Raw genomic sequence first — 43,799 nt, forward strand, 5'->3', positions numbered from 1 at the left:
TCGCGCAAGGCGTTTGAACAAAAGCTGGCAATGGCCCGCGCGGTGAAAGAAGCGGGTTACCCCATGGTTCTGAACTTTGTAATCCACCGGCATAATATTCACCAGATGACCGACATCATGGGGCTGTGTGATCGTCTGGGTGCCGACTACGTGGAACTGGCCACCTGCCAGTATTACGGTTGGGCGTTCAAGAATCGCGAGGGGCTGATGCCGTCGCGAGCACAACTGGAGAAAGCCGAACGCGAAGTGAATGAGTATCGCGCGCGTCAGGCAGAAGCCGGCTCAGAAATGAAGCTGATTTTTGTCACCCCCGACTATTACGAAGAACGTCCGAAAGCCTGTATGAATGGCTGGGGCAGTCTGTTTTTGACAGTGGCCCCGGATGGCACGGCATTGCCTTGCCACAGCGCGCGCCTGCTACCGATTGATTTCCCCAATGTGCGCGACAAAGACCTGAAGCATATCTGGTACGACAGCCCCGGTTTTAACCACTATCGCGGTGATCACTGGATGCCGGAGCCCTGCCGGTCCTGTGATGAAAAAGACAAGGATTTTGGCGGCTGCCGCTGCCAGGCCTTCCTGCTCACCGGCAACGCCGACAACGCAGATCCGGTGTGCAGCAAGTCGGCTCACCACGATCGCATCCTGGCCGCACGTCAGGCGGCCGACCACGCAACTGCAGGTATTGAGGAGCTGACCTATCGTAACGCCGGCAATTCGCGGATGTTCTTCCGCAGCTGACCAGTCACGCGCCAAAGGCCTTCTGAGCGCTGCGGAGGCCTGCGCCGGCTTTATCCAGCGTAGCGGCTTATGCGCTTCGGATGCCGGGATTTTCTGGTTGCAAAGTGATCCGGAAACCGGCTCCAACAAGGTGTGGCAGCTGAATAGGGAAGGGGCGGCATCGCCGCTGACCAATTTCCCTGACAGCATCCGCAGCCGAGTGAATGGATATGGTGGCGGCGCCTTCACAGCTTCGCAGGATGGCATGTTTGCAGTCAGCGATGACCAATGCATCGTGTTTGCCCGCAACGCGAGTGAGCGGAGCCAGACCCTGACTACCGATAAAGCTGCATATGGCGGACTGGTTGCTGACCCCATGCGGCAGCGGGTACTGGCAGTGCGTGAGACCGGGCAGGGCGAAGCCGATGGCCAGCAGCAACTGGTTGCGGTGGGCTGTGATGGTTCGTTGACAGTGCTGCACCAGGGTGAGGACTTTTACAGCGCGCCTGCGTTGTCTGCCGACGCCTGCCACATTGCCTGGGTTAGCTGGCAGTTGCCCGACATGCCCTGGATACAGACCCGGCTTTGGACGGCAAGGGTGTCTGAAGACGGCACACTGGAGCAGCTTCAGTTACATCCAGCACCGCATGCTGCCTCGATTCAGCAGCCGGTATTTGCCGGTCAGGAACTCTGGGTGCTGTCTGATCATGACGGTTGGTGGCAGCCCTGGCTGCTTGATCTGCAAAGCCCGGGGAGAGCGTGGGCAAAAATCGATGTACCCGAACGCGACCACGCAAATGCGCCCTGGCAACTGGCTGAGGCTCACCACTGCCCGTTACCTGGCGGTGGTTGGGCTCGAGCCCATTATCATCAAGGTCGTGGCGAGATGTGGCTGTCTGGCGGCAAACACTCAAAACCCGTTCGGGTAGCACCCGGGTTCAGTGACTTTCGTAGTTTGTGTACCGCCGGTGGTTTTTTGTATGCCATCGGGCGCTCGCCTGATCGATTAGACGCTGTGCTCAGGATAGATCCGACAAGTGCGGGCGTGGAGGTGGCCGCAGGAGGTGAGCCGGCTCTACCCGGGCGTGCCCCGGCGTACCCTGTTGTGTTTCAGGTACCCGCCGTTGCGCAGGAAATCATCCCACCCCAGGGTTTCCTGTATTTGCCGTTGGCGCCCAACGCCGAGCCTCTGGCGCTGATTCTGATGGTCCACGGCGGGCCGACTTCGGCAGCTTACCCTGTATTCAACCCTTTGGTTCAGTTCTGGTGCCAGCGCGGCTTCGCAGTTGCGGAAGTAAATTATCGTGGCAGCAGCGGGTATGGCCGTGCATTCAGATTGGCTCTGGCAGAGCGCTGGGGCGACATTGATGTGCAAGACATGGCGCGAGCCGCAGACTTCCTGGAAGCCGCAGGCTACGTGAATGGAAAGAACACGTTCATTCAGGGCCGCAGTTCTGGCGGTTACACGGCGTTGATGGCCCTGAGTCAGGATCAGCGCTACAGTGCTGGTGCAAGTCAGTTCGGCGTTACCGACCCGCTGCAGCTAAGGCGTATGACACACCGCTTTGAATCCGGTTATCTAGACTGGTTACTGGGCAACCCCGACGATCATCCGCAACGCTGGCAGGAGCGAACACCTCGCTTACGCGCGGCCGCAATGGCTTCGCCGGTGATCTTTTTTCAGGGCGAACAGGACAAAGTGGTCGTGCCTGAACAGACTCGCGTGATGGTCGCGACCATGAAGCAAGCGGGTCAGAAACCTGAGCTGCACTGGTTCCTGAATGAAGGCCACGGCATTTTAAAGCAGGCGAACCAGGTGGCTATGCTCGAAGCACTCTACGGCTTTTATCAACGGCATTGTCAAGACAGCTGATGAACGCAGCCAAAGCTTGAGTTAAACTGTCAACTACTGCTTATAAAAACAAAATCAATCTCGAGTGCATGATCATGGGTCACGACCTGTCCGCTTTAAGAAAGTTTGTTTCGCCAGAGATCGTATTCGGAGTCGGATCAAGAAAGTCTGTTGCCAATTTCGCCAGTAATTTCGGTGCGAAACATGTGTTTCTCGTTTCTGATCCTGGCGTGGCGGCCGCTGGTTGGGTGGGTGAAATCGTTACCCTGTTAGCCGATGCCGGCATACGTAGCACGGTTTATACCGGAGTTTCTGCCAATCCCCGCGTTGATGAAGTCATGGCCGGCGCTGAACTCTACAAATCCTCAGAGTGCGATGTCATCGTCGCCATTGGCGGCGGCAGCCCTATGGACTGTGCCAAGGGTATCGCCATTGTCGCCAGCAATGGCCGTCACATTGTGGACTTTGAAGGGGTAGACACCATAGTAAACCCGCCGCCACCGATGATTTTGATTCCCACCACCGCTGGCACCTCGGCCGATGTCTCACAGTTCGCGATCATTTCTGATCCGGCGCGTCGCTTCAAGTTTTCCATCATCAGCAAAGCGATCGTGCCGGATGTGTCGCTGATTGATCCTGAAGTGACCGAAACCATGAGCAGCTATCTGACGGCCTGTACCGGTGTTGACGCACTGGTTCATGCAATAGAAGCTTACGTGTCCACAGGTAGCGGGCCGCTAACAGATGCCCACGCTCTAGAGGCGATTCGGCTGATTAACCGCAACCTGGAGCCGCTGGTGGCTAATACCGCCGATGGGTACTTACGCGAGCAGATCATGTTGGCATCCATGCAAGCCGGGCTGGCCTTCTCCAATGCCATCCTTGGTGCGGTTCATGCAATGTCCCACAGCCTGGGGGGATTCCTGGATTTGCCCCACGGTTTGTGTAACGCCATGCTGCTGGAGCACGTGGTGGCGTACAATTTCCGCTCTGCGGACGACCGTTTTCGCCGTGTTGCCGAAGCCATGGATATCGACACCCGGGGTATGAGCCAGGCCGAAATCCAGAAGCGCTTGATGAATCGCATTATACAGCTCAAGCGTGCAGTCGGGCTGGAGGCCAGGCTTTCAGAGTTGGGCGTCAGCGTGTCTGACATTCCGTCGCTCTCCGGGTTTGCGTTGCAGGATCCGTGTATTTTGACCAATCCGCGCAAATCAACACTTCGCGATGTTCAGGTTGTTTATGAAGAAGCCCTCTGACCGCCCGGACGGTTATGAAGTTGGTGATCTTCTGGGCCTGGGCAGCCAATCGGTTCGCAAGAATTACTACCCGGCCTTGCAAGCGCGTATAGAGGAGCTGGAACAAGAGCGAAATCGTTACAAGTGGCTGTTTGAAAAAGCATTACACGGTATTTTTCAAGGTGATTTGCGGGGTGGATTCCTGGCCTGCAACCCCGCGATGGCCAAGATTTGTGGCTATGCAAGCCCTGAAGATCTGAAAACCCGCGTTATTCGCTTACGTGAGCAGCTGTTTTGTAGCTCCAGCGAATTCGATGTGTTGCGTCAGGAACTGCTTAACAACGGTAGTTTGAGTGCCCGTGAAATTCGCTTGCGACGTGCCGACGCCACGCCGGTCAATGTGGCTATAACTTTGCTCAGGCGGCCGGATTTGGGGCCAGAAGTGGTCGAGGCTTTTGTGGCGGATATCACTGAGAGGGTGCAAGCGCGACAGAAGTTGGTACAGATGAATGCAGACCTGGAACAGCGGGTACAGGACCGCACCAGGGCGCTGCAGGATGCAAACGCCGGGTTGCACTTCCAGATTAGAGAGAGGGAAAAAGTCGAGCGCGAACTGGTGGTTGCCGCCAAGGCCGCAAGCGATGCCAACCGTAGTAAAGACAAGTATCTGGCGGCAGCAAGCCATGACTTGTTACAGCCACTCAACGCTGCGAGGCTGACGATATCGGCGCTGCAGGAAAGTGCATTGCCGACGGAAGAAGCGAGAATGGTGCATCAGGTGCACCGTGCCCTTGAAGGTGCCGAGGATTTGTTGGCGGACTTGTTGGATATATCAAAACTGGATCAACAGGCCATGGTGCCCGATCTGGTATTGGTAGATGTCGCTGCCCTGGCCAAAGGCCTGGGTGAGGAATTCGAAGCCGTAGCCGCCAACGCTGGTTTAAGGTTCCACGTTCGCACCATTCCGGCTCTGGTAAAAACCGATCAGCGTATGCTCATTCGTATTCTCCGTAACCTGTTGAGTAATGCCTTTCGCTACACCCGCAGTGGCCGGGTTCTGCTGGCACTGAGAGCCCGCCGCAACAGTCTCCGGATTGAAGTGTGGGATACCGGCGTGGGTATTGAGAAAAGCAAGCTAAGGGAGATTTTTACCGAGTTTCATCAACTGTTGCCTCAAGGCAACGGCGGCCGTCAGGGCGCCGGGCTCGGGTTGGCTATAGTTGAGCGTATGGTGTCGGTGTTGGGTTACCAGATAGAGCTGGCTTCACGTCCGGGCAGAGGTTCGCGGTTTTCCGTAGTGCTGCCTGTGGACATGCACGCAGCCCGCACGGCCGCGTTGCCCGCCGTTCAAGGTGTGCCCGGCTTTGCGCAGGGCTTTGCGGGTATTCAGGTTCTGGTGATCGATAACGAGCCAGCGATACTTGCGAGCATGAAATTGTTACTGGAACGCTGGGGTTGTCGCGTAATTACCAGCCCGGACGAGAGCCGGGCCCTGGATTATTTGCGAGAGACAAGCACCATACCTGCAGCAGTGTTGGCCGACTACCATCTTGATGATGGCAAAACAGGGTGGCAGGCCATCGAGGCCGTTCGCATGCTGCTGGGTAAGCAATTGCCCGCAGCTCTGGTTACCGCAGATTGTAGTGACGAACTGCGTAGGCAGATGCGAACGCAGCATTTGCCTGTTCTGAACAAGCCTGTTAAACCCAACCGCCTGCGAGCATTATTAACAAGCTTGTTATCAACGAGCTGACCTGGTGGCCCTCATCTTTTGTGATAAGGGCATTATGTGGCAAGTGTAGCTTTTTATTCAGGCAGTGTTTGCCCTGAGCCACCCATTTCAGCGGGCATATCCTTCATCTTTGGCAAACCATCGTGGATCGGTAACACCGATTCCTGATAGTGCACGTGAAGCGCTGGCTCAAATGTCAGTTGTGGCAGATTTGCAACGTATACGTCGACCAAACCCCAGGCCGGGTGATCGGTGAAGATATGACCGCCGCATTGCTTACACCATTTGCGGTAGCTCTGTTCTGTGAGGTGAAATTCTCCTATCTGGTCGGATCCGGACAGAACCTTCAGGGTATCAGCGGGCCACAGTGAAAAGGCATTTACTGGTCCTGCGGACCAACGCCGACACGAGTCGCAATGACAATAACCCATCGCCTCCGGTGCGCCACTGACCTGAAACTCCACTGCGCCGCAAAAACACTTGCCTTGATACTGACTCATAGCGTTGTCCTCGTATTGTTATTTGTTCTCCACGATGTCAGAACATCGGCGATGCTGTACATGGGACCAAATCAGTAATTGAAACCGACTTTAGTGGTACAAGATCCAGTTTGATCAAGCAGTATTGGCCAGGATATGCAGGCTATTGATTAAATTCCCAACCAATATCAACGCCCTTCAATAAAAGGGCGTTGTGGAGTTGCACCAGGTCTGCGCCGGCCCGCAGCCGGTCCAGGTAGTCCTGACGTGAGAGAACACCGCCATTGGTCATCAGTACTGATGAAGTGCCACTGGTACGGCGCCGGCAGGCTTCAATGGTTCTGCAGACATTGCTCTGAAGCGCTGGGTGCTGCCATTTGCTGTAGTGAAGGCGGGCACCCGGTTTCCCGAAGTCGAAGCTTATCAGGATGCCATCGACGCCACGGGATGCGAGATACTGCACAAGCTTAGTGGGGCCTTTGTTTCCGGGTACTACCTTAAGCTTGCACACAATAGGGCAGTGTTTCCGAGTCTTGCGGGTTAACGCCTGCTGGCTGTTCAGTAACCGGTCCAAGTTAGTGCGAAGCTCTTCAAAAGCAACAGATTCTGCAAGCCATCCGGGGGCGATGCACAGATAGTCTGCGGTTTTCCATGCTTTCTCGATGAGCTGCACAAGCTGCAGCGTCTCCCGCTCGGCCGATGCAGGAGTTGTCGCTGCGAGCCGGACCCCCAGCCGCGTGTCTAGTAGTGTTTCGGCGCTGGCGGAAGGAGAGCTGACAGGCCAGTTTTCTTGCGTCCAGTTGCCGAGTTCAATCGCGCCAAATCCCAGGTTGCCCGCAAGCCGGCCGAGCTTGCCAGTGGTGTCAAAGCCCGCAGCGATACCCAGGCGGTTGGGGAATGACAGGCCCATCAAGTGGACGGGAGCCGTTTCTGTGGCTTGCCTTTTACGCTCAGCCCCGGGGCAACTTGCTTGACTGAGTGCATCTGAAAAAGCCCGTTTCCGATCGTCTGGGGCAGCAGGCAAACTATCCATAACGCCGCCGGAAATCATCCATGAAAGACGTTAAAGCCGTGACCGCGAGATCGGGTTGGGCATTGTAAAGACTTGCACGGAGACCGCCAGAATGACTGTGCCCCGCCAAATTTGCCAGGCCTGATGCGGACGCTTCAGCAAGAAAGCGTTGAGTCAAATGGGCATCTTTTATGCCAAAACACACATTCATAATGGAGCGATGCTCTGAAATTGCAGGGCAGCGGTAGAAGTCGTCTTCATCGATAACGCGATAAACTGATTGGCTTTGAGAACGGTTACGAATGTGGACAGCCTTTACGCCACCCTGCGTTTCCAGCCAGTCCAGCATCAGATGGGTCAGATAGATGGCAAACATCAAGGGCGTGTTAATACGGTTGTGTTGTTCCAGTTGTAACTGATAGTTAAATACAGTTGGAGTTTCCGGGCGCGCATTCCCCAATAAATCGTCTCGGATAATGGCAATAACCAGCCCGGTGGGGCCGAGATTTTTTTGTGTTCCGGCGTAGATCATGCCGTAGTGTTGGAAGTCTATCGGGCGTGAAAGAAACTCGGATGTCATATCTGCAACCAGGGGAATGCTCCCGCAGTCCGGGTCGCTCTGGAACTGAACACCGTTTGCCGTTTCGTTCGGGGTTATATGGCAATACCGGATCTTTTCAGTGAGAGTCCATTGCGAAACCGGAGGTATACGGTCAAAACCGGTGTCACGGCTGCTGGCAACCACCAGAGCCGGGCCGTATCTCTGTCCTTCTTCTATTGCTCTTGCTGACCAGTGACCTGTTTCCACATAACCAGCGGTAGCGTGTGGGGGTAGGAGATTAAGAGGAATGAGCGAGAACTGTGCGGATGCTCCACCCTGAAAGAATAAAATATGATAATGGTCGGGTAAGGCCAATGCTGTTCTGATCTGATTCCGGGTTGTGTCCATTAACGCTCTGAATTCATCGCAGGTGAATGGCGCTTCCAGCAACGAATGCCCCAGCCCTCGCCAATCGACCAGGCTAGCACGCGCCCGCTCCAGCACTTCGGGCGGCATGGTAGCCGGCCCCGCGGCAAAGTTGTGCGTTGGCCCGGGGCTGCCCATCAGTACAAAGACAACCCGTGGCTACCGGCGATCATAAAAAAAATCAGCGGTAGCGAGAGAACGGTGTTGGTACGGGAGGATAAAAAAGTGATTCTGGAGCAGCGGATACGTTCTTCGTTTGATGCAGGTACAAAACCCAGCACCTTCTTTTGATGGGGCCACAGCACAAACCAGAGATTCAGTACCATAATGATACCGATCCACGCGCCAACCCCGATGACGGCATGGTGGCCCTGAAGTGCCAGAGCGTCTGAGAGAGTGCCACGATTCCAGAGCATGAAGGCGCCGGACGCTAATACTACCAGCGAGGCATATCGGAAGGTCCCATGTTCCTGCTGCATGCGACGAACCAGGTCGGGCGACTGCACGTTATCCTCCTCTGGTTCAAGTCGTAATGGAATGAACCTGGGGGTCTTCACCACATTGGCGTAGTTGTGTCCTATCCAGATCAATGCAAACACGATGTGCAGCCAACGCAGGGCGATATCCATCAGCATCCAGATCATTATTTCAGGCCTCTGTTGGAACCCAGCCGGCATCCCGGGCAATGAGGTTTTTGTGGTCCTGTTTGGTTTGCAGTGCTTTTGCTACGGCCTCCTGAACAATATGATGATGAGGTGATTTGCTGCAGGCAGGATCCGCATTGGCTGCGTCACCTGTCAGCAACATGGCCTGGCACCGGCAACCGCCAAAATCGTGTTCCTTTTCGGAACAGCTTCGGCAGGGCTCTTTCATCCAGCTGTCTCCCCGGTAGATGTTAAAACTGTCCGATTCATGCCAGATCCAACTGAGGTCGTGGTCGCGAACGTTGGGGAAGTTCAAATCAGGCAATGCTCTGGCCTGAGAGCAGGGTAAAACCACACCATCGGGAGCGACGGTCAGATGAATGCTGCCCCATCCGTTCATGCACGCTTTGGGACGGCCTTCGTAATAGTCGGGGATAACAAAGAAAATGGTTAATCTGTCACCGAATTGTTCCCGGGCCCGCGCAACTTGCACTTCAGCTTTTTCCACCGCTTCTTTGGTGGGCATCAGTTGGTCGCGGTTCACCAGTGCCCAGTTGTAATACTGAACATTCGCCAGTTCGAGATACTCAACGCCAATTTCTGCCGCCAGCTCAATAATTTCTGGTACCTGATGAATGTTGACGCTGGATATTGGGACATTCAGGACCATCGGAAAGCCAAGAGACTTGATCTCCCGGGCAATTTTTATCTTTTTGTCGTAGCAGTCAACACCGGCGAGCCAATGGGCTGTTTCTGGATGATTGGATTGAAACCCAAGCTGAATGTGCCGCAGCCCGGCCGCCTTCAGATTTTCCAGTCGTTTACGTGTCAGGCCAATTCCGGATGTAATCAGATTGGTGTAGTACCCCAGGTCATTAGCCTCTGCCACCAGCTCCTCAAGATCTTTGCGCAAGGTGGGCTCGCCACCGGAGAAACCAATCTGCATAGCGCCCATACCGCGGGCATCGCGGATTACTTTTTTCCATTCGGTCGTATTCAATTCGTTCCCGTAAGCATCCATATCTGTCGGATTGCTGCAGAACGCGCATTTAAGAGGGCATTTGTAGGTCAGTTCCAGAAGTAACCATACAGGGTTGCCCTGGCCATCAAGATTGAGATCGGATCCAGCCTTTGTCATGACACACCTCCAGAAACTGGTGAACGCGGGGTTCAATAAATTCAGGTTGTTCAGCAAACAGCTCTGAAAGCTTCAGAACGATATCGTCTACGGTATTTGTACCGTTGCAACAGTTCAGGATTTCGCCTGCAGTGGCATTCAGTTTGACGATGCCTTCCGGGTACATCAGTACGTATGCCTTCTGGGACTCCTCCCACCGGAATATGAACACCGGGGCAATGTGGAATCGTGATAGGTGATTGTAATTTTTTGAATCCGTCACGGGTTGCCTCCCAGTTGAATGGCTGGCACCTGTAGGCTGTTCCCGTAGCAGAAGTTGCCCACGGGAACAGGATAGGTGTCAGCGAACGTAGACGTAAGCTGTTACTTCAAAACCCAGTCTAAGGTCTTTGAAATCCGGATCGGTCCACTTCATGTTGATCTCCTGCATTTGTAATGAATGTTAATGGCAGGAAAACATCCTGCGCACTTCCACTCTAGGTCTCCGGATAGTGACGAATAAATGATACTTCTTGGCTAAAATTTTGAGGCTTTAGTATTGGTTTTGGGGCTATTGAGCCCCGGTCGGGAGCGGCTTCGGGCGAGAGACCTATATAGAATCTTAAAAGATTCATTAGAATTGATGGTTATCAATACCTGAAGCCGAAAGTAGAGCGGTTCGGAAGGAAGGGACTAGCCAGGCTTTACCGTCAAGCGATCGATGTCCTGTACCGGTGGGATAATTGCAGTTGTCGTCAGTTTTCTTGCGGTCTGCGGATCGGTGAGGATCTTGTTTGTTTCCTGCCACTTTTTAGGTGACAAGCCACTGCCCCGTAAAAAGAGTGGATTAACGGCCGCAGAGATTGATCAGCAAAGCAGGGCGGAGCTCAATCCCAGTAGGGCGGGTCGCCAAAATAGCCATCTATAAAATCAACGAAACTCCGAACTTTGCTCGCCAACAGCTGCCGGTGTGCATACACCGCATAGAGCCCCATGGGTTCGGGCTCAAATTCCTGCAGAATAACCTGCAATTTTCCTTCTTTGATGGCCGATCCTGCAATAAATGTGGGCTGCAGGGCGATCCCTGCGCCTGCTGCGGCCGCTTCTACAAGCACATCCCCGTTGTTACTGGTCATACCGTTGCTGTCGTTCTGGCCGTTGTTTTGCAGCCATCGGTGCAGGGGTTGGCTTGAATCCAGTTCTATGTAGCTGTAGCGCAGGTAGCGGTGGCCCTGAAGATCTTCCAGGTGTTCGGGAGTGCCATTTTCCCTCAGGTAATCCGGTGAGGCACACACCACCATACGAATCGGTGCAATCCGTTTGGCGATCAGTGAAGAGCTTTTCAGGTGCCCGATCCGAAGGACTACGTCGAACCCCTCCTCAACGACATCGACCTTTCGGTCATTCAGTTGCAAATCGATACCTACGCCCGGATGAGCCTTCTGAAACTCGCTCAGCAACGGCGCCATGTGGCGGATCGCGAAGGAAACAGGCGCACTTATCCTAAGCAGGCCGCGAGCCTCGGATTGCAGGTCGCCAATCTGGCTCTCCATGTCATCAATATCGTGCAGCACCTGCTGCGCTCGCTGGTGGTAGCTGGTGCCCGCCTCGGTCAGGTGAATCTGGCGGGTGGTGCGGTTAAGAAGGCGCACCCCCAGGTGTTGTTCAAGCTGGGAAACATACTTGCTGACCAGTTGTGGGGACATGTCAAGCCTCTCGGCGGCGCGGGTGAAGGCACCTTCACTCACCACCGTTACGAAGGCACGCATGGCGTTGATACGATCCATAGGTTCATCCTGGCTTTGTAAGTGTTTCTATTATCAACAGGTTGTTGATAGTGAGCCAATGATTGCCATCTTATTCTTTCGAATGGGCGATAGTAAAGTGGACTCATCATCTGGAGCACAGCTTCAGGAGGAAACCAACAGATCACTATTCGAGGAATTATCATGAGCTCCAAACTTGCACAAACACTGTTCAATTCCAATGGCGGTTATGCGGCGCTGATTCTGCGAGTACCGGTTGGCCTTATCCTGGCAGCACACGGCGCTCAGAAGCTTTTCGGTTGGTTTGGTGGCTATGGCCTGGAAGGTACCGGTCAGTGGATGGCTAGCTTGGGCCTGGAGCCTGGATACCTGATGGCCTTGATGGCTGGCAGTGTGGAGTTCTTTGGCGGTCTGGCACTGGTTCTGGGCTTGCTAACGCGACCCGCTGCGCTGGCTTCGGCCTTTGCCATGTTGGTCGCTATTTTTGCCGTACATAGCGATAACGGCTTGTTCATGGCAAACAACGGCTATGAGTTCGCCCTGACCTTGTTTGTGGTTTCTCTGGCTCTTGTTATACAAGGCTCAGGGCGGTTCGCAATGGATAAGGTGCTTTTGGAGCGTTTCGGTGGTGTTGGTCGATAAGGTTGTGCCTTAAGGCTCAGTATTTCAGCTAAAACTCCACATACGGTTATCGAGGTCGATTATGCAAGCCTTACAATTTTCAGCAACCGGTTCCCTGGATTCGTTGCAATTAAACGATTTGCCCAAGCCCGTACCTGGCGCCGGCGAGGTTCTGGTTGAGGTTCGGGCGGCAGGTCTGAACCCCAGCGATTTGAAGAACGTACTGGGGCGGTTTCCCTACACCACCACGCCGCGCACTCCCGGCAGGGACTTCTCCGGAGTTGTTGTGGAAGGGCCGGCATAACTTCTGGGTAAAGCGGTCTGGGGCGGCACGGGTAAAGGCTTCAGTTTTACCCGGGACGGTTGCCATGCCCAGTATGTTGTTGTGCCGGCAAACGCCGTTGCGCCCAAGCCGGAATCGCTGACCTTTGCTCAGGCGGCTACCTTCGGCGTCCCATACATCACGGCGTGGGATGCTCTGGAGCGCAGCCAGGTTCAGGCGGGCACCCGGTTTTTGATCATTGGTGCCGGCGCAGTGGCCAGAGCAGCGCAGGCGCTGGCTGAAGCAAGAGGTGCCAATGTGGTACTGGGTGTGCGCCGTGCCGGGATTGTTAAGGAGTTGGAAGCCAAGGGTATCAAAGCTTTCCTGTTATCAGAGGCTGAGCATTTGCCAGAGCAGGCGCAAGCGCATTTTCAGAGTCAGGCGCCCGAGGTGATTTTTGATACCACTGGTTTCTGGCTCCCGGCGGCGGTTAACACAGTGGGAGCGTTCGGGCGCATTGCGGTCATTGCGGCGCCGGTAGATGGGATGATTGATATGCCCATTCTCAACCTGTATCGCCGTGGTGGCTCAGTGATCGGCATTAACTCGCTGCTGCACAGCCTGGAAGACTGTGCCCGGATGTTGGAACAAATAAGCGCTGCGTTCGAGGGCGCGTTACCTGTACCGGAAGACTTTACCGAGCTGCCGCTCTCGGAAGCAGCGGCAGCCTATCACAAGGTGAACGAGGGTGGATCTGAAAAAATTGTTCTGATCCCTTGAGGCGACACGTTTAACCGTCATGAATTTTGTAAAACAGGAGATCCTGCAATGATTGAACTAAGACCCCACAGTAAACTCGGCGGCGCCCATCATGGCTGGCTGGATACTCGCCACCATTTCTCCTTCGCCGAATATTACGATCCCAATCGCATGCATTGGGGCAATCTCAGAGTGTGGAACGACGACACCATTGCGCCACGCTCTGGCTTTCCGCGCCATCCGCACCGCGACATGGAGATCATCACCTATGTTCGCAAGGGTGCTATCACGCATCAGGACAGCCTTGGCAACAAGGGGCGCACTGAAGCAGGTGATGTGCAGGTAATGAGTGCGGGAACAGGTATTGCTCACAGTGAGATGAATGAAGAGGATGAAACCACACAGATCTTCCAGATCTGGATCATGCCCAATGAAGCCGGTTTGCCACCCACCTGGGGCACCAAGCCGTTTCCGAAGGGTGATCACAGTGGGTCTTTCGTTACCCTCGCCAGCGGTATTCCCGGCGATGATGAGGCTTTGCCAATAAGGACGGATGCGCGCATGGTAGCGGCAACCCTGGAGGCGGGTCAGAGTACCGAATACCACATCGCTGCCGGGCGCAAAGTTTATCTGGTGCCGGCAACCGGCAAGATTGATGTTAACGGCGTAGTAGCCTCTGCCGGCGATGGTGTTGCAATCAGCGATGAGCAGTTGCTGAAAGTAAGCGCTCTGGACGGCAGCGAAATCGTACTGGTAGATGTCGCATAAGCAAAGTCCATAAACCAAACTGAAAAGGGATTCAAAATGACAAAAGTACTCGTTCTTTACTATTCAATGTATGGCCACATGGAAACCATGGCAAACGAAGTAGCCGAAGGTGCTCGCGGAGTTTTCGGGGTAGAGGTAACTGTAAAGCGTATACCGGAAACCATGGATGCCGAAGCTTTCAAGGGTGCGGGTGGCAAGGTTGACCAGGCAGCGCCAGTGGCCACGCCAACGGAGCTGGCAGACTATGATGCCATCATCGTCGGCACACCTACCCGCTTCGGTAATATGGCTGGGCAGGTACGCACCTTTTTTGATCAGACCGGCGGTCTTTGGGCCAAGGGTGCTCTGGCTGGCAAGGTTGCCAGTGTGTTCACCTCAACCGGTACCGGCGGTGGTCAGGAAATGACGATCACCTCCACCTGGACGACTCTTGCGCACCACGGCATGGTTATCGTGCCGATCGGCTATACCACTCCCGAGCTTTTCGATATATCGCAAGTGGGTGGCGGTACGCCCTACGGCGCGTCGACCCTTGCCGGTGGCGATGGCTCGCGCCAGCCAGACGAGCGTGAGCTGGGCATCGCCCGCCATCAGGGCGAGCATGTTGCGAAAATAGCAGCCAGGCTTAGAGGCTGAAAAAACCTGTCAGGCTAACCACCCCAGGATCTGGTCATGCACAACTTTGTTGTCGAGCAGGTCCGGGTGGTCCCCGCACACTCCACAAGGCTTTCGGAATCCGGTTGTGCCGCGTGATCGTCTGCTCACGTATCACAATGAACGACCAGTTTTGTAGATTCCGATATAAATGCCGTCGCGAAACACACTAAGATCTAACACATTTGATAAAGTTACGAGTCTTAATGCGGATTTATTGCCCAAATCACCTTCAGCGTTTACTGGCCGTACCCCGCTGCTGATGGGATTGATCGTACTGAAGAGAATTCAGTACCTGCATATATGGCCCATTGGATTGCTTGTTATGAATCGATACCTGAAAAACATTCACGCGGGCAAAGCCATCAACTTCGAGGCATTTCTCAAGAAGCTGCCCGATGATATTGCCCGACGTCATCGGGACTATTTTGCGGTTGAAAAAGTCGGCCCTCAGAAATGGCGGGTTTCGTGCCTGGAGGACGGCCTGCTTGAGCGCCTTGAGGTCGCCGCAGTTAAACCTGAAAACCGGAGCCAGGCCGCTGGCCAGGGCGATTCTCACCGTCATGCCACAGACCATGCTTTTTTGCTGGTGTATCACTCGTTTCTGGACGGCCCTCGCCCGGAAGTGATAATGCTTTCTCCGAAGGGTGCAGTGTGCAATTTCAAGCCCAAAAAGTTTGCGCTTCTGGTCGAAAATGAGCAGAACTTCTTCGATAATGTCAGGATGTTAGGCTTTTTGGGCGAATGTACAGGTGATACTTTCTCGTTGGATAATTGCGATGTGATTCTGGGTAGTGGAAATCGGGTAACCCGCCCATTGGTCCTTGATTGGCTTGGGCAGTACGATAGTCTCTTCTGTGCCTTCGATTACGATCTTGGCGGCCTGAAGATGTTCGGGAGCATTCATCGCTATCTTGGTGGCAAAGCGCAGTTTGCGCAGCCAATACACTGGCATTCCTGGTACGGTTCGTTTCGAAAAACGCCTGGTACTACCGAACGCTTTGTTCAGGCCATAGCGGCGGCGGAATGCTTCGGGTTTGAGGGGTTGGCGGAGGCGTTTCGCAAGACGGGGCACTTTATGGAGCAGGAGACGATTCTGGATGAGCACTGAGGTATCAACCGCAACAGGCCGATCCCCGGGATTTCCGTTTGGCATTCGCCGGCTGGTTCTGGTGGATTCGGCGGGCTTTTGTTACGTAGAAATTCCGGTTGATAGCCATGCCTTGATCCTCGGGCCGGGCAATCTTGGTAAATCCAGCCTTCTGAACTCTCTTCGACTGTTTTTGTTGCCAGAGAACAATTTCAAAAACAGCCGCAAAAAGTTTGCGTTTCGCAATGCCAGCGCCGGCAGCTTTTATACCAACGATGAAAGTTATCAGCATTACTTTCCAAGCCATCACAGCTTCCTGATTATGGAAGTAGAAAACCTGGCGGGCGTTCATTGTCAGATTCTGTATCGCGAACACAGCAGCCAGCTCAGCTACGGGAGGGCGTTTGTTCCGGTTTCTTATGATCAGCTTCGGCCCCTGTTCTGGGATGTGGAGGATGCGGAGGGTATTGGCCGGGCACAGCCCGAGCTTTCTTTTAGCCGGGTCTCTGAGGCAATTAAAAAACTGTCAAAGGACACACTTTTTACCAGTGATCCCGCGCGTCTAAAATCCCTTCTTTACAGCAGCGAGCTGATGTCCGCTGATAGGGTCCGATTCTCGGTGTTGCCTCTTGGCGAGTCTGATGAGCGCCGCGTGCAGTCGTTGCGCACATTGATTCTTCTGTTGTTTGAAATGAAGGCAGATGATCAGGCGATGGCCAATGCAGTCGCCAGTATTATCGAGGCCGACAAGAAGTTTGCGGACGACGCGTTTGATTTCAATATCGATCAGTTTCTGGATCGCCACGATGATCTGAAGGGGCAGCAGGCTCAGCTGAATCAGATCGAAAAAGAGCGGGGCCGGTTCGATCGTCTTAACGCCGATTATCAGAAGTATCGTCAGCTTCTTGGCAGCCAGCAGGAATTTGCGGCTTTTCGGGATGGGCTGGTCGAGGCATTGACAGACATTGGCCAGCGACGCTCCAGGTCCATTGCCGAACTGAATGAACATAAGGACACGCTGAAATTCGTCAAGGAAGAGGTCAGCAAGCTTGAGCGGGATAAGCATGGTTTGCAGGTGCAGATCAAAACCGCAGAGAACAAGCTCAAACTGGCGGAGCAGAACCGTAATGACGGTGAGCTTTTGGTCTCCCGTTATGGGGATATGCCTCGTGATGAGATCGAAGCGCTTTTGAGCGAGGAGTTGAAGGAAAAGCAGTCGCATCTGAATGCACTGAGAAGCAATGCCCAGGCTGAAATTCGGGCGCAGGAGCTGCTAAAACAGATTGAGTCGGGTGAACATAAGCTGAAAGCCCTGCGTGAAAGGGAAAGCAAGCAGCAATGGCAACTGAAGAGCCAGCTTGAAGCTGAAGTTATTGCTCCGCTTCAGGCGGTAGATCAGCGGCTGGTAATGGCGAGCCCGGGGCGGCCTCTGGATGAGCATGCCAAAGCTGTTATCGCGGCCTTTTCGGGCCTTTTTGAAAGCGGGGAGGGTCGTTTCGACTGGTTTGATGTGGAGTTTCCTGCCCAGGCGCTCAAACCTGAAAACTTCGCCGCTATGCGTTCCCATATTGAAAGCGATTTACGGGCTCTGCACCGGGAACGGGATGAACTCACGGGGAATGCGGGTCAAAAGCAGGACCGCCCGCAACAGATAACCCGCACCGAGAAGGAAGTCCGGTCCATCGAAAAGGATCTGGAAACTCTTGAACGTTATCCGGCGGCTTCCACGATTATCAAGGACGAAACATGCGCTATCGCCGAGAATCGGGAAAAGCTCACCAGCGCAGACGAGAAAATCCAGAGAGAACACGAAAAGCTGGGGGCACTTGAGAGCAAGGTGGGCAAAGCCCAAGAGGTGGCCAATCGCTGCAGAGAGCGGGAAGAGGAGCTGGTGCACGTCAGAAAATCGGTGAGCACGGTGGAGCAGAGGATCCAGTATTTGCAATCTGCCCGGGCGCAGGATGCCATGCCTGTAGAGGAAGTCTGCGCAGCAAGATTTGATGATATCCAGCGCCAGCTGGATGATCTGGACAAACTTCGGATAAGCATCCTCACGCATTTGCGGTATTTCATCTATGAGGGTGTGCTGGACGATAGCGAAGGCGAACTGCAAAAAGACAGCCCGTCTTCAACAGTGATCCGCGATACCTTCAAAGCGTTGTCTGATCTCTTCGACGCTCTTGGTGAACGCTGGCAGGTTCTTGAAGAAGAAATTGCCATTCATAACGAAACGGTCGCGAGTTATCGGCGCGCCCTGAAAACCAATCACGATCATATTGCCCGCTTCGAGGCCCAGCTGAACCGGGAGCTTGCCGGTGTTCAGATCAATGATCTGGTGGAAATCCGGGTTGATATACATACCGATCCCAAGTTCCGGAATCTGGTGGAGGAATCCGCCGCCATTGATCCCTATAACCGCAAGCTTCAGTCTGACGCGTTCTATGAGCGTCTTAAGGTATTTGTGGCGGAGTTCTTCGGAGACGAAGGTGGTAGCAATCGGTTAACCATGGACAAGGTGATCACCGGCATTTCCTACAGCACGCGAAAGCAGCACACCAGCCACCTTGATAAAAAGGGGCAGTCTACGTCCACCACGGCGTTGATCAATCTTGAGCTGGTTTATCGCCTGCTCAAACGGGTTCTCTATCCGGATGTCCGGTTGTCGTTCCCTATGGTGCTGGATGAGTTGGCCAGCATTGACATCAGCCAGATGCCGTCCCTGCTGGCGCGGCTGCGCGAGCAGGGCTTCAATCTGTTCTCGGCAGCGACGCATAGTGCCAGTTCGGAAGTGATCTATCTGGTGGGAAAACATCTGGAAGTCGGGCAGATGCACACGTCCCGGCCGTATAGCCCGCAAAGAACACTGGTTTTCTGGGGCGGTGCGGAAGGTTTTACGGATCAGGCGGGGCTGGGCGACTGGGTGGATCATAACCAGAATACTCTACTGGATGCGTCGAATGAGTAAGCGCTTCAGTACCCTTGATACTACCCGGCTGCTGTTTGAGCACCCCCGGATTCTTTTTCGGCTGATCGAGCGGATGGATCGCAACGGCGTGCGTTTTGTGCGCGAAAACGAGTTGGTTATGGACGTACTGGAGTATTCCAACTCGCTGAACAAGGCGGATCGCGAACGCCTTCTGCTGGCCCTTGCTCCGGAGAATCTGTTCCGGGCCGGTCTGGTAATAGATATTGTAAAATCCGCAGGTGAGCGCCGGCTGGTGTTCCAGAGCGCGCTGCTGGATTTGATGCGAGCCTGTAACGCCTCACTTTACCAGGAGTTGACAGACGCGCGGCTACGGGGACACCTGGTTACCTTGCGCGATGTGCGCACTTCCCTGGAAGTGAGCAGTTTCAACACGGCGGATCCCGACTTCACAGAGCTTACCGACGCATTGAATGACCGGGTAAGTGAGCTGATCGGCTTGCTTCGCCAGAATGTGCTGCGGATGCAAACCATCAGCAGTCAGCTGTCCGATATGTCAGGTGAAGCCAGCCGTGCCCCCGAACGGTTTGCTGAGTTTCGGCAGAATCTGTTTGAAAACATCGTTACCCTCTATGACAGGCACATAAAACCAACCCTGGTTTTTCTGAATCCCGATACCCGGCTGCCCGACGGCTCGAACCTGTTTGAAACCCTTGACGAGCTCGTAAAACTGCTTGAATACAATGAGTATCATGAGCTGGCAGATCAGATCTCCCGGTCGGCTCTTAGCCTTAATGCTCTGCACAAACCCATTCAAGTTGTGGGTCAGGAAGTGGAGCATTTTCTACGCAAAACTCGCAGGGGGATGGTCCAGTACAATGCGATGGAGAACTACTTCGCCGCATTGAAAGAGCTGAAGTCGGAAACCGAAACCCTGAACCTGCGCAAGAAGTGGCTCAAAGGCAGCGAGTTTGCCCGTACAACCGGCTTTTTGATGGGGTTGAGGGGGCAGGGTCGCCCGAAGCATTATGCCTTCGGTGCGTCTTCCAGCTATTACCAGTTGCTGTTTTCCGAGTTGGAGTTAAGGCTGATGGACATTCAGCGGAAGTCGGATGTTCCCGCCCTGCAGGATCTGGAAAGCAGCCGGGGGCAGGGAATTGATATTCATCGGATCAATACCCTGTATCAATGGCTGGAGACACTGGAGCTTCGGCCAACCGGAGATCTTGTTCGTGAACTGCATGGCCGGCTCGACGGATTCATAGAGGGATACCGTTTTCCGGATCTCCTGGGAGCGCTGAACCGACTGGTCAACGCTACCCCGCAGGGCTTCCGGGTAGTCACCACAAATCGCCTGAACGTGCTTGAAGCGGCTGGCGGATTTGAAGACCCCGATGAGATATTCGTATATCGCAAACGTCGGCTGGAAATGCTGAATGAGATGGAAGGTGCAGACAATGGCTGATTTAGCAGGCAGTGCAGAAAACAAAGGCGCGCTCGCGGTGCCGAAGGTAGCGGAGAGTTTTGACCAGGTGCTGCCGGTGCAGAGTGCTGCGATTTTCAGGGAGTTTCAGAACGGCAGGATCATCGTGCGAGAGATATACGACAACAACCGGTCTGAATTGGTCGCTAACCCGCTTTACAATCTGATCTTCAGCCATTTTTCGCATTTTCGAACCCTGTATGAGCATCTCGGTAGCGAGTTGGTCTTCAATGACAGCGGAGCTTTTTTCTACCTCAAGGAAAATTCCGACGATGAGAGTGAAGAACACGATGAAAATGCGTTTCGAGTGCAGGTCGTGCTCTTGCTGATTGGCCGCTATTTTGCGCGCAGTGGTCGGGATCTGGAATACCTCGGCCGGCCTGATGCCGGCCTGAAAGAAGAAGACATAGCCTCAATGGATCGCGATGACGAGTACCGCGATATGCTCCGCGCCGCCCGCTTCGAAAAAGGTCTGCCCGAAGCGTTGGAGTATCTGGACAAGCGGAATCTGGCATTCCGTTGCGGCGCGCAGCGTTATTTTCTTAGCACGGCGGGAATGCACTTCCTGAATGAGCTGGTCCGGGAGTATGAAGTTGAGGGTGGGGCCTGATCAGTATTTCTGACGGGCTCAGAGACCTCTTTTCTTGAACGTCCCATGCTTGTTCCTGTTGAACGCCTTTGTTGACTTAATGCAACCCCTAAATGTCATCTAGTGATTTTTGCCCCTCCCGTATTTCTCTCGCATAGCCCAACCCGCACTGGTCGTTCAGGAAAAGCCAAAAATAATCAATGGTTTGCGCAAACCTTGCTGTCACATTACGATTTTATGACGGAATATTGACGATATATTAACTATATAGATGACAGGCTTCACACCGATAATCGTCCGCGTTTTGTACAATTAATCAAATACGACGATATATTGGTGTAAAAGCGATATGAAACGCGTCATTAAAGTGTCAAAGGCATGGATTGCCGCGTTTTTTCTTGGAGTTCTGCTTACAGGGTGTGGCGGTGGTTCTGATTCTGCCGGCACGAGCAATAGTCAGACGTCTGGCGTTAACGGTTCAGATGGCAGTGGCACCCAACCTGTACTTCCCCCCGAAAGCGAGAAATCTGCAGTCCTCAGTTGGAACGCGCCCGACAGTCGGGTAAATGGCGAGGGAATCAAAATGGCCGAGCTGGATAAGTACATTATCCGTTACGGTCAGGATGCCGATAACCTGGATCGTGAAGTCGTTATTTCTGATGCTCAGGTAGATGCCCATATGACACACCAGGTGAGCGGCCTGGACGTTGGAATCTGGTACTTCACAATTCTGGTTCAGGACAATAATGGCTTGATGAGTGCTCCGTCTGCAGTCGTTGATAAGGAAATAAAATCCTGACGGGCGCTTTAGCAGATCTGTCGTAATGTCGTAAGCCCCGGCTGTCGGGGCCTACGGCATCGGATCTGCAATTGGAAGTTTAAGTGTAAAAGATGAACCTTCCCCTGGGCTGGAGACCACATAGATTTCACCACGATGTTTCTCTATTACTGTTTTTACAAACGAAAGCCCGAGCCCTGTGCCGTGAATGCCGGCCAGCTCACTGCTTTTCTGGCGGCGGTAGCGGTCAAACAGGTGGGGCAGTTCGTCCGGATCGATACCTGAACCTTCGTCTGCAATCGTCAGGCAGGCCTGATGCCCGGCACGAAAAACCTGAAGACTCACGGCTGAGCCAGACGGGCTGTACTGAACGGCGTTGGTCAGAAGATTGATAACGGCGCGCTCAAGTAGTTCTGCATTCCCCCTTAACCAAAGGTCTTCGGTGCCTTGTAGCTGCAATGAGATGCCTTTCTCCAGTGCCTGCTCGCTTACGCTGTCCCGCGCATTCTCAACAATTGCGAGAAATTCGCACTCATAAAAACGGGTCTCGGTCAGCTGTTCCGCACGCGCCAGCTGAACGAACTCTTCGGCTAGGTGGTAGCTTCGTTTTGCAAGTCGCCCCAGCTGCTCAAGTTGGCTTTGGTCAATGTGAGTAGGGTCGCGTTTCAGCTGTTCGATGAGGGCGAGTTGTGACACAAGGGGTGACCGGACATCGTGGGAGATAAAGTCAATGGCCTCCCTGTGCTGGCGCTGCTGCTCACGGAGCTCGGAGATGTCGGAAATATTGGCAATAATCCCGTGTTGATTGCTGTCGGGAAGAGCGAAGGGCGCGAAATGAATAAGGAAGTCCTTGTCCCGTATATTCAGATCCACCGTCCTGCTTTGCAGCAGTGTGAGGGTTTCCGAAACCGTTTCATGCCAGGGCGGCGTTTCGCGTGGGTCATGACCTTCCAGAAGCCGTGTTAAAGGTAGCCCGCCAAGGCTGGGCATGGGCTCCCCGAACCACTCTTCGATATGGCCGTTAGCAAAACGGATGATACCCAGTTCATCGGTTACGATAATGCCATCAGGCATGCGTTCGAAACTGCGGCGGATAAACTCCTGCATGTGATTCAGGCGGTCAGTGGCCACCTTTACACGCTCGATACGTGCTGAAATGTTTTCACTCGGTTGGAATGTTTCTGTTGTCATGCCAGAGCCGGAAAGTCTCAGCCGCCGAAGGTAGCGCTGTATTGCGTCCTTGCTCAGATCGTTAGGCAACATAAGGCCCAGCGTGTAGTGGCTGTTGCCGCGCTTCAGTTGAATCCAGCTCTGGTTTCCGTCGTTTTGCCAGCGCCCTTGTTCCAGATCAGCCGGAACATCGGCAAGCCCGAGGTTCTGGCTGGAGAGGGTGTTGTTATCTTCCGTCAGTAGCCACCCTTGAGGCTGGAACAGAGCCTGAAAATGTTCGAGAAGCTGGGTCAGGGGGCGTTTAGAGAGCTCTGGCAAGGTCACTCTTGGCGCGCGGGCCAGTTCATCCAGCTGTCGATTGAGGAAGCGGTTGGTCATGGCGAGGCGCAGGCCGCTGGCCGTCGGGAACGCAAGCAGGGGAATGATCAGTGCATGGGCAACCGGAAGCCATACCTTGAATACGGTTAGCATAACGACGTACACGCCAAAAATAGCGCCGGCTGCCGCAATGCAGGCAAAGAGCGTTCGGGCTGGGCGCATGCGCGGTAAAAGGATAGCCAGCATCACGAGTGTCATCATGGCTAGAGCTATGCCAGCCCATCCAGGCGCTGGCTTGATAAGCAGTCCCTGTTGGTATGCTGAAAATGCATTGGCATGAAATTCAACACCGGACATCGGCCTGCTTAGGCCGGAGAACGATGTTGGCAGAACGTCTCCCAGTCCGGCTGCTGTGGCGCCGACAAAAACGGTCTTGCCACTAAACACATCTGAAACCGGAGGAATGCTGAGGACATCGCTGTAGGAATATGTGGGTAGTGTGCCAGCACCACCTGCGAGGGGGATAACCCGATAGTCGTCTCGCACGTTTACAAACGGAGGTAAACCATCTGATTCAGGTTGCCGGAAACTGACATCAGAGGCTGCCAGCGCGAGAGCCGGCAAAAGCTGGTGCGCCATGCCGTTGAACAGGTATAGCCCCCTGGCGATTCCGTCGTGCCCCAGTTCTACGTGCGCGTGCCCCAGGCCGGCAGCGGCTGTGATCAGCTCGCGCGCCGGAAATTGTTCACTCAACAACAGGCGCGAGTTCGGGGGTGATATGTGTACCGGCAAAATGACCTTGCCATGGGCTTGCATGGCGCGTTTAAGCACATCGTCATCCGGAGACGGTTCCGTGAACAGTACGTCGAATACAATGGTCTCGGCACCGGCCTGATGCAATTTTCTGATAAGAGCGGCATGAGTTCGTCGGGGCCAGGGCCAGCGGCCTTGTTGGGCGAGGCTAAGATCGTCAATTGCGACGATCGCTACGTTGGGGGATACGACGGCCGGGCTCGCGACCATTGCGGAATCAAGCAGCCAGTAGTCAGCGCGTTGAGGCAGTGCTGTCGTCTCTGCCAGCAGAAACATCAACAGGAGTGCCAGACCGAGCGTCCATGGAGTCGTTTTAATTGGAAACCAGTCCCGGGTCATGAGTCCTGCTGTGCTTGTTGATCGTTCACGGTGTTATTCCAGGTACAGCTCCCTCCCTGGTCCCCAGCGGCTTTGTAACGGGCCGTCTGAAAGAGCTTTGAGGCGCACAAAATACCGCCTTCCGGGAATAAGACGCAAGGCCGCTGTGGTATCCGGTAGCGTAGCTTCTTTTACAATGTTGTTGAAGCCGGGTTCTTCTGCCAGCTGCATCCGGTAATTGGCCGCTGTATCAACCTTCTCCCAGAACACGCGAACCTGGCTGTCGATATAATTGATACTGATAATGCGAACGGGTGGTAGCGTCCCGTTTACGATCAGTTTACGCGGTTCTGTTGTTGCCACTGAATTGCCGCCGGCTTCTGTAACCACGCGCCAGTAATACTGGCCGGGGCTTAGAGGGCGGGAAGGCAGTGCCGTTATTCCCGGTGCCCATTCGCTGGTCGCTACCAGGTTCCGGAAGGCTTCATCTTCGGCAATTTCTACCCGGGCAACTTCGTTTTCACCATTGAGGGTCCAGCGAAATTCGGGCATGTCGTCATTCACGCTGTCTCCGCTTTCCGGCGTCAGCAGGGTAGCTGTTCGGGCCTGCAAATCAACCTCTATCGGCAGTATGCCAGGCATTCCTGTCATGCCTTTCTGGTCAAAAGCTGCCAGGTGAACCTCATATTGGCCATTGTCCAGGCGGCTGATATCGAATCGATTGCCACTGACTTCCCGGCTTTCAACCCAACGCCCGCTGTCTGTTTCAAAGATATCCAGACGATAGTTCGTCGCCGGGCTTCGCTTCCAGGTCATCTCTGCCGGGAGCTGCGTAAGTATCGGGGGAAGCGGATTGATTTCTGGCGCCGGTGGCATTCTGCGGATGTTCAACTCGCTGCTGCTGTTACTGGAAACCGTTGCGCTGTAGCCAGCGGGAATTCGCTGAGTCTGGTTTCGAGCTCCGAAATCAACCACACCATCGGTTACCTGCAAGCTGGTGCCCTCTGGCCCGGTTTGCAGCGAAAATGCAGTACCGCGCACGGCAGCAACAGCAGACGGGGTCTCAATTTCAAAGCGCGCCCCCCCTTCAATGACCGGATTGACCCGGGTATGGACTTCTCCCCGGTTCAGCCTGAGGCGCGTGTCTATCATGCCGGACTTGCCGTATTGCGTCAGGCGATTGAAGATCAGCCGGGAATCGGGCGAGAGCCGCACCTCCGAGCCGTCAGCCAGGGTGATGGTTGCAGCTCCAGCACCGGAAAGCACCTCATCGCCAACCCGAATCAGGGTGTCTTTGGTAAGCGGTTTTTTCCGTCCATCAATACCCGAGATAAGCTGAACGTTGCCAGATACTGAGGTCGCGCGTGCAGGGTCGGGTTGTCTTTTCAGCCACGACAGGGGAATACGAATACGATCGCCTTCTCCAAGCGTCGCAGGGTTTTCAATGGCGTTGTATTGAAGCAGTCGGCCAATACCGAAGTTTTTTATCAGAAGATCGCCGGCCACTTCCGCAAAACTCTCACCGGGTTTAAGAGTGTATACCCACTCGGGTGTCGCGCTGGTGCTGCCGCTTGTTACCGGTATTGCCGAGCCGCGAGTTATGGAGAGCTCCGCACACACAGGCATGCCCAATGCCAGCAAAGCCAGCAACAGGAATGCTTTGGTGGTATGGGCCATACGGTATTCAGCCATTCGGTATTTGCACTTCCTCGGTTTCTGCCATTTCCCCAGCCGGAGCTTCGGCTTTCATGGCTTCAAGGCGATAGCCCCGCTGGTAAATCGTTTTGATGCGGAAGCCGTTTTCCGGGTTTAGGCCCAATCGACGCCGCAGGCGACTCATGTGGGTGTCGACAGTCCGGGTATTGATATCTCGGGCCAGCCCCCAAACCCGCTCCAGGAGAACTTCACGGGTGAGCAGGCGGCCCTGGTTCTGAAACAGGAACAGAGTCAGGTCAAAGTCTTTGTCGGTCAGGGTGAGGGCTTCGCCATGGAGAGAAATAGTTCGGTGTTGCGTGTTGACCTCGAAGGGCCCGTATTTAAGGACTTCTTTTTCGTTGTCGGGGTTGGCACGACGCGCCAGGGCGTTGATGCGGGCCACAAGTTCGGCAGCGCGAGCGGGTTTCGCGAGGAAGTCGTCCGCCCCCGCATCCAGCGCCTCGACAATATCGGATTCGCTGTCGCGCTGGGTCAGAAACACCACGGGAACTGGCCAGTTAATCTGTGCTCTGACGCTCTTGAGCACATCAATGCCGGTCATGTCAGGAATCTGCCAGTCCAGAATCATCAAATCATAACTGCGGTGCAGTGCCGCGCTGAGAAAACTTTGCCCGGTCGGGAAGCTGTCGCAGTGATGGCCGCGCTCTGAAAGAATGGACTGGATGTGCTGCGCCTGTTCCTGTTGGTCTTCAAGCAGAGCAATGCGCATTACGCCTCTCCTGGAGTTGATGATGTCTCGTTATGGTTCTGTTCAGCTTTGCGTGGAACAGAATGTCCTGTCCCATCAGGCAATTGTTGCAAAATGCTTTCCGGCATTCAGTTTCGTTATGTAGCCTTGCGTAAACGGGTTACGGGCTTTCCGTTGTCATCGTCCAGTGTTTGTCGGCAAGCAGGGAAATTACTGCAGCCCCAGAACCAGCCTTTTTTACCTTTTCGCCGGACCAGGGGAGAAAAGCAGTGTGGGCAGGGTATGGGCTTTTGCCCGGAACCATCCTCCGGCGCCGTATCTTCGACGGGACGGGTGCCGCGACAATCCGGGTAACGGGTGCAGGCAAAAAACCGGCCGAACTTGCCATCTCTCTCTGTCATAGGAGCGCGGCATTTGGGGCAGTTTGGGGCTCTGGTTTGCGGGGCTGCGCCCGGCGCATCAGCGCTTGGGCTGATGAAACCACGGATTTCTGCCTTCAGTGTCTGCAGGAATTTTCTGGGATCGCCTTCACCTCTGCGGATACTTTCCAGCGTCGCTTCCCAGATCGCCGTTCGGTCCGGCTTGCTCACAGATTCCGGTAGCGCGCCGATAAGCGCTTTACCTTTGCTGGTAGAACGGATGTGGCGGCTGTCCCGGTACAGATAGTCCCGTTTGAACAGAGTGTCGATGATGTTCGCACGGGTTGCTTCTGTACCAAGACCGTCGGTTTCGCGCAGGGTTTTTCGCAGCTCCGGGTCGGTTACAAATCTGGCAATATTAGTCATTGCCGATAGCAGGGTAGCGTCGGTGAAGTACTGGGGTGGTTGGGTTTTTCGTTCGTTTACAGTGCTGTCTTCGCAAAATACCGGCTCCCCCTTATCCAGGCGAGGCAACGGAGGCTTTTCTGTTTCTTTCTGGTTGTCCCGGAGTTTCAGTTCCAGTGCCTTCCAGCCCGGCTCAAGCACAGCGGTTTCTGTGGCCCGGAAGCGGTGCTCCGCCACACGTAAGGTAAGACGGCCTTCGCGATGTATGGCGTCCGCCGAAAACTGCATCAGGTAATAGCGGCTGACAAGGCCATAGATTTTCTGTTCGGCATCACTGAGTTTACCGTTGGGTGCGGTTCGGCTGGTCGGAATAATGGCGTGGTGAGCATCTACCTTCTTGTCGTTCCAGGCAGCCGTTCTGCGGCTGAAGTCAGCCTTTTCACAAGCATCCCCGAGATCTGGCAAGACCCTGCCAATCGCGCCCGTGACCTGTTCACGCTGGGCATAATGCCCCTCTGGCAGGTACCGGCAATCTGAGCGGGGGTAGGTGATCAGCTGGTGGCGCTCGTAAAGGTTCTGAGCTGTATCCAGTACGTCTTTTGCCCCCATGCGGAAAAGGCGGCCTGCCTCTATCTGCAAGGCTGAAAGCGATAGGGGTAAAGGTGGAGCTTCTGGCCGGTCGCGAAAGCGGGACTCCAGAATTGAGCCGGGCCGGCTATGAATGCTGGTGGCAATCTGCTCGGCGGTTGCACGATCCAGCAGGCGGTTCTCCTCATCCAGGTGATCCTGGAACTGGTCGTCGGGGAGCCATCGGGCTGTGAAAGGCTGTTGATCCGCCTCTTCTTCCTGTGCCCTGAAGCGCGCTTCGATGCGAAAGTAAGGCCTGGGCTCGAAGCCTTCGATGGTGTTGTCCCGCTCAACCACCAGCCCAAGCACCGGTGTTTGAACACGACCGACAGAATAGACACCCTTTTGTCCTTGCTGTTGGTAGTTCAGCGTGTAAAAACGAGTCAGGTTGATGCCGTAAAGCCAGTCGGCTCTTTGCCGGGCGAGCGCAGAGTGAGAAAGCCTGAGGAATTCCTGGTTGCTTCTCGGGTGCCGGATGGCCTTGGCCACCGCTGCCGGGGTCAGGTCGTTGATGAGTATCCGCTGAACACGCGCCCCGGTTCCGAAATACCGAATGACTTCATCTACCAACAGCTGACCCTCTCTGTCCGGGTCGCCGGCGTGGACTATGGTGTCAGCCTGTCTTATCAGGGATTCCAGTGCCTTGAGCTGCTGGCGAACGCTGTCTTTCGGGGTAACCTGCCATTTATCCGGAAACATGGGGAGATCATGCTGACGCCAGGTTTTCCAGGCCGGGTTGTAACTGGCGGGTTCGGCCGGTTCCAACAGGTGGCCGATGCACCAGCTCACAGTCGCCGCTTCAGCGCCCGTGCCGCAGCGGATCCAGCCCTGACCTTTTTGATAGGGGCCGGGGAGGGCGGCAGCAATGGCTCTGCCGAGGCTTGGTTTTTCGGCGATGTACAAAAGCATGATTCGGGTATGGTGTGTCTGGGTTGGGTGGGAGAGGAATGTGGCGGTTTGGCACAAGGGTGTCAAGGTTCGGGCAGTTCGCATCTTCTGTAGTAGACTGTTTGCCATTGTTAAAGTGGATATGGGAGCTGATAAGCGATGAAGATCCAGAACACAATCGAAATCAAGCTGCAGGATGCGTTTGATGCCAACATTCTGCAGGTTGAAAACGAAAGCCATAAACACAGCGTGCCGCCAAATTCGGAAACGCACTTCAAGGTGACGATGGTGTCGCCAGCGTTTGCCGGCCAGATGAAGGTGAGGCGGCACCAGGCAATCTATAAGGTGCTTTCTGAAGAATTGGAAATGGCCGGCGGCGTGCATGCGCTGGCGCTGCATCTATACTCTCCGGAGGAGTGGGAGGCAACCGGGCAGGAAGTGCCGGCGTCACCAAATTGTATGGGCGGTTCCAAGGCCGATCGACAGCCAGCGGCTTCAGGCGCTCAAAATCCAGGTGTTGAAAATCAGGACGGAGGGCATTTATGAGCCAGTTTTTTCAGGTTCATCCTGAGAACCCGCAAAAGCGGTTGATCAAGCAGGCGGTGGAGATTCTTCGCAGTGGTGGTGTTGTTGTATACCCCACGGACTCAGGCTATGCCCTTGGCTGTCATTTGGGTGACAAGCCGGCAGCGGACAAGATCAAGCGGATTCGCAGGTTGGACGACAAGCATAACTTTACGCTGGTGTGTCGGGACCTGTCAGACATCGGGGTTTATGCCAAGGTGGACAACACCCAGTATAGGTTGCTGAAAACATTCACGCCCGGGCCTTATACGTTCATTCTGGATGCGACCAGCGAAGTCCCTCGGCGGTTGTTACACCCGAAGCGGCGCACTATTGGCGTTCGGGTTCCCGACAACGCGATAGTACAGGCCCTTCTGGGCGAGCTTGGCGAGCCGATCATGAGCAGTACACTGATATTGCCAGGCGAGTCTGATCCCATGACGGACCCCTACGATATCCGGGATACGCTGGAGCATGAGCTGGACCTGATTATTGATGGTGGCTTTTGCGGCATGGAACCGACTACCGTGGTCAACTTCACTGGCGACGTGCCGGCTGTTACGAGAGTCGGGAAAGGCGATCCTGCTCCATTCGAAACATAATGTTCAGGCGCGGGTGTTCAGGTTGAAGGCGTAGGCACCTCGATTTGCTGCAACTTCAATCTGATCGGTCGGTGCCGAGCGTCGCAGGGTGTCGTAGCGGTGTACGAGATCCTGCAAGCCGTTGAACTGCTGGTTCTCGCTGATCAGTGTGTCCAGCAGTGAATTGTTCACGCCATAGGCCTGGTTGAGCTTCAGTGCGTTATCCATAAAATGCAGTGTCGGCTCGTTTACGCTCAGCCGGCTGAAGGCATCTGAAAAGTTCTTGTTGACGTTCAGATCATTCTCGATGCGCGTTCGGGTTTCTTCAGCCAGAGTGCCGCCCACCTCGATTTTGCCGCTATCATTTTTATTGACACTGATTGCCGTTGCCGGATTCAGGCTGTATTCGGCAAGTTTGTGCCGCAATGTCTCTCTTATGAAGGCAAGGTCCTGCCCTACGGTTTGTTTGTAGTCCGCGAGCGGTAGTTTCTGTGATTTTAGCCTGCTTGTGTCACTCAGGGAGTCTCCGGACGGCGTGAAGCGATCATCGCCAGGCCCCGAAGGAGAGACGGCCTCCAGGCTGCCCGCCGCTTTTGCTCGTTGTTCTTCTGCGCCTGCTGACGGTCGGTTCTCCAGAGTTTGTTGGAAGCGAGTGCTTGCCTGTATCAGGGATGACAGCAGTGACATGGTGTGTTTTCCTCCATTGGCTCGCAGCAGAAGCGCCAAAAAATGCTCGTTTAACTGTTAGCTAGCACGTTTCGGGCCACTCGAAGTAAATGCGTCATTCTGATCTGTGTCAGTAAAAAATTGACGCATATCTATAAAGTTAACCGCCACTTTGCCGTCAATACAGGGAGTCTCTGCGGAAACCCGGTTTATTATGAAAAAACACTATTCCATACGCTTTCTCTTGCTCGCTGCTCTGGCCGCCGCGTTTTCACTCATTCTGGTTTTTACCGTGCTGTACAGCGCCGATGCTCAACGCGATCATATGGAGGAGTTCAGCCACAAATATGTGGAGGGCCTTGCAAAATCCTATTTTGATGGCCTGAACACCATGATGGTGACCGGCACAATCAGTAACCGTGAGGTGCTTCGTGCGAAGGTTATGGCTCCGGAAGATGTGCTGGACGTAAGGGTGATCCGCAGTGATCAGCTGAATCAGATGTTTGGTGGCGGAACGAAAGCGGAACAGATGCGTGACGCCGCTGATAAAAGGGCCCTTGCAGGCGAACGGATTGAACACTATTCAAGCAACGATGACGGTCGCGTTTATACACTGATTGAGCCGGTTATTGCCCGGGAAGACTACCAGGGCGTGAATTGCCTCGGGTGCCACCAAGCCCGGGAAGGTGATGTGTTGGGCGCCATCCGTGTGGATTACTCCCTTGCTGAGAGTGATGACAGCCTGCAGCAGCAGTTACTTGCCAGCGGCGGCATTCAGGCAGTTATCTTCATTGCTGTGTTCTTCCTGACCGCGCTGGCTTTGAATCGACTGGTTTTCTCCAGATTGCGCCGGCTTCAGGCCAGTATGGATGAGATTTCCGGAAACTCTGACCTCACGGTTGAACTGGATGTCTCCCGCAACGACGAAATCGGTTCGGTATCCCTGGCGTTCAATCGCATGATGGCAAAAATCCGGGAAAGTATGCATACGGTGATGGATAACGCTGCGCAGGTGGAACAGGCAGCTCGCCGTATCTCCGCGAAAGCCGAAACCACCGGTGATGAGGTAATGGCCCAGAAGAACAATACGGATCAGGTTGCCAGCGCAACCACGGAAATGGCTGCATCGGCGGTTCAGGTGCGCGAAAATGCCAATAACACTACTCGCAAATCAGCAGAAACAGCGGAATCAGCAAGCAGCGGCGAGCGCCTGGCACGGGCAGCGGTAGAGGGTATTGAAGCGCTCAATACTGAAGTGCAGGGCGGCGCAAGACGAATCGAGGATCTGAACCAGCGCACAGGCCAGATGGCGAGCATGCTGGAAGAGATATCCAATATTGCCGAGCAAACGAATCTGCTGGCGCTTAACGCAGCTATTGAGGCTGCCAGAGCAGGGGAGCAGGGGCGTGGCTTTTCTGTCGTTGCAGATGAAGTCCGTGCACTGGCATCACGTACGCAGGTGTCCACGGAAGAAATCCGCAAGACGATTAACGGGCTTAAAAGCGAGGTGGTTGATTGCGTGGCGACTATGCGCGGCGCTTCGGACATGGCAGGGTACCAGGTAGAAGCTATTCTGAAGGTAGAAGCTGAATTGCAGAGCATTGCGTCCGCCGTCCGTGAAATTACATCACTCAATCAGGAAATGGAAAGTGCGGCAAATGAGCAGAGCGATGTGTCAGAGGCGATTAATCAGAACGTGATTGAAATAAGCCGATCTGCAGAGCAGACGTCAGCGGATGCTCAGGAAACGGCAGATATTGCGGGTGAGTTGCTTGTGATGGCAGAGGCGCTCAGAGAAACCATTGATCAGTTCCGCTTGAACAAAAAGCAGAGGTAACGGGGCGGCCTTTGCACTCCGCCCACGCAACCATCACCCGGTAATCAGCTCTGCCGTATAACGTTAATGATTTTGAGATGGATATTGTTGCGGCCACGGATCGGCCACTCGATGGAATCGCCCACCGCAAGACCGAGCAGAGCAGAGCCTGCTGGGGCAAGAATAGAAATTTTGCCTTCTCCTGTGCCCACTTCATGAGGGTACACCAGGGTCAGCTCCTGTTCCTGGCCGCTATCCTCGTTCTTGAACCGAACGCTGGAATTCATTGTTACCACATGGGCTGGCATTTCCGCGAGCGGGACCAGAGTTGCCCGGCTCAGCTCATCATCCAGACCGTCCGCAACATCAGAATCACTCTGTTTTTCGATCAGGGTGCTTAAACGGTTGAAGTCTTCCTCAGCAACCAATATTGCCGGCATATCAGCCATAGTAATCTCCAGAAAATAAATTAATAACTTGGAATTTCAGGATTCAGCCGCCGAATCCGGCGTTTCAAAAGCGGATTCAGCGAGAAAAGAGAAAAGCGGACAACACACCGGCAGTGCCTGCTTGTTGGCGGGCACTGAAACAGTAAAAAGGAATGGTCTCTGAGAAAAGCATTCTCACAGGCTCACCTGATGCGTCGTTTTTTGATAACCAAAGAAGAAAGCGACAAGTTGGTCGCTCTGGTCAATTTATAAGCTTTTGTCGGGTTCCACAAGTGGGTACACGGCAAACGTAAGAAATAAAGCGAATAACGCCAGATTTGTTAGACTGGCACCATAGCTTATTCATCCACAGACTTCATCAGGCAAGGAGTTTTTAATCATGTCCAGACTGTTTCCTTCTGTTGACCCCGACGGGTTGCTGGAATACTCCGTAGTCTTCAATGATCGCTCACTGAATCACATGTCTACACCTTTCCAGACGGCGATGCGGGATATTTCCTCCACCCTGCGGCAGGTTTACAGCGCAGAAGGCGCTGTTATTGTCCCTGGAGGAGGCAGCTTCGGGATGGAAGCAGTTGCCCGTCAGTTTGCCAACGGAGAACCTTGTCTTGTGGTTCGCAACGGATGGTTCAGCTACCGCTGGTCACAGATACTGGAAGCAGGTCGAATCACCGACAGAATTACTGTACTGAAGGCCAGGTCTCTGGATGATTCGCCTCAGGCAGCTTATGCGCCGGTTCCGGCCAAAGAGGTCGCAGAGCGCATCAGAGCGGAAAAGCCAGCCGTTGTGTTTGTGCCTCACGTGGAAACCGCTGCAGGTATTGTGCTGCCAGACGACTATCTGAAAACTATTGGTGATGCAGTAAAGGAAGTTAATGGACTGTTTGTGCTGGACTGCGTCGCCTCCGGTGCTTTATGGGTTGATACCAAGGCTTGCGGCGTAGACGTTCTTATCACAGCACCTCAGAAGGGCTGGAGTGCCTCACCCTGCGCCGCTCTGATTACATTGAGTGAACGGGCCGTTGCACGCATGGAAGAAACCACCAGCAGCAGCTTCGCGGCAGATTTGCGTAAGTGGTCGCAGATTATGCAGGCCTATGAATCAGGCAGCCATGCTTACCATGCCACCATGCCTACCGACACTCTGGTTATTCTTCGAGACGCCATGCTCGAAACCCTGAAAACCGGCCCGGACCTCCTTTATCAGCGCCAGGTTGAGCTCGGCAAAAAGGTGCGCGAGCTGTTCTACAATGCCGGCTTCAAAAGCGTTGCCGCTCCCGGCTTTGAGTCGCCCAGCGTGGTGGTTCTGCATACTGACGACATCAACATTCACAACACCAGTCTGTTCCGTGAGCAAGGCGTTCAGACGGCAGCCGGCGTGCCGTTGATGTGTGATGAGCCAGAAGGGTTCCGTACCTTCCGCATGGGGTTGTTTGGTTTGGAGAAGCTGAACAATCTGGAAAGAACGGTGCAGAATCTTAGAGTGGCTTTGGAGGCGGTTCGCAGCTGAGCTGGCGGAACCAAATTTCCTATTTTCAGAAAGCTGGGCCAGAACTATTTTAAATGTCTTTCAGGTTAGGTTCGTGAAAAATTAGTTTGTCCCGGTTTTATGAGAGTGTGTCTATACTGAAATAGGGAAAGGTTGCTGTCGGACGAGCTGATTTTCGGAGCGAGAGAGGGAAAGTTGTGCGATAAAGTGGAGGTAATCGATTTATCGCGAATTCAAAGACGTGGAGTTTTCTGTCAGGCCAGTTTGTCGGCAAGCTAATCCAACAGTATTTTTTCAACTAAACGTTGATGGGGCTACTCAGGTGAACTTGCGAAGCAAAATCAAGGACCAGGTTTTCACGTTCAAGTCGTTACGCGAACTGCTCGCTAAGGCGAACGAGGAGAAGTCGGGTGATGCGCTGGTGGGGCTTGCCGCCGAAACGGCGACCGCGCGCGTGGCAGCAAAGTTGTGCCTCGCCAATCTTCAGCTAAAGGATATTTATGAAAACCCGGTGATTCCATACGAAGATGACGAAGTCACCAGAATCATCTACGACGACATTAATACCACGATTTACAATAGTATCAGGCACTGGACCGTATCCGAGCTTAGGGAATACATCCTTGGAAGTAAAAGTCGCCAAAACGAGCTACTTTATATTTCACGGGGGCTTACCAGTGAGATGATTGCGGCCGTTGCAAAACTTATGTCCAGCATGGACCTTGTTTACGCCTGTAAAAAAATCAAGATCGCCGCTCACTGCAACACTACCATCGGTCTGCCCGGAACCCTTTCTTTTCGAAACCAGTCAAACCATCCCACCGACAATATAGACGGCATAATCGCAGCAACAAAGGAGGGGCTCTCCTTCGGCTGCGGGGACGCGGTGCTGGGCATTAATCCGGTGGAAGACAACGTAGAAAACTATGAAAGAATCATGAGAGCGCTGATCGATCTCAAGGAGCGCTATGAGATCCCGACCCAATGCACCGTGCTGGCCCATGTGAGCACGCAGATGCAGGCGCTGAAGAAGGGCATCCCTGTAGATCTGGTTTTTCAGAGTGTTGCCGGTACCGAGAGCGCACATAAAGGCTTCGGTATAGATAAGGCCATGCTGACAGAAGCACGCGAAATGGCTTTGAAGCTTGGTACCGCCACCGGCCCTAATGTTATGTATTTCGAAACCGGCCAAGGCTCAGAAGTCAGTGTTGACTGTCACCATGGCGTGGACATGATGACATTGGAGGCCAGAACCTACGGTGTGGCGCGTCATTTTGATCCGTTTATGGTCAACAATGTGTCGGGGTTTATTGGGCCTGAAACTATTTTTACAGGTAAAGAGGTCATCCGCGCAGATCTGGAAGATTTGTTTATGGGCAAGTTACACGGTCTTCCTATGGGTATTGCTCCTTGCCACACCAACCACATGAAAACAGATCGGGATGATCAGGAAATCGGCACCATGCTCAGCGCCATGGCGGGGGCAAACTTTTTTATGGGGGTCAGTGGCGGCGATGACTGCATGCTTAGTTACCAGGACACGAGCTTCCACGACGACGCAAGCATACGGGAAATACTGGGGCTTAGGCCCGCTCCTGAATTTGAAAAATGGCTCGAGAAGTGGGGCATCATGGAAGATGGCAAGCTGACTGATCGCGGCGGCGATGCTTCAATCTTTGATTGATAGGAAGGTTAAACCGACATGGACAAGAAAACCGAAGACCTCATTATAGAGAGTGTTATTAGGCAGCTTCTGGAAACACAGGTCCTGAACGGTGAAAACAACGTCGGATCTGGTTCGGAAAATGATTCTCAGGGTTCGGGTAGTGACCCCAATACTCTGGAACCTATGGACGTTATCGGTGTTGAAAACCCCCATAATCTTGAGGCGTTAAAGGTGATGAGAAAAACATCGCCAGCACGGCTTTTCATGGGGCGCTGTGGTGCAAGGCAAAAAACGGCTTCTTATCTCAACTACATGGCGGACCATGCCGCAGCCATTGATGCGGTATTGATGGATGTGTCTGAGCAATTCATTGCAGATAATGAATTGTTCAAGGTCAGCACCGTGGTTAAAGACAAGGATGAATACCTGATGCGGCCAGATCTTGGCAAAAAGCTTAGCCAGGAGGCCAAAGAAGAAATTCTGCAAAAAGGTGAAAAGGGTAAACAAGTACAGATCATTGTTGTGGATGGCTTAAGCTCCACGTCTATCGAAGCCAATGTCGCTGATGTGATGCCTGCGCTGATACAAGGGCTTGGAACCTACGGTATCAGCGTGGCGCGCCCTTTTTTCATTAAGTATGGCCGGGTAGCCATTATGGATGAAGTGGCCCCATTGCTGGATTGTGACGTTATTGTTGAGTTTATTGGCGAGCGGCCAGGGCTGATCACGGCAGAAAGTATGAGTGCGTATATGGCCTATCGTCCTGATCACAATACGAACGAGTCCAATAGAACAGTGGTATCCAATATTCATCGAAATGGTACGCCTCCGGCCGAAGCCGGTGCTCATCTGGCAACAGTGGTCAAAAAAATGATCGACAACAAGGTCAGCGGTATCAAGTTAGCAGCGCTGTCATAATCGGTAGGTTATTAAGGCAGGTAGACTGTCAGAACAGTTAGCCTGTCAGCATAGGTAGATAGAACCTTGGCAACCAAAAGCCCACAGATCTTGCAGAGCGTCGGTATCGACATTGGCACGTCTACAATGCAGTTGGTGTTCAGTCGGCTGACCTTAAAGAACATTGCACCGGGAAGTCTGGTGCCAAAATTCGCTATCACCGATAAAGAGGTGTATTACAAGAGCGAAATTCACACCACTCCTATAGATACCCACAGCCGGCTTGATATCGATAAAATCTTCGAGCTGATTCAGTCGGAGTTTGATGGTGCTGCGATAAGCCCGAAAGACATTGACACTGGCGCCGTCATCATCACCGGGGAAACCGCCAGAAATGAAAATGCCAGAAGCATCTCAGCCAGAGTCGCGGAGTTTTCCGGGAATTTTGTCGTGGCAACAGCCGGTGGCAAGCTCGAGGCCATTATTGCGGGCAAAGGCTCTGGAGCCGCGGATCTTTCAAGACGTGAGTTTTCCATCGTGGCCAATGTGGACATAGGTGGAGGAACGTCCAATATTGGTGTTTTTAAAAACGGCAAGGCCATAGACTCGTGTTGCTTCAATGTTGGGGGCCGCATGCTTCAGGTCGACCAGGTAAGCAGTCGAATCACGGCCGTCAGCGAACCTATGCTCCTGGTTCTTTCTGATCTGAATCTTGAGCTTCGCAAGGGTGACAGTGTCAGCCTGGACGATTTGCGACGCATCTGTCAGCGCATGTCGAAAGTGGTTCTGGAATGTTTGGGAGTGATAGAACCGAGCACGCTGGCAACGAAACTGCTTGTTACCGCACCTCTGCGACTGAATTATAAAATAGACAGTTTTATGATCTCTGGAGGAGTTGCTGACCACGTTTATTCGCCACGCCCGACTATGACATTACAGGAGGCCACGCAATACAATGACCTGGGGCCGTTATTAGGTAACGAGTTGGCAAATCTTTCCCAAGCAAAAAAGATACCTTTGGTTAAACCGCTGGAAACCATTCGCGCGACGGTTATCGGCGCTGGAGCCCAGACGGTTGATGTAAGTGGCAGTACCATTCTGGTCGATGAACAACTGTTGCCCTTCAAGAACATTCCGGTTGCCATCCCATTTGTCGACCTCATTCCCAAGGATGAAACAACCATTGCCCGACAGGTTGCACAGAGCATTAGCAGCTTCTATGAGAGTAATGCCCTGGAAAAGATTGCTATCGGGCTGCTCGGCGAGCAGCACTTTTCATTCAAGGAAATACAGGTGCTCGCAAGGGGACTGCTGCAAGGGCTGGAGCCCCTGATTCGCAAAACGCTACCCGTGATCGTTGTGCTTGAATCCGACATCGGTAAAGTGCTGGGCCAGACTATGCGATCGATCAACAACCAGCTGAACATCGTTTGCCTTGACCAGTTGGTGGTCGCAGAGGGCGACTATATTGACATAGGCAAACCGTTAGCGAGTGGAACGGTCGTGCCGGTGGTCATAAAGTCTCTGGTGTTTGAAACAAAGCAGGTTGAGTAACCCTGGCAACCCGCGCTCAACAGTGTTGTCATTGAACTGGATTCGGCACTGCTGCACTACGTCCAGTTCCTGCACAGTCAGATTCGAGAAGGGAACGAATCAGCTTACACTCAGCACCAAATGGTAGCGAGCAAGGCGAGAAAGCCCGCCTACGCCCTCTAGGTGGATGACATGACAGCTTTTTCGACCCAATCCAGGCGATCCTGCCCAAAGAACATATCGTTGCCGACAAAGCAGGTTGGTGCGCCGAACACGCCCCTGGAAACGGCTTCGTCAGTCAGATCCTTGAGAGTTTCTTTCACTTCTGAGCTGTTGCACAGAGCCATAACTTTGTCCGGATCAAATCCCGCGTTGGCAAGCACCTCTGTAACGACCGATGGATCATTAAGGTTCTTCTGATCCACCCACAAGGCTTTAAAAACGGCATCCAGGTAGGTCTGAAAGTGATCGGTATCCAGATAGCCAACAGCGCCGCGCATGAGATGCAATGTATTGATCGGGAAGTGAGGATTAAATACAAAGGGCACGCCGTAGTGGTCAGCGAATCGCTTCAAATCGGTCAGCATGTAGCGCCCTTTTGCTGGAATGGCCGCGGGCGTCTGATTCCCCGTTGCCTTGAACACGGCGCCAAGCAACATCGGCTTCCAGTTGATACTGGCGTTGTTCCGGTCCGCCAGTGCGGGCAATTGCGTCCAGGCAAGATAGGTGGCAGGGCTGCCTACGTCGAAGTATACGTCGATGGTTTTGCTCATGATTTTATCCTTTTCAGAAAGTTTCCATCCAGGGCCGTAAATCCAGTTCGTGCGTCCATGCGTCCCGGGGCTGGCAATGAATTTGCCAGTATTGGTCGGCGATGTGCTCCGGATTCAGGATGCCGTCCTGTTCCTTTCGAGCATACATATCGGGGAAGTTGTCACGGATGAAGGCCGTATCAATTGCACCGTCGATAATCGGGTGGGCAACGTGAATGCCTTTGGGGCCAAGTTCTCTGGCCATGCTCTGTGCCAGGGCGCGAAGAGCGAACTTAGCCCCAGCAAATGCGCTGAATCCGCTGCTTCCGCGAAGTGAGGCTGTTGCACCGGTAAAAATAATAGTGCCTCTGTTGCGTGGCAGCATCGCTTTCGCTGCCTCGCGACCGGTAAGAAAGCCTGATAGCGCCGCTATTTCCCAGACCTTGCGATAGACGCGCTCTGTGGTTTCAGCAATCGAGAACCGAACGTTGGCACCTATGTTGAACACCACGACTTCGATGTCGCCAACCTCTTGCTCTACGTGCTGGAATAACCTGGCCATGGCATCCTCTTTGCGGGCGTCACAGCCAAATGCCTGAACCCGTCCGCCCTCGGACTGGATGGTTTGGACCAGCGGCTCCAGGGCCTCCCGGCTGCGGCGGGTAATAACAGCCGTATAGCCCTCTTTGGCGAATCGCCGGGCAATGGCACCACCGGTCGCATCGCCGGCACCAATGACAACGGCCACACGGTTTCTTTCGTTTATTTCCGTAGATTCTGGCACGCTCACCCTCCCGAGTTCTTTTTTGGAACTTGGAATAGGTTGGGTTCCTTTTTAGAACCTGTCAAGTTATTCTTTGGGAAACTCCAATCGGGTGTCAGTTATGCGGTGGGAAGATCTGGATGAGCAGCCTTGTTCCTTGTCCCGTTCATTGTCGGTTATTGGCGATCGCTGGACGTTGGTTATCCTGCGGGACTGCTTTCTTGGTGTGCGACGGTTCGATGAATTCGAGCGGCGGCTGGGTATTACCCGTCATGTTCTGGCGAATCGTCTGAAGAAGCTGGTCGAACATGGCGTTCTGAAGAAAGCGCCGTACCAGCACAAGCCGGTCCGAGAGGAGTATCGGCTGACTGAAAAGGGGCTGGAGTTACATCCGGTGATTCTTGCTCTTGTTCACTGGGGTGACAAGCATCTGGCAGATTCGCGAGGAGCCCCGGTTATTCATGTGCACAAAAAATGCGGCCAGGCTATGCAGCCGGTTACCGTGTGTTCCTGCTGCGGTGAGCCGGTGACCGCGCGTGATATCCGGGTTGAGGTGGGCGACCAATGGCAGGATGTTTCTGAGCAGTTACTGAATTATTGAGCGTAACGGGACAACGGCAGTCAGGATGTGCAAATCGGCGCGGGTCTTGGATCAATGCTTGGTGTTTGGTTGGTGCCCTCGGCAGGACTCGAACCTGCTACCTTCCCCTTAGGAGGGGGACGCTCTATCCAGATGAGCTACGAAGGCGCTTCTTTCAGAAGATCGGTATGATAACGGCCTGAGGCTTATGGCTCAAGGTGTTACCGTGTTTTCTGTTGGTCCGGGAGTTTGCTTTGTCTGACCCTTTCTCGCTAAGCATTGTTGTGCCAGTCTGGATGGAGGCTTCGGGCGTTGTGGAAACGCTTGGCGCTCTGCAACCGTTACGTGCCGCGGGGCACGAAGTGATTGTTGTGGATGCGGGGAGCACGGACGGCACAGCCAGACTGGCACGCCCGCTTGCGGATCGGGTGGTTCAGTCAGAAAAGGGCAGGGGCGCGCAGATGAATGCGGGTGCCTCTGTTGCCAAAGGCCGTGTTTTGATGTTTTTGCATGCGGATACCCGCCTTCCGTCAAATGCACTGGATTGCCTGAGTGAGTTTGTTGCAAGCGATAAAGCCTGGGGCCGCTTCGATGTGCGCCTGAGCGGCCAGGGTTCGATGTTCCGGGTGATTGCCTGGTTCATGAATCAGCGTTCGCGGTTAACAGGTATTTGTACCGGGGATCAGGCGCTGTTTGTGCGCAGGGAGATTTTTGAAGCTCTGCGCGGGTTTGATAGCCTGCCGATCATGGAGGATATAGGGTTCTCCAGGCGCCTCCGCCTGGTTTCCCGGCCCTTTTGTATTCACGATCCGGTGGTCACCGACAGCCGGCGCTGGGAGCAAGGTGGCGTCTGGCGTACGATTTTTCTTATGTGGCGTTTACGCTGGCGCTACTGGCGCGGCGAATCACCCCAAGCGCTTGTTCACTCCTACCGTTCGGATGTTCGTAATGGCAAAGATTGAAGCCCCCAGTGCGCTGTTAATGCAATTCGCCAAGTGGCCGGAAGCGGGGCGGGTGAAAACCCGCCTTATTCCGGCACTGGGTGTTTCCGGAGCGCTGGATGCGCACTTAACCCTCACGCTTGCTGTGCTGGATAACCTGTGTGGCAGTGGCCTTCCTGTACAGTTCTGGTGGGATAGGGCAGTTGAGGCTGTGCCAGAGGATGCGCAGGAGGTTGTTCGCGCCATCGAGCATCAAGGCCTGGAGCAACGAATACAGAAGGGCGCTAACTTGGGCGTTCGTATGCAGGGTGCGCTGGACAGCGGCCTGGCGTCGCACCCGTTGGCGATTATTGTCGGCAGCGATTGCCCTTCGGTTGAGCCGGGTTACGTGCACCAGGCCGTGGCTGGCTTGCAGGAATACGATGTGGTTTTGGGGCCGTCCGATGACGGTGGCTACGTGCTGATTGGCGCTCGCCGGGTGGTTCCGCACATGCTCGATGATATTGCATGGGGCACGGAGGGGGTTCTTGAGCAAACCTGTGAACGGCTGAAAGAGCTGGGGCTCAGCGTTGGTTTGCTGGAGCCCCGCTGGGACGTAGATGAGCCCGAGGATTGGGCGCGTTTTCAGCTTACTTTGCGGTGACCGGCGGTTGCTGAAGAATAAGATCGCGGGCTTTATTGGCACTCAATCCTTCGCCTCCGGTCACTACGCGCAGCGCCCTGTCACGCTTTAGTACCGAATGCCTGAAGGTGGCTTTCAGCTCTTCAAGGCTGACGGCTTTAACGGCTTTCGCGAGCTTCTCGCGAGAATCAAAGCCATCTGCACCGCGGTCAATCTCGCGCCAGTAGCGCTCCGAGATTTCCCCCAACTGACGATCCCGTTCCATAAGGCCGCTGACAACCGCCTGTTTTTCACGCTCAAGGCGCTCCTCACTCACCTTGCCAAGAGTGTTCTCGAAGCCGTCAGTGAACTCGCGAACCGCTTGGTCAATGGCCTCCTGGCTGGCAGTGGGGGATTGAACCACAAAGCCCAAGGCCGGAGTTTCGAGCATCTCGAACGGTGTCGCGTACACAATGTAGCCAAGCTGGCGCGTGGTACGGATTTCTTCATAGAACGGGCTGCTGATAATCTGCGCCAGCAGGCGGAAGCGGGCGCGCTCTTCAAAGCTGGTGGTCTTGCCCTGAGTGTAAAGCGTGTACCCGGTATCCGGATGTTCGACGTTCAGGGAAACCAGCATTTCCTCTGCCGGCAGCTTGCGCACACGGCTGCGCTCGACCGCTACAAAGTCACTCTTGCCCAGAACAATCGCATCAATCTGCTGCGCCAGGTTGAGTGCGTAGGCTTCTGTAATGTTGCCGTGAACCAGCAGCACGGGATCGACTTCCGAGAGCAGGGCCTCGGCAAAAGACATGAGTTCGTCGAGGGTTACGTCTCTGGCAGCGAGGAGCTTTTCTTCGGTGCTCCAGGTGTCCTCGAGCAGAGCTGTCTGGATGAACTCCGATGTCTGTTCCACCGGGCGGTCTTTGGCTTTGTTTTGTAGGCTGTCTATCAGGTTTTGTCGGGCGATATCAAACCGCTGTCGGGTGACCTCCGGGGTGGCAACCTGCATGAGGATGCGGTTCATCAGAGTGTGCAGTTTGTCGCTGTAACCACCAACCCGCACTGTAACGCCGCGCAAGTGCGGATAGATGCTGTAATCCAGCCCGGCAAGGCGTGCGGAATAGGCCCAGGCGTTCAGATTGTTGTTGATACTGTCGACCAAAAGCCGTGTGAGAACATGACTGCGAGCAGATACCCGTGCCGCCGGCGTGCGCAGGCTGAAAAATACGTTGGCTTTTGGCGTGTTGAAGCGTGTATCCCGGGCAAACCAGATCGCCATACCCTCGTGATTACCCAGCAGTTCGGGCTTATCCATGGTTTTGCCCGGCACCATGGCCAGGTTTTCCGGCACAAACGGGTTGGGCAATGGAAGCTCGAGCGCTTTGGCGAGTGCGTCTGGTGCTTGGGTTTGCAGCGCTTCCGCATTCAGGGGCTCAATTTGCCAGGGTGTTTCATACCACTGAGTGAGGTTTGGATTCTTCAGCCCGAGCTGTGGTGCGAGCAAATACACCATTACGTTATCTGGAGTCAGTCTGGACAGAATATCCCGGTACTGATCCGGTGCGTAACGTTCCATCAACCAGGGTGCACTTAGAATGTCGTCTGCCGGGTAGTCCTGGAGTTGGCTCGACAGGCGCATGGCCTCATGCATGGGCTCGCCCTGTTCGCGAAAACGAAAGTCGATTTGTGCCAGCCGCTGCATTTCGTCAAAACGCTGTTGGTTGATGCCTTGCTCACGAATGATG

The 43,799-nt window shown here is 54.1% G+C and carries 39 protein-coding genes, 1 tRNA gene and 1 pseudogene (1 of these 41 only partly in view); 23 read left to right on the forward strand and 18 right to left on the reverse strand.

What is annotated here, in order from left to right; translation table 11 throughout:
- The 4 genes from pqqE (ACN0RL_RS13075) to ACN0RL_RS13090 all read left to right on the forward strand — a co-directional run.
- Window positions 1–741, forward strand: partial view of a pyrroloquinoline quinone biosynthesis protein PqqE gene (gene pqqE, locus ACN0RL_RS13075; protein WP_417517461.1) — the 3' portion only. 417 nt of this gene lie to the left of the window's left edge; the window shows 741 of its 1,158 coding nt (coding positions 418–1,158); its start codon lies beyond the left edge, outside the window; its stop codon occupies window positions 739–741.
- Between the two features lie 97 nt (window positions 742–838).
- On the forward strand, window positions 839–2,593 hold the full coding sequence (locus tag ACN0RL_RS13080; RefSeq protein WP_417517463.1) for an alpha/beta hydrolase family protein: 1,755 nt from the start codon (window positions 839–841) through the stop codon (window positions 2,591–2,593).
- 74 nt (window positions 2,594–2,667) lie between these two features.
- A complete protein-coding gene (gene ercA, locus ACN0RL_RS13085) occupies window positions 2,668–3,831 on the forward strand; it encodes an alcohol dehydrogenase-like regulatory protein ErcA (RefSeq protein ID WP_417517465.1) in 1,164 nt (387 codons plus the stop codon).
- Window positions 3,815–5,563, forward strand: coding sequence for a NahK/ErcS family hybrid sensor histidine kinase/response regulator (locus tag ACN0RL_RS13090; RefSeq protein ID WP_417517467.1), 1,749 nt, complete (start codon window positions 3,815–3,817; stop codon window positions 5,561–5,563). Before ercA ends, ACN0RL_RS13090 begins: the two co-directional genes overlap by 17 nt.
- 53 nt (window positions 5,564–5,616) lie before the next feature.
- Here ACN0RL_RS13090 and ACN0RL_RS13095 read toward each other — a convergent pair whose 3' ends face one another.
- The 8 genes from ACN0RL_RS13095 to ACN0RL_RS13130 all read right to left on the reverse strand — a co-directional run bounded on the left by ACN0RL_RS13095 (window position 5,617) and on the right by ACN0RL_RS13130 (window position 11,548).
- Entirely contained in the window at window positions 5,617–6,042 is a 426-nt protein-coding gene (locus tag ACN0RL_RS13095) for a GFA family protein (protein ID WP_417517469.1), read from the reverse strand.
- 142 nt (window positions 6,043–6,184) lie between these two features.
- Window positions 6,185–6,931, reverse strand: coding sequence for a hypothetical protein (locus ACN0RL_RS13100; RefSeq protein WP_417517471.1), 747 nt, complete (start codon window positions 6,929–6,931; stop codon window positions 6,185–6,187).
- Window positions 6,932–7,046: 115 nt separating this feature from the next.
- On the reverse strand, window positions 7,047–8,138 hold the full coding sequence (serC, locus tag ACN0RL_RS13105; protein WP_417517473.1) for a 3-phosphoserine/phosphohydroxythreonine transaminase: 1,092 nt from the start codon (window positions 8,136–8,138) through the stop codon (window positions 7,047–7,049).
- Window positions 8,138–8,644 carry a urate hydroxylase PuuD gene (locus ACN0RL_RS13110; protein WP_417517475.1) on the reverse strand — a complete coding sequence of 169 codons (507 nt, stop codon included), beginning with the start codon at window positions 8,642–8,644 and terminating at the stop codon, window positions 8,138–8,140. The genes serC and ACN0RL_RS13110 overlap by 1 nt, the downstream gene beginning before the upstream one ends.
- 4 nt (window positions 8,645–8,648) lie before the next feature.
- Entirely contained in the window at window positions 8,649–9,782 is a 1,134-nt protein-coding gene (gene pqqE / locus ACN0RL_RS13115) for a pyrroloquinoline quinone biosynthesis protein PqqE (protein ID WP_417517477.1), read from the reverse strand.
- Window positions 9,751–10,044, reverse strand: a complete 294-nt coding sequence (pqqD, locus tag ACN0RL_RS13120; protein ID WP_417517479.1) for a pyrroloquinoline quinone biosynthesis peptide chaperone PqqD — start codon at window positions 10,042–10,044, stop codon at window positions 9,751–9,753. Before pqqD ends, pqqE (ACN0RL_RS13115) begins: the two co-directional genes overlap by 32 nt.
- Before the next feature lie 78 nt (window positions 10,045–10,122).
- Window positions 10,123–10,212: a pyrroloquinoline quinone precursor peptide PqqA gene (gene pqqA, locus ACN0RL_RS13125; protein ID WP_417517481.1), complete on the reverse strand. Its 90-nt coding sequence runs from the start codon at window positions 10,210–10,212 to the stop codon at window positions 10,123–10,125.
- A gap of 436 nt (window positions 10,213–10,648) precedes the next feature.
- Entirely contained in the window at window positions 10,649–11,548 is a 900-nt protein-coding gene (locus ACN0RL_RS13130) for a LysR substrate-binding domain-containing protein (protein ID WP_417517483.1), read from the reverse strand.
- A 162-nt stretch (window positions 11,549–11,710) separates the two neighbouring features.
- Between ACN0RL_RS13130 and ACN0RL_RS13135 the strand changes: the two genes are divergently transcribed.
- The 9 genes and pseudogenes from ACN0RL_RS13135 to ACN0RL_RS13175 all read left to right on the forward strand — a co-directional run bounded on the left by ACN0RL_RS13135 (window position 11,711) and on the right by ACN0RL_RS13175 (window position 21,475).
- On the forward strand, window positions 11,711–12,169 hold the full coding sequence (locus tag ACN0RL_RS13135) for a DoxX family protein (protein ID WP_417517485.1): 459 nt from the start codon (window positions 11,711–11,713) through the stop codon (window positions 12,167–12,169).
- A 61-nt stretch (window positions 12,170–12,230) separates the two neighbouring features.
- Window positions 12,231–13,190: pseudogene (locus ACN0RL_RS13140) on the forward strand (quinone oxidoreductase family protein).
- Window positions 13,191–13,238: 48 nt separating this feature from the next.
- Window positions 13,239–13,937: a pirin family protein gene (locus ACN0RL_RS13145; protein ID WP_417517487.1), complete on the forward strand. Its 699-nt coding sequence runs from the start codon at window positions 13,239–13,241 to the stop codon at window positions 13,935–13,937.
- A 36-nt stretch (window positions 13,938–13,973) separates the two neighbouring features.
- The gene (wrbA, locus tag ACN0RL_RS13150; RefSeq protein ID WP_417517489.1) at window positions 13,974–14,573 is read left to right on the forward strand and encodes an NAD(P)H:quinone oxidoreductase; all 600 of its coding nucleotides are present in this window, start codon (window positions 13,974–13,976) and stop codon (window positions 14,571–14,573) included.
- Between the two features lie 343 nt (window positions 14,574–14,916).
- Window positions 14,917–15,702, forward strand: a complete 786-nt coding sequence (locus ACN0RL_RS13155; RefSeq protein WP_417517491.1) for a hypothetical protein — start codon at window positions 14,917–14,919, stop codon at window positions 15,700–15,702.
- Window positions 15,692–18,646, forward strand: coding sequence for a hypothetical protein (locus tag ACN0RL_RS13160; RefSeq protein ID WP_417517493.1), 2,955 nt, complete (start codon window positions 15,692–15,694; stop codon window positions 18,644–18,646). Before ACN0RL_RS13155 ends, ACN0RL_RS13160 begins: the two co-directional genes overlap by 11 nt.
- Window positions 18,639–20,069 carry a hypothetical protein gene (locus tag ACN0RL_RS13165; RefSeq protein WP_417517495.1) on the forward strand — a complete coding sequence of 477 codons (1,431 nt, stop codon included), beginning with the start codon at window positions 18,639–18,641 and terminating at the stop codon, window positions 20,067–20,069. The genes ACN0RL_RS13160 and ACN0RL_RS13165 overlap by 8 nt, the downstream gene beginning before the upstream one ends.
- Complete coding sequence (locus ACN0RL_RS13170) at window positions 20,062–20,697, forward strand: condensin complex protein MksE (protein WP_417517497.1); 636 nt, start codon at window positions 20,062–20,064, stop codon at window positions 20,695–20,697. The genes ACN0RL_RS13165 and ACN0RL_RS13170 overlap by 8 nt, the downstream gene beginning before the upstream one ends.
- Before the next feature lie 328 nt (window positions 20,698–21,025).
- Window positions 21,026–21,475: a fibronectin type III domain-containing protein gene (locus tag ACN0RL_RS13175; RefSeq protein ID WP_417517499.1), complete on the forward strand. Its 450-nt coding sequence runs from the start codon at window positions 21,026–21,028 to the stop codon at window positions 21,473–21,475.
- A 51-nt stretch (window positions 21,476–21,526) separates the two neighbouring features.
- Here ACN0RL_RS13175 and ACN0RL_RS13180 read toward each other — a convergent pair whose 3' ends face one another.
- The 4 genes from ACN0RL_RS13180 to ACN0RL_RS13195 all read right to left on the reverse strand — a co-directional run bounded on the left by ACN0RL_RS13180 (window position 21,527) and on the right by ACN0RL_RS13195 (window position 28,777).
- Window positions 21,527–24,094 (reverse strand): CHASE2 domain-containing protein, encoded by a 2,568-nt coding sequence (locus ACN0RL_RS13180; RefSeq protein WP_417517501.1) that lies wholly within the window; start codon window positions 24,092–24,094, stop codon window positions 21,527–21,529.
- A 33-nt stretch (window positions 24,095–24,127) separates the two neighbouring features.
- A complete protein-coding gene (locus tag ACN0RL_RS13185; protein WP_417517503.1) occupies window positions 24,128–25,765 on the reverse strand; it encodes a FecR domain-containing protein in 1,638 nt (545 codons plus the stop codon).
- Entirely contained in the window at window positions 25,758–26,498 is a 741-nt protein-coding gene (locus tag ACN0RL_RS13190) for a response regulator transcription factor (protein ID WP_417517505.1), read from the reverse strand. Before ACN0RL_RS13190 ends, ACN0RL_RS13185 begins: the two co-directional genes overlap by 8 nt.
- 116 nt (window positions 26,499–26,614) lie before the next feature.
- A complete protein-coding gene (locus ACN0RL_RS13195; RefSeq protein ID WP_417517507.1) occupies window positions 26,615–28,777 on the reverse strand; it encodes a DNA topoisomerase 3 in 2,163 nt (720 codons plus the stop codon).
- Between the two features lie 138 nt (window positions 28,778–28,915).
- On the opposite strand from ACN0RL_RS13195, the gene ACN0RL_RS13200 reads away from it, so the two are divergent.
- Both ACN0RL_RS13200 and ACN0RL_RS13205 read left to right on the forward strand, forming a co-directional pair.
- The gene (locus ACN0RL_RS13200; protein WP_417517509.1) at window positions 28,916–29,302 is read left to right on the forward strand and encodes a BolA family protein; all 387 of its coding nucleotides are present in this window, start codon (window positions 28,916–28,918) and stop codon (window positions 29,300–29,302) included.
- Window positions 29,299–29,922: an L-threonylcarbamoyladenylate synthase gene (locus ACN0RL_RS13205; RefSeq protein WP_417517511.1), complete on the forward strand. Its 624-nt coding sequence runs from the start codon at window positions 29,299–29,301 to the stop codon at window positions 29,920–29,922. Before ACN0RL_RS13200 ends, ACN0RL_RS13205 begins: the two co-directional genes overlap by 4 nt.
- 3 nt (window positions 29,923–29,925) lie before the next feature.
- Here the strand turns inward: ACN0RL_RS13205 and ACN0RL_RS13210 are convergent, their stop codons facing one another.
- A complete protein-coding gene (locus tag ACN0RL_RS13210) occupies window positions 29,926–30,588 on the reverse strand; it encodes a hypothetical protein (protein ID WP_417517513.1) in 663 nt (220 codons plus the stop codon).
- A 193-nt stretch (window positions 30,589–30,781) separates the two neighbouring features.
- On the opposite strand from ACN0RL_RS13210, the gene ACN0RL_RS13215 reads away from it, so the two are divergent.
- Entirely contained in the window at window positions 30,782–32,404 is a 1,623-nt protein-coding gene (locus tag ACN0RL_RS13215) for a methyl-accepting chemotaxis protein (protein WP_417517515.1), read from the forward strand.
- Between the two features lie 44 nt (window positions 32,405–32,448).
- Here the strand turns inward: ACN0RL_RS13215 and rnk are convergent, their stop codons facing one another.
- Window positions 32,449–32,832, reverse strand: a complete 384-nt coding sequence (rnk, locus tag ACN0RL_RS13220) for a nucleoside diphosphate kinase regulator (RefSeq protein WP_417517517.1) — start codon at window positions 32,830–32,832, stop codon at window positions 32,449–32,451.
- A 379-nt stretch (window positions 32,833–33,211) separates the two neighbouring features.
- On the opposite strand from rnk, the gene ACN0RL_RS13225 reads away from it, so the two are divergent.
- The 4 genes from ACN0RL_RS13225 to ACN0RL_RS13240 all read left to right on the forward strand — a co-directional run bounded on the left by ACN0RL_RS13225 (window position 33,212) and on the right by ACN0RL_RS13240 (window position 38,438).
- On the forward strand, window positions 33,212–34,342 hold the full coding sequence (locus tag ACN0RL_RS13225) for an aminotransferase class V-fold PLP-dependent enzyme (protein WP_417517519.1): 1,131 nt from the start codon (window positions 33,212–33,214) through the stop codon (window positions 34,340–34,342).
- Window positions 34,343–34,643: 301 nt separating this feature from the next.
- Window positions 34,644–36,005 carry an ethanolamine ammonia-lyase subunit EutB gene (locus tag ACN0RL_RS13230; protein ID WP_417517541.1) on the forward strand — a complete coding sequence of 454 codons (1,362 nt, stop codon included), beginning with the start codon at window positions 34,644–34,646 and terminating at the stop codon, window positions 36,003–36,005.
- 18 nt (window positions 36,006–36,023) lie between these two features.
- Window positions 36,024–36,905, forward strand: a complete 882-nt coding sequence (gene eutC / locus ACN0RL_RS13235) for an ethanolamine ammonia-lyase subunit EutC (protein ID WP_417517521.1) — start codon at window positions 36,024–36,026, stop codon at window positions 36,903–36,905.
- Window positions 36,906–36,971: 66 nt separating this feature from the next.
- On the forward strand, window positions 36,972–38,438 hold the full coding sequence (locus ACN0RL_RS13240) for an ethanolamine ammonia-lyase reactivating factor EutA (protein WP_417517523.1): 1,467 nt from the start codon (window positions 36,972–36,974) through the stop codon (window positions 38,436–38,438).
- 158 nt (window positions 38,439–38,596) lie between these two features.
- Here ACN0RL_RS13240 and ACN0RL_RS13245 read toward each other — a convergent pair whose 3' ends face one another.
- Together ACN0RL_RS13245 and ACN0RL_RS13250 are read right to left on the reverse strand one after the other, a co-directional pair.
- The gene (locus ACN0RL_RS13245; protein ID WP_417517525.1) at window positions 38,597–39,190 is read right to left on the reverse strand and encodes a 2-hydroxychromene-2-carboxylate isomerase; all 594 of its coding nucleotides are present in this window, start codon (window positions 39,188–39,190) and stop codon (window positions 38,597–38,599) included.
- 13 nt (window positions 39,191–39,203) lie between these two features.
- Complete coding sequence (locus ACN0RL_RS13250; protein ID WP_417517543.1) at window positions 39,204–39,935, reverse strand: SDR family oxidoreductase; 732 nt, start codon at window positions 39,933–39,935, stop codon at window positions 39,204–39,206.
- A 118-nt stretch (window positions 39,936–40,053) separates the two neighbouring features.
- Between ACN0RL_RS13250 and ACN0RL_RS13255 the strand changes: the two genes are divergently transcribed.
- Window positions 40,054–40,533 (forward strand): winged helix-turn-helix transcriptional regulator, encoded by a 480-nt coding sequence (locus tag ACN0RL_RS13255; protein WP_417517527.1) that lies wholly within the window; start codon window positions 40,054–40,056, stop codon window positions 40,531–40,533.
- A gap of 70 nt (window positions 40,534–40,603) precedes the next feature.
- Here the strand turns inward: ACN0RL_RS13255 and ACN0RL_RS13260 are convergent.
- A tRNA-Arg gene (locus tag ACN0RL_RS13260) sits at window positions 40,604–40,680 on the reverse strand.
- A gap of 86 nt (window positions 40,681–40,766) precedes the next feature.
- Here ACN0RL_RS13260 and ACN0RL_RS13265 point away from each other — a divergent pair.
- Both ACN0RL_RS13265 and ACN0RL_RS13270 read left to right on the forward strand, forming a co-directional pair.
- Window positions 40,767–41,474, forward strand: coding sequence for a TIGR04283 family arsenosugar biosynthesis glycosyltransferase (locus tag ACN0RL_RS13265; RefSeq protein WP_417517529.1), 708 nt, complete (start codon window positions 40,767–40,769; stop codon window positions 41,472–41,474).
- The gene (locus ACN0RL_RS13270) at window positions 41,461–42,096 is read left to right on the forward strand and encodes a TIGR04282 family arsenosugar biosynthesis glycosyltransferase (protein ID WP_417517531.1); all 636 of its coding nucleotides are present in this window, start codon (window positions 41,461–41,463) and stop codon (window positions 42,094–42,096) included. The genes ACN0RL_RS13265 and ACN0RL_RS13270 overlap by 14 nt, the downstream gene beginning before the upstream one ends.
- Here ACN0RL_RS13270 and ACN0RL_RS13275 read toward each other — a convergent pair.
- Window positions 42,083–43,799: insulinase family protein (locus tag ACN0RL_RS13275; protein ID WP_417517533.1), on the reverse strand; the 1,717-nt coding region annotated here is incomplete at its 5' end. The genes ACN0RL_RS13270 and ACN0RL_RS13275 overlap by 14 nt on opposite strands.

Source organism: Marinobacter sp. (assembly GCF_048259445.1).
Taxonomy (GTDB): domain Bacteria; phylum Pseudomonadota; class Gammaproteobacteria; order Pseudomonadales; family Oleiphilaceae; genus Marinobacter.

Bases quoted from the DNA above. Each gene is read 5' to 3' on its own strand.
- ACN0RL_RS13245 (WP_417517525.1), bottom strand. From the start codon at position 39,190: ATGAGCAAAACCATCGACGTATACTTCGACGTAGGCAGCCCTGCCACC.
- ACN0RL_RS13225 (WP_417517519.1), top strand. From the start codon at position 33,212: ATGTCCAGACTGTTTCCTTCTGTTGACCCCGACGGGTTGCTGGAATAC.
- serC (WP_417517473.1), bottom strand. From the start codon at position 8,138: ATGGGCAGCCCCGGGCCAACGCACAACTTTGCCGCGGGGCCGGCTACC.
- ACN0RL_RS13180 (WP_417517501.1), bottom strand. From the start codon at position 24,094: ATGACCCGGGACTGGTTTCCAATTAAAACGACTCCATGGACGCTCGGT.
- ACN0RL_RS13255 (WP_417517527.1), top strand. From the start codon at position 40,054: ATGCGGTGGGAAGATCTGGATGAGCAGCCTTGTTCCTTGTCCCGTTCA.
- ACN0RL_RS13130 (WP_417517483.1), bottom strand. From the start codon at position 11,548: ATGGATCGTATCAACGCCATGCGTGCCTTCGTAACGGTGGTGAGTGAA.
- ACN0RL_RS13165 (WP_417517495.1), top strand. From the start codon at position 18,639: ATGAGTAAGCGCTTCAGTACCCTTGATACTACCCGGCTGCTGTTTGAG.
- ACN0RL_RS13155 (WP_417517491.1), top strand. From the start codon at position 14,917: ATGAATCGATACCTGAAAAACATTCACGCGGGCAAAGCCATCAACTTC.
- ACN0RL_RS13170 (WP_417517497.1), top strand. From the start codon at position 20,062: ATGGCTGATTTAGCAGGCAGTGCAGAAAACAAAGGCGCGCTCGCGGTG.
- ACN0RL_RS13100 (WP_417517471.1), bottom strand. From the start codon at position 6,931: ATGGGCCTGTCATTCCCCAACCGCCTGGGTATCGCTGCGGGCTTTGAC.
- ACN0RL_RS13270 (WP_417517531.1), top strand. From the start codon at position 41,461: ATGGCAAAGATTGAAGCCCCCAGTGCGCTGTTAATGCAATTCGCCAAG.
- ACN0RL_RS13185 (WP_417517503.1), bottom strand. From the start codon at position 25,765: ATGGCTGAATACCGTATGGCCCATACCACCAAAGCATTCCTGTTGCTG.
- ACN0RL_RS13095 (WP_417517469.1), bottom strand. From the start codon at position 6,042: ATGAGTCAGTATCAAGGCAAGTGTTTTTGCGGCGCAGTGGAGTTTCAG.
- ACN0RL_RS13110 (WP_417517475.1), bottom strand. From the start codon at position 8,644: ATGATCTGGATGCTGATGGATATCGCCCTGCGTTGGCTGCACATCGTG.
- ACN0RL_RS13195 (WP_417517507.1), bottom strand. From the start codon at position 28,777: ATGCTTTTGTACATCGCCGAAAAACCAAGCCTCGGCAGAGCCATTGCT.
- ACN0RL_RS13205 (WP_417517511.1), top strand. From the start codon at position 29,299: ATGAGCCAGTTTTTTCAGGTTCATCCTGAGAACCCGCAAAAGCGGTTG.
- wrbA (WP_417517489.1), top strand. From the start codon at position 13,974: ATGACAAAAGTACTCGTTCTTTACTATTCAATGTATGGCCACATGGAA.
- ACN0RL_RS13190 (WP_417517505.1), bottom strand. From the start codon at position 26,498: ATGCGCATTGCTCTGCTTGAAGACCAACAGGAACAGGCGCAGCACATC.
- ACN0RL_RS13200 (WP_417517509.1), top strand. From the start codon at position 28,916: ATGAAGATCCAGAACACAATCGAAATCAAGCTGCAGGATGCGTTTGAT.
- ACN0RL_RS13160 (WP_417517493.1), top strand. From the start codon at position 15,692: ATGAGCACTGAGGTATCAACCGCAACAGGCCGATCCCCGGGATTTCCG.
- ACN0RL_RS13210 (WP_417517513.1), bottom strand. From the start codon at position 30,588: ATGTCACTGCTGTCATCCCTGATACAGGCAAGCACTCGCTTCCAACAA.
- eutC (WP_417517521.1), top strand. From the start codon at position 36,024: ATGGACAAGAAAACCGAAGACCTCATTATAGAGAGTGTTATTAGGCAG.
- ACN0RL_RS13215 (WP_417517515.1), top strand. From the start codon at position 30,782: ATGAAAAAACACTATTCCATACGCTTTCTCTTGCTCGCTGCTCTGGCC.
- rnk (WP_417517517.1), bottom strand. From the start codon at position 32,832: ATGGCTGATATGCCGGCAATATTGGTTGCTGAGGAAGACTTCAACCGT.
- ACN0RL_RS13145 (WP_417517487.1), top strand. From the start codon at position 13,239: ATGATTGAACTAAGACCCCACAGTAAACTCGGCGGCGCCCATCATGGC.
- ACN0RL_RS13175 (WP_417517499.1), top strand. From the start codon at position 21,026: ATGAAACGCGTCATTAAAGTGTCAAAGGCATGGATTGCCGCGTTTTTT.
- pqqE (WP_417517477.1), bottom strand. From the start codon at position 9,782: ATGACAAAGGCTGGATCCGATCTCAATCTTGATGGCCAGGGCAACCCT.
- ercA (WP_417517465.1), top strand. From the start codon at position 2,668: ATGGGTCACGACCTGTCCGCTTTAAGAAAGTTTGTTTCGCCAGAGATC.
- pqqA (WP_417517481.1), bottom strand. From the start codon at position 10,212: ATGCAGGAGATCAACATGAAGTGGACCGATCCGGATTTCAAAGACCTT.
- ACN0RL_RS13135 (WP_417517485.1), top strand. From the start codon at position 11,711: ATGAGCTCCAAACTTGCACAAACACTGTTCAATTCCAATGGCGGTTAT.
- ACN0RL_RS13090 (WP_417517467.1), top strand. From the start codon at position 3,815: ATGAAGAAGCCCTCTGACCGCCCGGACGGTTATGAAGTTGGTGATCTT.